A 57671-nucleotide genomic window follows, 5' to 3' on the forward strand; every position below is an offset into this window, starting at 1 on the left:
AAGATCAGCACCAGCGCCGGGGTGACGAGGATGTAGCAGGCCGCCAGCTTGATCTCACGGGTGCCGATCTTCTTGCCCAGGTACTCGGGCGTACGACCGACCATCAGACCGGCGATGAACACCGCGATGACCGCCATGATCAGCATGCCGTAGAGGCCGGAACCGACACCACCGGGCGCGATCTCGCCCAGCATCATGCCCAGCATGGTGATGCCACCGCCGAGCCCGGTGAAGGAGGAATGGAAGGAGTCCACCGCACCGGTGGAGGTGAGCGTGGTCGAGGTGGCGAAGATCGCGGACGCCCCTACGCCGAACCTGACCTCCTTGCCCTCCATGGCACCGTTCGCCGCCTCGAAGGCCGGGCCGTGGTGCGCGAACTCCGTCCACATCATCAGCGAGACGAAGCCGACCCAGACGGTGGCCATGGTGGCCAGGATCGCGTACCCCTGCTTCACCGAGCCGACCATGACGCCGAACGTGCGGGTCAGGGAGAACGGAATCACCAGGATCAGGAAGATCTCGAACAGGTTGGAGAAGGGCGTGGGGTTCTCGAAGGGGTGGGCGGAGTTGGCGTTGAAGTAGCCACCGCCATTGGTGCCCAGCTCCTTGATCGCCTCCTGCGAGGCGACCGCGCCGCCGTTCCACTGCTGCGAGCCGCCCATGAACTGGCCGACCTCATGGATGCCGGAGAAGTTCTGGATGGCACCCAGGGCCACCAGCACGACCGCGGCGACCGCGGCCAGCGGCACCAGAATGCGCACGACAGCGCGCACCAGGTCTGCCCAGAAGTTGCCCAGCTCACCGGTGCGCGAGCGCGCGAACCCGCGCACCAGCGCCACCGCGACGGCGATACCGACCGCGGCCGACACGAAGTTCTGCACGGCCAGACCGGCGGTCTGCACGACATGACCCATGGCCTGTTCGCCGTAGTACGACTGCCAGTTGGTGTTGGTCACGAAGGACACGGCCGTGTTGAAGGCCTGGTCCGAGTCGATCGACGCGAATCCCAGCGAGCCGGGCAGGACGCCCTGGAGCCGCTGCAGGGCGTAGAGGAACAGGACACCGATCACGGAGAAGGCGAGCACGCCGCGCAGGTACGCGGGCCAGCGCATCTCGGTGTCGGGGTTGGCTCCGATCCCCCGGTAGATCCACTTCTCGACGCGCCAGTGCCGGTCGGAGGAGAAGACCCTGGCCATGTAGTTGCCGAGGGGGACGTAGGCGAGCGCCAGTGCCGCTATGAGCGCGAGCAGCTGGAGGACGCCGGCGAGTACGGGACCCATCTCTTGTCTCAGAACCTCTCCGGGAAGATCAGGGCGAGGACGAGATAGCCCAGCAGGGCGACGGCCACGACGAGGCCGACGATGTTCTCGGCGGTCACAGCTTGGTCACCCCCTTGGCTACGAGAGCCACCAGCGCGAAACCCGCGATCGTGGTGACGACGAAGGCCAGATCGGCCATCGCGAACTCCTAGGAGAGGTTCGGAAAAGAAACGGACAGGTAGAGGAAACCGCCTCGATGGCCGGATTCGAGCGACGTTGACGGCTCCCTTACGGCGGCAACCACACCTTTGACGGAACTCATACGCCACATGTCCCTACCAGCGGGTAGTCAGTCCGTGACCGTACGGGGCGTCACTCAGAGAAGCCGGAAACGCAGCCGGCAGATGACCGCGTCCGTCTCCCGCCGCACGGCGTGCGCCACCACGGCGCCCCGCTGGTTCTGGAGCAGCCGCTGCCACACCCGCTCCGGCTCGGTCTCCGGGATCAGCACGGTGACCCGCGTGGCCGGTTCCGCCGCCGCCACCTGGCGGACGTAGGCGGCGATGGGGCGGCCCAGGCTGCGGCGCTCGCTGGACAGCCGGACCAGGGGCACGCCGGGGTCCCACTCGGCCCAGGAGCGCTCCAGGGCGTGCAGTGCGGCCCGGTCTTCCGGGTCGGCATGGCACACGGTGACGGCGCGGACCTCGTCGCCCAGGGAGGCGGCTGCCGTCAGCGCCTCGGACGTCAAGCGGGACAGGGACGAGACGGGCACGATCACCAGCGAGCGATCGCGGTGCGGGGGCTCGGGGACACGGCCCAGGCCAAGGCGCTCCCCGATGCGGCCGTACGCGCGGTGCACGCTGCCGAAGGCCAGGACGAGCAGGGGCAGGGCTATCACGATCAGCCAGGCGCCCTCCTCGAACTTGGTCGCGGTGACCACGACCGCGGAGACGCCGGTCAGGACCGCGCCGGAGCCGTTGAGCAGCGCCTTGCCGCGCCAGCCCCTCCCCTGCTCCTGACGCCAGTGCCGGACCATGCCCACCTGGGCGATGGTGAAGCCGACGAAGACACCGATGGCGAACAGCGGCACGAGGGTGTTGGTGTCGCCGCCGGAGAAGACGAGGAGCGCCGCCGAGACGACGGCCAGGGCCAGGACTCCGTGCCGGTGGACTTGGCGGTCGGCCTTGAGGGCGAAGACGTGCGGGAGGTAGTTGTCGCGGGCGAGCAGCTTCAGCAGCACCGGGAGCCCGCCGAAGGAGGTGTTCGCGGACAGGGCCAGCAGAATCATCGTGGCGAACTGGATGACGTAGAACGCCCAGTTGTGGCCGAAGGAGGCGTCCGCGAGCTGGGCGAGGACGGTGACACCCTCGACCGGCTGGAGGTGGAAGCGGGAGATCAGCACCGACAGCCCGATCAGCATCACGCCGAGCACCGCGCCGAGGGCGATCTCCGCGCGCTGGGCGCGCTTCACGCGCGGGACCCGGAAGGAGGGCACGGCGTTGGCGATGGCCTCGACGCCGGTCAGGGCCGAGCAGCCGGAGGCGAATGCTTTCAGCAGGAGCAGCGCGCCCACCGTGGTCGCGTTGTCCGCCAGGACCGACGCATGACCGGCCGCGGCGGCCGTACTGACGGGCTCGGACCGGAACAGACCGACGACGATCAGCACGAAGATCGAGCCGACGAACACGACGGTCGGCACGATGAACGCCTTCGCCGACTCCACGATGCCCCGCAGGTTCACCGCCGTGATCAGCGCCAGCACCACCAGGCACAGCCACAGCCGGTCACCGTAGAGGGCCGGGAAAGCGGAGGTCAGCGCGGCCACACCGGCGGTGACGGCGACGGCCACGTTGAGGACGTAGTCCAGCACGAGGGAGGCGGCGGCCACCAGGCTCGTCCGGGCGCCCAGATGCCTCTTGGCGACGGCGTACGAGCCGCCGCCGTCCGGGAAGGCCGCGATCACCTGCCGGTACGAGGCGACCAGCACCGCCAGCAGCCCGGCAATGGCCAGCGTGACGGGGAGGGTGAACCCCAGGCCGTGGGCGCCGGCCGCGGCGAGGACGAGGACGATCGCCTCGGGGCCGTAGGCCACCGACGCCATCGCGTCCAGCGACAGGGCGGCGAGACCCGTGACGGCGGTCAGCCGGTGGCGTTCGCCGGTATCCGGCGGTTCCTCGTCGGCGGGGGTGGCGCCGGGCTCGACGGTCAGGACGGACATCTGTGCGTGCTCCTTCTTCGTTCAGCCGTGCATGCGGGCTGAGGTCTGCGCGGTGCACTCAGGGTGTGTCCGTTTCCGGCCGCGATCGATCGTTCCTTGCGGCTTCTTCGCGCTGAACCAACCTCCTTTGACGGGACCTTGACGGCGGGTGGTGTGACTCGGCCGACACGGCCGTCAGAGTCGCATCAAAGCGAGCGGATCCGGCTCCGATGATCCCTACGGTCACCGCTATGGCACACCGCGACGGCGCGCGCGACCCCGGTGACGCGGCGCACGACCAACGCTGGACGCGGGACGTGCGGGACTCGGTGCGCTGCGCCGGTGTGCTGCTCGTCCTGCTCCTCCTGCTCGACTGGGGCTCGGACCGGTTGACGCCCTGGCGTGGCGTCCTGTGGGTCGCCTTGGCGCACCTGCTCTTCCTGACGCTGTATCCCGCCCGCGTCCGCGCCGGCACCGGCTGGCTGTCCTCCCGTCGGCTGCTGCGTGAGCACCGCGTCCGTACGGACCTGCTGGTCTCTGTCCGCAGCCTGGACGGTGTCGCACCACGACTCGTGCTGCGGGACGCGTTCGGCGGCCGGGTGGAGATCGACCCCGATGTGCTGGTGAGGAACCCGCAGTTGTGGTTCCGCCTGCAGGCGGGCGCCGAGAAGGCGGCGGCGGACGGCACGCTGCTGTGCGGGGCGACCGCGTTGCATTTCCTCTCCCGGCGCGTGGACTGCGAGAACGCTCACGCCGTCTTCAAAGCCTCGGGCCTGGGCTGACGTCACCGGCGGTCCCCCGGGTGCCTCCTGTGTCGGCCTGATCCCCGACGGGCAGCGAAACCACCATGGTCAGGCCGCCGCCCGGGGTGTCCTCGGGGGTGAGCGTGCCATTCATCGCCTCGGTAAGGCCTCGGGCGAGCGCGAGCCCGAGGCCGAGGCCGGCGGTGTTGTCGGTGTCGCCGAGCCGCTGGAACGGCTCGAAGAGACGCTCCTGGCCGGTGGGCGGTAGACCGGGCCCCCGGTCGACGACACGCAGCTCCACCCGGCCCGCCAGCGCGCTGGCGGTGACCATCACCTTCTGTCCGGGCGGGGTGTGCCGGGCCGCGTTGCCGACGAGGTTGGCGACGACCCGTTCCAGCAGCGGCGGATCGGCCAGCACCGCCGGGATCTCCGCCAGGTCCCCCGCCTCGGCCACCGGTACGTCCGCCAGCGCCATCGGGAGGACCTCCTCCAGAGTCGTGGCCCGCAGGTTCAGCGTGAGGGCACCGGCCTCCAGGCGACTGAGGTCGAGGAGGTTCTCCACGAGGCGGCTGAGCCTGGCCATCGACTCGTCGGCGGTGGCGAGGAGTTCGTCCCGGTCCTCGGCGGAGAAGTCGACGTCCCGGCTGCGCAGCGAGGTCACGGCCGCCCAGCCTGCGGCAAGCGGGGTACGCAGGTCGTGGCCGACCGCCCGCAGCAGCGCCGTACGCATCCGGTCAGCGGCCTTCACCGGCTCCACCTCGGCCGCCGCCTCCGCCAGCCGGGCCCGCTCGACCGCCGCCCCGACGTGCGCGGCGAACGCGGCGAGCACCCGCCTCTCGGAGGAGGACAACGCGCCTCCGCGCAGCACCAGATACGCGCCGGGACCGGCGGACACGGCCGTGACTCCCTCGGCGTCGGGCGGTTGCTCGACGAGTTCCGCCGAGTCCATGCCGAAGGTCTCCCGGGTGCGCTCCAGCAGGGCCGGAATGGTCGCGCCGCCGCGCACGATCGTTCCTGCCAGCGAGGACATGGTCTCGGCCTCGGCGGTGGCCCGTGCGGAGCGGCGGGACAGGCGCAGGGAGCGGTCGACGACAGCGGCCACGGTGGCCGCGACGACCGCGAACACGCCCAGGCCGAGCAGCGCGTTCGGGTCGTCCAGCGTGAAGGATCCGATGGGCGGGATGAACCAGTAGTTCAGCAGCAGGGACGCCGTCACCGACGCGAGCAGCGCCGACGCCACACCGCCTATGCACGCCACGCCGACCACCGCGAGCAGGAACAGCAGGGCCTCGCTGGTCAGGTTCAGCGTCCCGCGCACGTGGGCGAGGCCGGCTGTCAGGAGCACCGGCAGCACGAGCCCCGCCACCGGCCCCGCTATCCGCCGGGCCGTGGACAGGGTGCGACGCCGGGACGGCAACAGGGTGCCGCGCCCCGCCCGCTCGTGGGTGACGCGGTGCACGTCGATGTCGCCCGACAGCTCCGTCACCGTCTCCCCGGTGCCGAGCCCGGTCAGGAAGCGTTCCAGACGGCCCCGGCGGCTGGTGCCCAGGACGAGCTGGGTGGCGTTCTCGGCGCGGGCGAACTCCACCAGTGCGGTGGCGATGTCGTCCCCGACGACGGAGTGATAGCTGCCCCCGAGGTCCTCCACCAGCCGTCGCTGCCGGGCGAGCGAGGCGTGCGAGACCCCGGCCGCGAGCCCGTCGCTGCGGGCCACGTGTACGGCGAGCAGGTCGCCCCCGGCCGACCGGGCGGCGATCCGGGCGGCCCGCCGGATCAGGGTGTCCCCCTCCGGGCCGCCGGTCAGCGCGACCACGACCCGCTCCCGCGTCTCCCAGACCCCGCCGATGGAGTGCTCGGCGCGGTAGGAGGTCAGCGCCTCGTCGACCCGGTCCGCCGTCCACAGCAGGGCCAGCTGCCGCAGCGCGGTCAGATTGCCGGCCCGGAAGTAGTTGGCCAAGGCCGCGTCGACCTTCTCGGGGGCATAGATGTTGCCGTGCGCCATCCGCCGCCGCAGTCCCTCGGGAGGCATGTCGACGAGTTCGATCTGCGCGGCCCGTCGTACGACCTCGTCGGGCACCGTCTCGTGCTGCGGCACGCGCGTGATCTTCTCGACCACGTCGTTGAGGGAGGCCAGGTGCTGGATGTTCAGCGCGGTGATGACATCGATTCCGGCGGCGAGCAGCTCCTCGATATCCTGCCACCGCTTGGGGTTGCGGCCGCCGCCGGGGACATTACTGTGCCCGAACTCGTCGACGATCGCCACCTGCGGGCGGCGGGCCAGCACCGCGGCGAGGTCCATCTCCTCGAACTCTCCGCCGCGGTAGGAGCAGCGCGCCCGGGGGACGACTTCCAGGCCGTCCAGCATCGCCTCCGTACGTGGCCGGCCGTGGCACTCGGCAAACGCCACGATCACGTCCGCCCCACGCGCGGCTCGCCGCCGTCCCTCGTCGAGCATCCGGTAGGTCTTGCCCACCCCCGGGGCAGCCCCGAGGTAGACCTTCAGTCGTCCGGGCCGTACGTCACCACTCATCGCCGCCGACGCGCTCCGCTCACTGGCTCAACTCCCTGAAGGAGGCGGGTTACTTCCCCCAAGGAAGCGCTTCGGGGGCCGGGTCGGGGCGGCTGTTAGCGCGTTCTTGGCGCGTGCTGCGGGGACCTTGACACTGCTTTGACGTCCCTGGGCCGGATAGGGTGAGGGCGGTGTGCCGGGAAGTCTGGTCGGCCGGGGGGCCACGGCGGCCCCCTCGAAGCCCCAGGGGACGGCATGCGCAGCGTAGGCACGGTTCTGGCACTGGTCATACTGGCCACCCTCGTGGCGACCTTCGCCCGCCGGTGGCGCATTCCAGCGCCCTCCCTTCTCGTCGTCGCCGGCCTGGCGGTGGCACTGTTGCCGGGCACCCCGCCGATCGAGATCAGCCCGGAGATCATCGGCCTGGTCGTGCTGCCGCCCCTGCTCTACGCCAGCGCCGAAGAGCTGTCGTGGCGTGAGCTGAAGGCCGTGTGGAAGCCGGTCGGGATTCTGTCGATCGGCCTGGTGCTGGCCTCGGCGGCCGCCGTCGGCTGGGTGGCGTCGCTGGTGACGCCGTTGTCATGGCAGATGGCGCTCGTGCTGGGCGCGATCCTGGCCAGCACCGACCCGGTCGCCGTCACAGCGCTCGGCAGACGGCTTGCGCTGCCGCCGAAGGTGCAGGCTCTGGTCCAGGCGGAGAGCCTGTTCAACGACGCGACCTCACTGGTCCTCTTCCGTGTGGCCGTGAGCGTCGCCGTGGCCACCGCGGCTGTCGGCTGGGGCGCGGCGGGCGGCGAGTTCCTGCTGCTGGCGGGCGGCGGCACGGTCGTCGGCGCCACGGTCGCCGGGGTGGTGGCACTGATCCGCCGCCGCACCGAGGACCCGGTCCTGGAGACGGTGATCGCCCTGGTCACCCCGTACGCCGCCTATGTCCTCGCGGAAGCCACCCACACCTCCGGCGTCACTTCCGTGGTGGTCGCGGGCGTGGTGCTCGGCGGCCGGGGCGACCGGCTCACCAACGCCCCCATACGGCTCCAACTGCACGCCGTGTACGGCACCGTGGTGTTCCTGCTGGAGAGCGTGGTGTTCTCGCTCATCGGGCTGGCACTGCCGGCACAGGTACGGGCGCTGTCCGACAGCGACCGGGCCTGGCCCCTGTACGCCCTCGCGGTCGCCGGCACCCTGATCGCCGTGCGGCTGCTGTGGCTGGCACCGCTGTCGGCCGTGGTCCAGCACAAGGGCGGCATCAAGCGCATGAACTGGCGGATACCGCTCGTGCTGACCTGGGCCGGAACCCGGGGCGTGGTGCCGCTGGCGGCGGCCCTGTCCATCCCGGAGGTGACCGAGAGCGGCGCCGCCCTGCCCGACCGCCCGCTGGTCCTGGTCCTGACCACCTCCGTCGTGGTCGTCACCCTCGTCGTCCAGGGCTTCACCCTGGCGCCGGTCGTTCGCCGCTCCGGCATCGCCCTGGAGCCCGACCACACCGAGCGCGAAGAAGCCACGGCCCGCTGCGGCCTGGCCGAGGCGGGCATCAAACGCCTCGAAGAGCTCTCCGAACTGGAGGCCGTACCGGACGTCGTTCTCGACCGCATCCGCCGCGGCCTCACCGCGCGACTCGACGACGCCCGCGACCGCCTCGCCGACGACAACGGAGCCACCGCCCCGGTCGAGTCCGCCGACCTGATCTACCGCCAGCTGCGGCGGGACCTGATAGCGGTGGAAGCCCGGGAACTGCAACGCCTCTGCGACGAGCACGCCATAAGCGATACGACCCGTCGCCGCCTCCAGCGCTCGCTCGATCTGGAGGAGGCGCGGCTGGCGGACGTCTGAACGGCGCTCAGCGGACCCCATTGACACCTCCCTGACGAGTTATCAGGTTTCGTTGACGGGACGTTGACGGCGACGGGACCGGAGCCGTATGAAACCCGCAAGTACTTGGCTGAGCAGGGTTGTTCCGCCGTCGATCAGGGCTAGATTCACTGTTGGCCACCGTCCGAGGCCACGGGCGTCAGTGGCCCCACGGCCGCCGGAGTTCTCACTGCGCAGTAGCTCCAGGCGGCCGGGTGCCCGTCCTCTCGCACCCGCGCACCACGCCAGTCGTCGTCCCATCGTCGGCGTTCGTGCGCCCGCCGTGCGGTGTCGAGGGCTCGGCACCGCACGGGCCGGCGGCCACCGTCCCGCTGTCCGCTGTCCGCTGTCCGCTGTCCGCTGTCCGCGACATGTTCCTTGTCCGCCACCGAGACACGAAGGTCTCCATGTTTCCCGCTGCTCCGGAGCAGGCTCCTCCGTCCCGTCCCCAACGCGCCGTGCGACACGGATCGGAGGGCGGATCGAGGCGTCGCCGTACCCCGAGCGGGCTGTTCGAGCCCGCCCAGCTCGTCCGGACATTCCCCGAAGCACTGCGCAAGCTGCACCCGCGGGTCCTGGTCAGAAACCCGGTGCTCTTCGTCGTCTCCGTCGGCGCGGTCCTCACGACGCTGTCCGCGCTGCTGCACCCAGCCGTCTTCACCTGGGTGATCAGCCTCTGGCTGTGGCTGACAGTGATCTTCGCCAACCTCGCCGAGGCGGTTGCCGAGGGCCGGGGCAAGGCCCAGGCCGAGTCACTACGCAGGGCCCGCACGGACACGGTGGCGCTGCGGCTTCTGCACTGGCGCTACGGCACCGATCCGGGCACCGCCCGCACCGAGGCCGTCGCCGCCACCGACCTCAAGCCGCTCGACGTCGTCCTCGTGGAGGCGGGCGAGATGATCCCGGCCGACGGAGACGTGATCGACGGAGTCGCGGCGGTGGACGAGTCCGCGGTCACCGGCGAGTCCGCCCCCGTCATACGGGAGTCGGGCGGCGACCGCAGCGGCGTCACCGGTGGTACGACCGTCCTGTCCGACCGCATCCTCGTCCGGGTCAGTGCCCGCCCCGGGCACAGCTTCGTGGACCGGATGATCGCCCTGGTCGAGGGCGCCGAACGACAGAAGACCCCGAACGAGATCGCCCTGAACATTTTGCTGGCCGCCCTCACCATCGTCTTCGTCTTGGTCGTGGTCACGCTCCAGCCGATGGCCGCCTACGCGGGCGCCGCCCAGTCGACGACCGTACTGATCGCCCTCCTCGTCACTCTCATCCCGACCACCATCGGCGCGCTGCTCTCGGCGATCGGCATCGCCGGCATGGACCGGCTCGTGCAGCGCAACGTCCTCGCCATGTCCGGCCGAGCCGTCGAGGCGGCCGGCGATGTGAACACCCTGCTGCTGGACAAGACCGGCACCATCACCCTCGGCAACCGCGAGGCCGCCGCCTTCGTCGCCCTGCCCGGCATCGACGAACGGCAGCTCGCGGACGCCGCCCAACTGTCGTCGCTGGCCGACGAGACGCCGGAGGGACGCTCCGTCGTCGTCCTGGCCAAACAGCGGTACGGGCTACGAGCCCCCGCCGAGGGCGAGTTGGCGAACGCCCGCTGGGTCCCCTTCAGTGCACAGACCCGGATGAGCGGCGTCGACCTGCGCTGGGACAACGGCGCGGTGTGCGCCATCCGCAAAGGTGCCGCCCAGCAGGTCATCGAATGGGTGCAGATGTACGGCGGTCAAGTCCCGCCCGAGGCACGGCACTTCGCGGACTCGGTGGCCGCGGCCGGCGGCACGCCCCTGCTGGTGGCCGTGCACGACTGGAACGGGCCCCGCGTGCTGGGCCTGATCCACCTCAAGGACGTGGTCAAGGACGGCATCCGCGAACGCTTCGCGGAACTGCGCCGCATGGGCATCCGCACGGTCATGGTCACCGGAGACAACCCGCTCACCGCCCGCGCCATCGCCCAGGAGGCGGGCGTGGACGACTTCCTCGCCGAGGCGACGCCCGAGGACAAGCTCGCGCTGATCAGGCAGGAGCAGGCGGGCGGCAAGCTGGTCGCCATGACCGGTGACGGCACCAACGACGCACCCGCACTCGCCCAGGCCGACGTGGGCGTGGCCATGAACACGGGCACGTCGGCCGCCAAGGAGGCCGGCAACATGGTCGACCTCGACTCCAACCCGACCAAGCTCATCGAGATCGTCGAGATCGGCAAGCAACTCCTCATCACCCGGGGTGCCTTGACGACGTTCTCCATCACCAACGACGTCGCCAAGTACTTCGCGATCATCCCGGCGATGTTCGCGGGCGCGTACCCCGGTCTGGAGTCGCTGAACGTGATGGGCCTGCACAGCCCCACCTCCGCGATCACCGCGGCAATCATCTTCAACGCCCTGATCATCGTCGCCCTCATCCCACTCGCCATGCGCGGCGTCCGCTACACCCCCGCCTCGGCCCACGACCTGCTCCGCCGCAACCTCCTCCTGTACGGCCTCGGCGGCCTTGTCCTGCCCTTCGTCGGCATCAAACTGATCGACCTGCTGCTCTCGGGGGTGCCGGGTCTTGACTGAACCGCGCCCGGCCGTCTGGCTCGCCCGTCAAGGACCCGTATGCGCACGTCAGGAGCCCGTCAGAGAACGGGATTCCGGCTTGCCGGGGCCGTGCTGGACGGCTTCCATGGTTCCCGTGAACAGCGCCTGGCTCCTCTTCGACCGGCCGCCGAGTCCCGCTCGGCCGCTGAGTGGTGCGACGCGCTGTCCGGAAGAGCCCGCGTCCCGCTGACGCGCTCTCCATGACTCGAGGGGCGCCGTGATCCCCATCCGGCGCTCCTCGTCCTTCCTTTCTCACCGCACACCCGCCGCCCCCTGACCGGGGCCGTCCTGGCGTGCCCAGCCCTGGATCGAATCATGTCTGAATCAACCGTTTCCCTCCTCCCCTCCTCCCCTACTGGCCGTACCGTCCTGGTCACCGGCGCCACCTCCGGCATTGGGTACGAGACCGCCCGGCACCTCGTCGAGCAGGGCGCCACGGTGCTGCTGCACGGCCGTACCACCGAGGAGGCCCTCGCAGCCGCCGACCGCCTCGCTGCTACCGCGGGCATCGACGCGCCTCAGCTGCGTGCGTACGGGGCGGACTTCGCGCGCCTCGAGGAGGTCGAGACCCTCGCCCGCAAGGTCGTCGCCGAGCACCCGCACCTGGACGTGCTGGTCAACAACGCGGGCATGGCGGCGCCCGAACGGCACACCGTGACCGCCGACGGCAACGAGATCGCCTTCCAGGTCAACTTCCTCGCCCACTACCTCCTGACCTGCCTGCTGGAGCCGACGCTCACCAGCGGCCCGGGCGGCCGCGTGGTCAACGTCTCGTCGGCGCTGCACCGCACGGGCTCCATCCAGTGGTCCGACCCCAACCGAACCCGCCGCTACTCCCGGCTCGCCGCCTACGCCCAGTCCCAGCTCGCCCTGACGGTGTTCGCGGCCGACCCGCGCGTGACCGCTGTCTCCGTACATCCCGGTGTCTGCGACACCGCGCTGCTCCCGCTCTACTCCCACGAGGGCATCTCACCGGCCGAGGGCGCGGCACACGTGGTCCGGCTGTGCGACCCGGCGGTCGAGATCGTCAACGGCGCCTACTACGACCGCGACGCGCGGATCGAGCCGGCCCCGGCCGCGACCGAGGACCGCACGGTCAAGCGCCTCAACAAGCTGGCGGACCTGCTGGTCGGCCGAAGCGCCGCTTGAGTATCCCCCCTACGCAACGGAGTTGACGTTCATGTCCAAGCGCGCCCGCAAGAAGAGGGACCGCCGAAGGAAGAAGGCCAACCACGGCCGCAAGGCCGGCCAGCGCTGACCGGCCCGACAGGAGCGGGCGAGCAGGCGGATCACACGTTTCTCTCCCGCCCGTCCACGCCCGCTCCTGCCCCCCATCCCCTGCATTCCGAAACCCCGGGACTCCGAGACCTGATGATCGAGCTCACTCCCCGCCAACTGCCGGCGCTCGCACGCTGGTTCCCCGCAGGCTCACCCGGCCCGGCCGCCATCGGCGAGCACGTTCTGACCACCGGAGTCGGACAATGGTGGGCCGACCGTGCCGAGCAGCCGCGCGCCCTCGCCGTCTTCTGCGGCGGCTACGCCGTCCTTCGCGGCGCCCCGGAGGCCCTCAGCCCCACATCCCTCGCGCCGTTGGCAGCGTCGTACATCGATGCCCCGGCCCGCTTCGGGTCGCTGCTCGAGGCGGCCTTCTCCCCCTTCACTCCGTGGGAGCGGATGCTGTGGACCCTGCAGGCCGAGCCGCAGCCGTCCACCCCACCGCGTGGCGTGACCGTGCGCCGTCTGCGAGTCGCCGACACGGACGCGCTGTCCGCTCTCGGGCCCGACGCGGCCTGGCTCCATGCCACCTGGGGCGGCCCTCTTGGCCTCGCCGCATCCGGACACGCGTGGGCGGCCGTCGGCAGGGACGGGCAGCTGCACGCCGTCGCGTGCACGTACTTCCGCGGGCGCCGATACGAGGACCTGGCCGTCTACACCGCCCCCGGCCATCGACGTCACCGCCTCGCCCTCGCCTGCGTCACCGCCCTCTGCCAGGACATCATTGCCCGCGGCCACATCCCCAGCTGGAACTGCTCCGTTCACAACCGCGCCAGCCGCCTGCTGGCCTGGACGGCCGGCTTCCGTCTGATGCGCGAGTACGTTCACTACGCGGCAGGTGCGGCACGGTGCGAACGGCTCGCCGCATGACCGCCCGCGCGATCGGGGAAGAGGCCCGCCGTGACCAGGACGCCCCCTCCTCAGCCCCCGAGGGCGAGGCGCCTGCGCTGACGGTTTCGGAGGCCACGGACAATCTGGGGAACGATTACCTGGACTGGAGCAGCCCATACGGAGCTCGGAGCTCCGCTCCCCTGAGGATTCGCGGCGCCGCACTCGGTCAACTTCCCGGTGCGGCCGACTCCAGTTCCGCGAACGTCTCCACGGCCCGGGTCCTGCCGGTGACGACGATGACGTCCCCGGGATGGACCACCGTCTCAGCGGTCGCGTAGGTGAAGTCGGCACCGGGGCGTTTGATGCCGACGACGGTCACGCCGTAGTTGCTGCGCACCCGGCTCTCGCCGAGCGGGACGCCGCCGACGACCGTCGGAGCGAGCGTCTTGATCAGGGCGTAGTCACTGTCGAACTCGATGAAGTCCAGCATGTGGCCGGTGACCAGGTGGGCCACGCGCTCGCCCATCTCGTGCTCGGGCAGGACGACGTGGTGGGCGCCGACGCGTTCGAGAATCTGGCCGTGCTGGCGGGTGGTGCCCCGGGCCCAGATGTTGGGGACACCCAGGTCGGCGAGGTTGGAGGTAGTCAGGATGCTGGCCTCCAGGTCGGTGCCGATGCCGACCACCACCCGGGAGAACTGACGGATACCGAGCTGCTCGAGTGCCTGAAGGTCGGTGCAGTCGGCCGCTGCGGCGTGGGTCAGTTCGTCGCCGACCTTCTGCACGATGGCAAGGTCGGCGTCGATGCCGAGGACGTCCCAGCCGCGCCGCATCAGCTCAAGGCCCAGGGAGTGGCCGAAGCGGCCGAGTCCGAACACGGCGACTTTGGAATCGCCGGTCGGGCGTCTGTCTTCGCCGGGATGACGTTGACGGCGTCGGCGCAGGGTTTTGAAGTAGTCAGCCAATGACGGGTCGCTCCTCGGGGAGTGTGTACCGGCGGTCGCGCTCGCGGAGGGCGAGCGCGGAGGCAAGTGTGATCGGGCCGAGGCGTCCGGCGAACATGAGGATAATGAGGGTCAGTTGACCTGTGGCCGGGAGGTCGGCGGTGATGCCGGTGGTCAACCCGACCGTCCCGAAGGCCGAAACGGCCTCGAACAGGAGCGCCTCCGCCCGTTCCTCGGTGACGGTGAGCAGGACCAGCGTGCCCGACATGACGAGTGCCACGCCCAGCAGAGCCACGGTCAGGGCCTGGCGCAGCACGGCTTCGGGAATCCGCCTGCCCATGAAGTCCACGGCGGTGCGCCCGCGCACCTCGGCCAGGATCGCGGCCCCGAGCACCGCGAACGTGGTCACCTTGATTCCGCCCGCGGTCCCCGCGCTGCCGCCGCCGATGAACATCAGCACGCAGGTGCCGAGCAGGGTGGCCGGTTCCATGGCGTCCACGTCGACCGTGTTGAAGCCCGCCGTACGCGCACTGGCCGCGTTGAAGAACCCGTTGAGCATCTTGTCCCCCCACTCCATGAGGCCCAGCGTCGCCGGGTTGCTCCACTCCAGCAAGCAGGTCATCGCCGTGCCCAGGGCGAGAAGGACAGCGGAGGTGGCGAGGGTGAGCCGGGTGTGCAGGGACCAGCGGTGCTTCGGTCGACCGCCCGCGCTCGCTCGGCCACCCCGCAGCAGCTCAAGGAGCACCGGAAAGCCGAGGGCGCCCAGCACGCACGCAACCGCGATCGGCAGGACGACCCAGGGATCCTCCGCGTAGCGAACGAGGTTGTCGTCGCGGAGCCCGAATCCGGCGTTGTTGAAGGCGGAGATCGAGTGGAAGACGCCGTGGTAGACGGCCTCCCCGGCTGCCTGTCCGTACCCGAGACGGAAGCGCAGGGACAGGACCACGGCCACCGCGAGTTCAATGGCGAGCGTGATGCGCGCGATGCCCAGGACCACCCGTCGCAGATCACCCACGCCGAGCGTCCCGGTCTCGGCCTGCGTGGTGAGCTGGGTCCGCAGCCGGAGCCGCCGGGTGACGAGCAGGCCGAGCAGGGAGGCAAGCGTCATGATGCCGAACCCGCCGGCCTGGATCAGGGTCAGGACCACGAGTTCACCGAAGATGCTGTAGTGGCTGCCAGTGCCGACGATGGACAGGCCACCGCTGATCGCTCCGGTGGCGGTGAACAGGGCGGTCAGCACGCTGGTGCGGCCCCCGTACTCGGTGGCAACGGGCAACGTCAGGACAGCCGCGCCGAGGACAATGACCAACGTGAAGGCGAGGACGACAACGCGTGCGGGATGGGCGACCAGCCGCGACCACCACGCCGAAGTCGCTCCCACGGCCACCCGTGACCTCCTCACATCCCAAAGCCGCACCTCGGCAGCGCCGCCCTGCGCGGCAGCCGGTGATCGCCGCGATGCTGACAGCAGCATCCCTGCCGGGAGGGACACATGGAGCGCGGCACGGCGACAAGCGCTGGAAGCAGACGCGGGTGGAGGGACGTCCCTGCGGCGGCGGCCGGAAGCCGCGGCCGACATGACGCTGCGTGTTCGCCGACGCCCAACCGGCGTGCATCCCCCATACGGCCCAGTCGGCGCCCTCGCACTGGAAACGCCCTCATCCTGACGTACCACCGACGATTTCACGGTCGGCCTTAACGGAAGCTTGACGCGCTCATGCGATCTATCCCTGGGCCCACGCGTCACGCTCTGCATACGCTGATACGGCCGTCCGCGTGATGGCCGGAACCCAGTCCCCCACTGCCTCGAGGCGTGGGGACCCCTGCCGCACACCAGGAGAGCACGCTGATGGCCACCACCGAACACGCGCCGCCGAGCCGACTGCGGAGGTGGATGCTGGAGGGTCTGTCCGACATGGGCAAGGGCCACGGTCCGCAGGGACCGCACGCCGAGCCGGAGCCCGCCGACAAGGGGCAGCCCTGGTATCGCGTCATGTGCCTGACCGGCGTCGACTACTTCTCGACCCTCGGCTACCAGCCCGGCATCGCCGCCCTCGCGGCCGGTCTGCTCTCCCCGCTGGCGACTATCGTCCTTGTGATCGTCACCCTCGCGGGCGCCCTACCCGTCTACCGGAGGGTGGCCGAGGAGAGCCCGCACGGCGAAGGCTCGATCGCGATGCTGGAGCGGCTGCTGTCTTTCTGGAAGGGAAAGCTGTTCGTCCTGACCCTGCTGGGCTTCGCGGCCACGGACTTCCTGATCACCATCACCCTGTCGGCGGCTGACGCCTCGACCCACCTGGTCGAGAACCCGCACCTGGAAACCGCCCTGCATGACAAGCAGCTGCTGATCACCCTGATCCTCGTGGCACTGCTCGGAGCGGTGTTCCTCAAGGGCTTCCTGGAGGCGATCGGTGTCGCCGTCGTGCTGGTCGCGAGCTATCTCGCGCTGAACGCCGTCGTCGTCGTCGTCGGGCTGTATCACGTCTTCACCGAGGGACACGTGGTCACCGACTGGTCCAACGCCCTCACCGCCGAGCACGGCAACGTCTTCGTCATGATCGGCATGGCCCTGATCATCTTCCCGAAGCTGGCCCTCGGCATGTCCGGCTTCGAGACCGGCGTCGCCGTGATGCCCCACGTCAAGGGCGATCCCGGCGACACCGCGGAGCAGCCGACGGGCCGGATCCGGGACACCAAGAAGCTGCTCACCGCGGCTGCCCTGATCATGAGCTGCTTCCTGATCACGACCAGCTTCATCACCACCCTGCTCATTCCCGAGAAGGACTTCGAGGAGGGCGGCCCGGCCAACGGCCGCGCCCTGGCGTACCTGGCCCACGACTACCTGGGCAGTACCTTCGGCACGCTCTACGACGTCTCGACGATCGCCATCCTGTGGTTCGCCGGCGCCTCCGCCATGGCCGGCCTGCTCAACCTCATGCCCCGCTACCTGCCCCGCTACGGCATGGCTCCGCACTGGGCACGGGCGGTGCGCCCGATGGTCATCGTCTTCACGCTGGTCGGCTTCCTGGTCACGTGGATCTTCGACGCCGACGTCGACGCGCAGGGCGGCGCCTACGCCACTGGTGTACTGGTCCTGATCACCTCGGCGGCCATCGCGGTGACCATCGCCGCCCACAAGGCCGGCCAGCGCAACTGGACCATCGCGTTCGGCGTGATCTCGGCGGTGTTCCTCTACACGACTGTCGTCAACGTCATCGAGCGCCCCGACGGCGTGAAGATCGGTGCCTGCTTCATCGCCGGCATCATCCTCATCTCCCTGCTCTCGCGACTGTTCCGCGCCTTCGAGCTCCGCGTGACCGACGTGACGATGGACGACATGGCGGAACGATTCGTCCGGGACATAGCCAGCCGGAAGATCCGCTTCATCGCCAACGAGCCCGACAACCGCGACAAGGCCGAGTACCGGGACAAGATCGAGCAGATCCGCAACGACAACGACCTGACGGAGCAGGAGGACTTCGTCTTCGTCGAAGTCACGGTCACCGACCCGTCTGAGTTCGAGGCGGGCCTGACCGTGCGCGGCGAGGTCATGCACAACCGCTACCGCGTCCTGACCCTGGAGTCCTCCTCCGTCCCCAACGCCTTGGCCGCCCTCCTCCTCCACGTCCGCGACTCGACCGACCGCATCCCGCACATCTACTTCGAGTGGACCGAGGGCAGCCCCTTCGCCAACTTCCTGCGCTTCTTCCTCTTCGGCCAGGGCGAGGTGGCCCCGGTGACCCGGGAGGTCCTGCGCGAGGCGGAGCCGAACCGCCCCCGCCGGCCCCGCGTCCACACGGGCTGACACAGGCCGCCGTCAGAATCGCGTAAAGAGACACCCCTACGGCGTCAGGGCCCCGTCAGCGGCAGTCGCAGGACCTCGCCGGGCCGCCTAGCTTCTGCACCATGCAACGGAGCGGCCCGGCGGGCCCGGTCGGCGACCGCCACTGGCACGGCAGCGCCCGGTTCGCGGCGACCTGCGCCCTGCTGTTCTGCGCCCTGTCCCTGCTCGTCGACTGGGATGCGGCAAGCCTGACGCCTCTCCGCGCCCTCTTGTGGGTCGCCCTGTCCGCCGCCGCCTTCGCCGTCCTGCTGCCGCCCAGGGTGACCGCGGGTCCGGGCTGGCTGACGGTCCGCAGCCCGTGGAGTCGGCGCACGGTGCGTACGGACGCGCTGGTGACCGTGCGGCAGTGGGGGGACGTCTCCGCGTACCTGCTCCTGCGCGACACGGACGGCCGCAGTCTGCAGCTCGACCGACGGACCCTGGTCTCCAACCCACTGATCTGGCACGAACTCGACACCGGTATCCGCCGCTCCATCGAGCGTGGCACGCTCCGCCGGGGAGCGGACGTCCTTGAATCACTCGGCCACCGCATCGACGACGAGACCACGCGGGCGATCCTCAGGGCTTCCGGGCTTTCCTGACCAGAAGCCTCGACAATCGCCCGGACCCGCCGAACAGCCGCCCACAGAGAGGTTGTCCATCATGACCGACCCTGTACTGTCTGGCCTGCGGGAACGCGCGGAGCAAGGCGACCCCACCGCCGTCGACCAACTGATCGACCTCGCCGTCGAACACGGGGACCTGGACGAACTGCGCCGCCTCGCAGAGTCGGGCAACCCCACCGCGACCGACGAGCTCATCCAACTCGCCGCAGAGCAAGGCAACCTCGCCGAACTGCGACGTCTCTCGGATGCCGGCAACACCACCGCCACCGACCAGCTGATCGAACTCGCCACCGAGCAGGACGACCCCGGCGAACTGCAACGCCTCGCCGAGCAGGGCAACACGACTGCTGCCGAGCAGCTCACGGAGCTCACGGCCGAGTGACCTCCGCGGGAGGGCCACTGGCCGAAATGCGGGTGAGAGGCGCCTCGAACGGCTACCTCCTGCCGCCGGGGCGACCCTGCGCCAGGCGGGACCGGCCTGCGCCCGCCGTCCACCGCGTCCAGGTCGACCGACGACAGGCCCTCAGCGTGGCACCAAACTACGGCTTCGGCAACACCACATGGCACCACATGGCACCAGTAGAGCGCCGCATGGCGCCATTACGGGCGAAGAGCTAGCACCCCGGCGACGGCTGGGCACCACTGGGAGCCAAACCCTGAAGGCAGGCCCGACCTGCTCAAATGCCGACAGGGAAGAGTGAGCGAGTCAATCAAGCGGCGCCATCCTGACACCAAGGGCTTGCTCATGGCGCCATGATGACGCCATGATGACGCCATGGACCTCACGCCGTACGTCGACACCCTCCGCCGCGAACTGGCGGTGGCCGCCGAAGCCGGGAGGGAAGACGCCCGCGAGCTCGCCGAGCGACTGACCGCGCCGCTGGAGTCGGCCACCCGCTTGACCCTGCTCAATGTGCTCTCCGCCGCCATGGACGAGATCACCCGCGAGCTCGCCCCCGGCTCGGTCGACGTACGACTGCGTGGCCTCGACCCCGACTTCGTGGTGGTGCTGCCACCGCACGAGGACCGGATCGAACCTCTCGACACACCGGCGCCCGTTCCGGCCCCGGTTCCCGCCGACGGCGACGAGGGCGGCACCTCCCGCATCAATCTGCGATTGCCGGCCCACCTCAAGGCGCGCGCCGAGGAGGCCGCGAGCCGCGAGGGCCTGTCGGTCAACGCGTGGCTGGTGCGGGTCCTGTCGGCCGCGGTCGACGGCGACACCCGGCCGCGTATGCCGGAGCGGACCCGCACCACCGGACAGAGCTTCACGGGCTGGGTGCGCTAGCCGAGCCCGCACCACGTCTACCACCTGTCACGGCAGGCCGCGATCGACCTGGTCATTGCGCGGCGCGTACTGCCCGTGCTCGACGGCCTCGACGAGTTGGACACCACCCCCTGCCCGGGGTACGGCTCCCGCTCCGCCGAAGCCCTGCGGTCTCTCAACGCGTACCAACAGGGCGTCCGGAAAGCGGAGCTGATCCTGACTTGCCGCAGCGAAACGTATGACGCGCTCGCGGACACCCGAGTGTGGGTGCACGACGCGGCACGGATCGAGATCCAACCAATCGTCTCCACCGAAGCCCGCCGGTTCCTGAACTCCCGCGTCGACGACCTCGCGCGCTGGGAAGACGTCCTCGATTCCCTGGACCGCAACCCCACGGGACCACTCGCCCTGGGGCTCGCCACTCCCTGGCGTCTCACCCTCGCCGCGACCGTCTACGAGCACCGGGACCCCGCCACCGGCACCTATACCCGCGACCCGCGCCAACTCCTGGCACAGCATCTGGACAGCGTCGAGGCAGTCGGTACGCACCTCCTCGACCTCTTCATCCCTGCCACAGCCAAGCTCTTCCCCCGACACCGCAGGTCCTCCTACCGTTCCCAGCACGTACGTGAATGGCTCACCACGCTCGCCCGATATCTCGATCACAATGCCGCAACCGGTCGAACTATCGCAGGCCATCGACTTTCCGGCACCGACATCCTCCTGTCCCGCCTCTGGCCACTGGCCAACACGCAGCGCCCTCGACTGACTTTGATGGTGCCTGCCGTCGCGGTGTCACTCACTGGCGCCATGTCACTACTGGCGTTGCTCTCCACCCAAAGGCCGCTCCTCGCCCCTTGGCCCTTTCTCACGGCATTGGCCATCATGGGCATGCTCGCGGCCGGTGTCTGGTCCGTGGCTTGGTCCGACCTGGAGGTCGACGACCATCAGTACCACCAGCGCCGCACCCGAGCCCGCACCTTCACTCGGCGACTCGCCAGCGGGCTCGGTTGGTCGAGTCTCCTCTCGGTTGCGTTCGTGACACTGGTCGTCGCCCAGGGCTCATCGCTGTCACCAGCCACGACCGCGGGAGCCTTCATCGTCTGGGTGGGTGCCCTTGGTCTGGTGTTCTCCGTACCGCTCCCCAATGCTCCGGAGAACTCACACCCCTCGCTGCACATCAGGAGTCATCTGATCTGGGGGCTGTTGGCACCGACCATGGTCCTCTCCGAGCTGATGCTCGCCGCTGCGATGAGTAGTGGCAAGAGCACTGTCACCACTCTCGTAATGACCACTGCCGGCGGAGTTGCGGGCGGGCTCATGCTCACGCCCATGCTGGCGCCCACGGGCCTGTGGTACCTCAGCCTGTTGTTGCGGACCCGGAGCTGGACCCGCCGACCGCTGCCTTGGCGCCTCGGGCGCTTTCTGAGATGGTGCTATCACGCTGGCCTTGTCAGGGTTGCCGGGACCGCATACCAGTTCCGCCACCGCGAACTGCAAGACCACCTCGCCCGTCAGGCTCCTCCGCTCACCTGACTGGTTGCATCGTCGGCGAGGGCCAGGAAGGTGGGGTGCAGGATGTACTTGCCCAGCTTGACCGCGGTCTCCAGCGTTTTGTCGCCGCGGGCCAGGTCGGTAACGAGGGCGGCGGTCCAGGCCGCGTCATCGGCGTGCGGGAGCATCAGCCGCCCGAGGACGTCGAAGGCCTCGGCCGACCGGATCTCCCCAGGGTGCGGGGCGTCGTTCTGGCCTGCCACACCGGCCGCGCCGAGATCGCGCTCCGACCAGCTGTGTGCCCGTATGTGCACGGCGAGAGCGAGAGCCGTACGGACGAATGCCTCCTGTTGCTCGGCCCCGACCGGCGGATGGTCCGGCAGGTCGGGCCCCAGCAACGCCTGTGTCCACCCCGCCAGCATGCCGAGGGCCCACGTCTGCCGATCCGGGTCCGGGGGTTTCGACCGCAACTCCCCGGCCGCGTCACGGGCAGCCCTCAATACCCCGCGGGCCAGCTGGTCTAGGTGCTCAGGTGATGTGGTGGCCCACTGAGGCGACCCCGTACGCTCGTCGGCTTCCATGCTGCTCCCCCTCCGCGGCCGATCCGAGGGTACGTGCAGGAAAGGCCGATAAGACCAGGATGCCCCGTCTGCTGCCGTTGTTCCAGAGCGCGAGCAGCAGCTCGTCCGAGGCCGGGAACTGCTCGAACTCCGGGTCGCCACCAGCCTGGTGCAGCTCCCGGAGCCGGTCGACCAGCGCGACTGTGTTGATCTCACCAAGACGGATCGCAGCCCGCTTCGGACGTGGCTTCTTCGACTGTGCCACCACGCCAGAAGACTGCGCTCTGCGCCGACTCCCAATCTGGGACCGGCCCCGATCCACCCGAAATCGGCGATCAGGTTCTGGCGGTGAAGCTGCCGGGACTCTCCCCATGGCATCACGGGACCATCACACACAAGCGCCTACAGAACGGCAGGTCACGGCATTCCGTCGGTAGCCTGGTAGAACCGGGCATGACCTTCATGACGCCGGGCACGGCCGCTGCCGGCATCAAGGCCACGGGCAGCGTCGCCAGCGCTCTGATCGGACGGTACCGACCCACAAGCGTGCTGATCGGTACGACAGCAGCCACTTACGGTCTCGCCGGTCGGCTCAGCCCGTACGACGGGAAGGTGTAGCGCGGCCCTCTTCGCACCAGCGGCATCGGCGGCTCGGTCGGCTCCCCCGCGCGAAGCTCGGAATCCCGCATCTCCCTCAGGCCCAAGTCGCCCCACAAAGTGGTCAGTTATACGCCTCCTGGCGTATGCGGCACCACAAGATCACCTAGTAAACGTAGATGAGGACGCGGAGGGTGCCAGCACGGTTCGATCGTTTCCGGGGGGGTCAGCCATGGTGCTCTCACACGGGTCGACCACGGCCCAGTCCAGTCCTGAGTGGGCCGCTCAGGACGGCTGGTCGTTCCACGATCTCGAACGGGCTCCGTTCTCCGGCGACTGCCGGGACGAACTCGACAGGCTGCGCGCCGAGGCGAGTGGAAGGCAGCCCCCGGGCGGCTGGCCTGCCGGGTGGCCCGCGCCACCTCTGGAGCTCGGGGACGTCCTCTTCCAGTGTCTGTTCCGTGCGGCCCTGGCCCGGGGCGAGGGCCGGTACGGATGGTTCGTCTGGCAGGAGCTCGACAGTGAACTGGGCGTCCACCATCAGGAGAGCCGCTCGGCGCTGCTGGAAGGCATCGTCCTGATCGGGCTGCGCACCTCCTGCGACCAGATCTCCGGTACGCGCTTTGAACAGGTGGAACTCGTCGTCCCGATGGCCGTGGGGACTCCGCAGGCGCCGTCCGGGCTGGTCATGGCCGCCGAGACGACCGCACGCGGTCCCGAGCTGCTCGTGGACGTCTGGGGAGAGACAGCCGTGGCGGCCGGCTGGCAGGCGCTGATCGCGGTCTGCCGCTACGTCGCCTCACTGGCCGGTGAAGACCAGCACTGCCGCCTGCTCGTCCCCGGAGCCGTCCACGCCGCCGACGGTGTCCTCACCGTCGTGCCCCAGGCCCTGCACGCCATCGACTCTCCCAGGATGTGACGACCATGGCGAGCCTGCCCCCGGAGCTGCTGCGACTCGCCGTCGCACTCGGAGTCCTCAAGGGTGATCCGGAAGCCGGCGCGGAGTCCGGCCTGGAGCTGGACGAGGACTTCTTCAAGGATCCGGCCCAGCAACTCTCCGGTGTGCTGCGCAATCCAGTGCGACGCAGGGCGGCACTGGATCTCGCCACGGCGCTGCTCGGCAGCGCGCAGAGCGCCGCCGCCGAGACGGAGGGCGCGATCCCGGGCAGGACCTGGGTCCCGCTGCCCACGGGCAGCGGTTCCGGGCCCGGTCGCCTGTACCTGGTGGTGGACGACTCCGGCGACACGGTCACCCTGTCTCTGGCCGCCCGTGCCACTCTGCGGGCCGTCGAGGTGGAGTGTTCCGCCTCACTGGTCATACCGATCCTCGGGACCGGTCCCCAAGGCGCGCAGTTCCTGTTGGGTACGGCGCAAGGAGCCCTCCGCGTCGCGATGAACCTCCAACTCCTGGCCGTGCCGGGCGACTTCGGTCTGGGCGGCCTGCGTGTGGGCGCCGACATCCCCACCCGTCCCGACGGCCGCCCCCGGCTGCGGCTCGGTCTCACGGGGCTGCGGATCCCGGGTCGGCCCGTACGCGATCTGGACCTCGACGACGGCTCGCTGCCGGACGAGTGGGGCGAGCTGCTTCCCCTGCTCACCGATCTGCTCACCCATCTGCTCCGCTCGCGCGGTGCCGTCGACCCCGACAGCGCCGACCGGATCTGGCGACTGCTGACGCTGGTCGGCCTGGGCGACACCTCCGTCATTCCGCCGCTTCCGCTGGCCGAGCTCCCCCGTTACGGGCCGCGGGTGCTGGCCGACTGGGTGCGCTCGGTGTTCGTTCCCAAGCCCCAGCAGCCCGTGCCGTCGCCCGCGGCACGGGCCTGGCTGGAGACGCTCGCCGAGTTGATCGGGCTGGCGCCGCAGTTCCCCATCCGCGGAGAGGGAACCAGGGCGTCGCCGTATTTGCTGTGCGTCAGCCCGTTGCCGGGTGTGCGGGTCTGCGTACGGCTTGTCGCCCAAGCGGTGGACGACGCTCTGGAGTTCAGGCTGGGCCTGGCGGCGGCGGCCGAGTTGTCCGATGCGGCGTCCGCCCACGCGAGGGCGGATCTGGTGGCCGTGCGGCTGGGCGGAGAAGCCGGTGTGCTCTGGCTGCCCGAAGTCCGCGTCCACATCGAGGTGTCCGGCGCCGGGGGACACCTGGTGCGCCGGCCCGAACCCCCTGATCCTGTCGTCCTGCGCGTGGGGACACTGGCGGCCGGATTCACGGTCGGCGAGGAGCGTGCGCCGCGGCTCCTGCTGGAAGCGACCGACGTCGTCCTCGACGGTCATCCGTACGCGCGATTGGACCTGTCCAGCGTCGAAGCGCTGGCCGCGGCAGCAGCGCAAGTGGGCGTGGACGCCCTCGCCGACGCGCTCAGGACACTGTTCGCCGCCGACGAGGACGGCGGCAGCCGACGTACGGCAGCCCTGCTCGCGCTGCTGGCCCTGCGTGAGCCGACGCCCGACTGGCCGGTGGAACTCCCCGCCTTCACCGAGATCGTCGGCGATCCGGCGTCCGCGCTGCTGCGCTACCACGCGCGGGTCCTCGTCGACGCCCCGGGCCGATGGGGCGCCCTCGCCCAGCAGCTGGCCGTCCTGGTACGTGCCCCGTCCCCGACCGGCGACGGCAGCGACGCCAGTCCCTGGGTCGTTCCCGTGGACGGCCCCGGCCTGCCCGTTCGGATGTCGGTGCAATTGTGGCAGGACGGGGTCGGGGACGCCCCGCGGCTGAGTGTCGGGGTGCGGATGGACGCGGCGCCCCTGCCCGTCGCCCGCGGAACGGTACGGGTCTCCGGCGCACTGGACGCCGTACGACTGACGCTGCCCCTGGTGGATCCGCCGTCCCTCGCCGCGCTGACCGCCGCCGAGCTGCGGCTGGCGTGGGGGGACGATCTGCTGTTTGACGCCGGGCCCGTGCGGCTCAGGGCGGACTCCGTGATGTTGGCAGCCGGGTGGCGGCAGGGTGCCGGTTGGGCGGCCCGCACACGAGTGGCCCGGGCCTCGATCCTGGTCGGCGGCGACGAGGTGGCGCTGCCGGATCCGCTCGAAGTGGCCACCGGGGCCGACCCGTTGTCACCCGGGAGCGGGTCGGCGCTGTGGCCCGGGCTCACCCGACTCGCCGGTCTCGCACTGCTGCGTACGACTCCTGCGGACGGTCTCGACCCCCGGGAGGTGGTGGCCGCGCTGCTGGGCTGGCTGCCGGCCCGCGGGCGGCTGGGGATGTCCGGTGCCGAGGACTCGGGTCTCGACCTCAACGAACTGCTCGCCGACTGGCCGCCCCTGCCGCTGCAGGGTCTGCTCGTCGACCCCGTGGACACGCTGCGGTCCTGGGTCGGCGAGGTCCTGGCGGGCGGTGGCGGGACGGATCGCAGCCTGGCCGTACTGGCGCTGCTGCGCCACCTCCTGTCCCTGAACGGAGCCCAGCAGGTCCAACAGGTGGCGGGCGACGGTACGTACGACCGCCCTTGGCGGCTGCCGCTCGGCGGCGCACGCGAACAGGCTTCGGATTCCGGCTCGGCCACGGCGTCCGACCTCCTCGTGTGGCTCGACCCTGCAGGCCCCGGACTGCGAGGGCTCGGCGAGGTCCTCGACGAGCTCGTGCCGACCGATCTCACCGCAGCGCTGGACGGTACGGCCGCGCTCCCCGGCTTCGACCGGCTCATGGCCGTCCTCGCCGGAGCCGCCCGCTTCGACAGCGCCCTGGCCGACCTCCTGGACGGTCGGGGCGACCCGGCGGCCGGTCTGGAGGCGCTGCTGGAGTGCGCCGCGGGCAGCGACGGACTGCTGGCCTCGTCCGCACAGGTGCTGTCCGGGGCGACGTACACCACCGCCTCGGTGCCGCACGGTCACCTCTGCGCACCGCAGACGTTCAGACTCGCTGACCATCTGCCCGCCGCCGACCCCCTGCGTACCGTCTACGTCTCCTGCGATCTGCCCGGCCTCCACCCGTGGCCGGGCCGGCCGGCGGTGCCCGGGCCCCGCCTGATCGATCTGCGGACGCCCGGCCTGGCGGCCGACTCCTTCGATCTCGGCAGGCTCGCCACAAGCGGCCCGTGGTACGTGCTGCTGCCGCCGACGCCGGAGGCGACAGCGCGTCTGCGCCGGACCGTTGCCGAACTCCGGCGCCTGGCAGGAGCCCCGGTGGTGCTCGTGGCGCATTCCCTGGCGGCCCGGGCCGCGGCCCCCATCTGGGCGGAAGGCAGCCTCGCGCACCTCGTCACCCTGGGCGGTGCGCTGTCCGCCGCTCAACGGCCGGGCCCTCTGGACGGGCTGGAACAGTCGGCCGTACGCGATGCCTTCCGGCTGCTGCAGTCATTGCTGGGCCTGCTGCCCGCGGGGGCTCCCGCCGGCGCCGCGCCGCTGGTCGAACTGCTGGACACCTGGGCGGCCGTGAGCGGTGACGCTCTCGCGGGCCTGCCCGCGATGCCGTTCCCGGTGTCGACGTTCACGCCCATGGCCCTTCCGTCGCAGTCGCCTGCTCCCCTGTTGTGTGTCGTCACCGAGTTCACCCGCGACGAACTGCACGGCGCGCTCACCGCCCTCGTCGCCGAGGTGACGGCGGAGGTGCGTCGGCGGCTGCCGGGCACCGGGCCCGCGCAGGACCGCGCCCGTGCCACCCATCTCGGTCTCGGCCTGGCATTCGTCACCGAGGCGCTCACTGCCGCAGGCATCACCTGCGGCGGCGAACTGCGCCTGGACGTCTGGCGCCTGGCGCTGTCCGCCGGGCCGGGCCAAGGGGAGCGGACCACGCCCCGGCTCGGGGTACGGCTGACGCTGCGACGGCCCGACGGCTGGCTCGTCGAGGGGCCGACGCAGGCCATGTCGCCGACGGGGCCGCGGCTGCGCAGTGCGGTGGTTCAGGTCGCCATCGGCCCGCACCTCGCGGACGCCTCGGTGTCGGCCGTGCTCCATGACGCGGCGCTGGACGGAGTACTCCACAAACGTCTGGAACTCACCCCGCGCACCCTGGACGCGGCAGCCCGGCGTCTGCTGGGACTGGTGACGGATCTGCTGTCGCCGAGGCCGGCCAGCGGGCCCCTGCGTGACCTGGTGGATCTCCTCGTGGCGGCCGAAGTGGCCGTGCTGACGGACGGACGGCGGGTGGAGATCCGGCCGGACGCCCTGGAGCGCGTGTTCGCCGACCCCGCGGGGCTTGTCCACCATGCCCTGTCGAACTCCTCGGTGCCCGGCGCGCTGCGCCGTCTGACCGGACTGCCGGACGGTGGCGCAGAGTCACCGTCAGCCGGCGGCCTGCGCGTGGACATCAGCCCCGACGGCACCCTCACCATCGCCACACCGGAGCAGGGGCTGCCGCTCGCCGATGTCGCCACGCTGCACGGCACGCTCGTCGCCGCCCCGTCCGGCACCCCCGTTGTCACCCTCAGCCTGCGCTCCGCGGACGCGGAGGCGGCTGTCGTGCCCGAACCCGATCTTCCGACGCTGACCCGGCTGCTGATGCTCACCACCGGCGGTGAGGTGATCCGGTGGGGCCTGCAGTCCCTGCGGGAGGGCGGCATCGTGCTCGACCCGCTTCTCGAGGTACTCGGACTCCTCGTGCACGACCCGCGGCGCCCTGAGGCACCGCCGTCCATCCAATCCCTTGTCCCCCTCCTCACCACGCCTGCCCGACGGTTGTCGGAAGTGCTCGGCACGGACCGGCCGCCGGGCGAGCCCTTCCAGCTCGCACCGGCCTGTACGGTCCGGTTGGTGGAAGCGGTGGCCCAACTCGTCGGCCTGCCAAGCGGGTTGAAAGGTCTGCCGCTACCGGGGCGCGGATCGATCACCGTCGCCGAGGACGGCGCGGACCTGGAGATCACCCTGTGGCTGCGGGACCGGTACCTCCCCTCGGCACTGGAGTCCGCAGTGCGCTGGCGCGTACGGCCGGGCCCCGTGGTCACCGGGTGGCTGACGCTGTCCGCCGAGTGGTCCGGGTCCGGCGGGTTCGCCGTCGGTGTGGAGCTGGAAGCAGGGCCCGAAGTGCGGGTGTCCGCGCGGCTCACGCCTCGCACCGGTGCCCCCCGGATCGACATCCCGCTGTATCCGCACACCCCGGGGCTCGGCGCGCTCGCCGAACTCGGCGAGCAGGCGGCGCGATACGCGCTTCCGATGCTTCTGGACGCGCTGCGCGACCTGCCGGGACCCGATGGTCCGGCCGATCCGCGGCTCGCGCGCATCGCCGAGGCAGTCGCCGAACTGCTGCCGGCACTGGAGCTGACCGAGGACAACGGATCGGTCTCGGTTGACCAGTTGAAGCTGCTGGCATCGGCTCCCGCCCAGGAGCTCGCGGCACGGTTCCGACGGCGTCCGGCCGCGGTGACGGCGGCCTTGAAGCGACTCGCCCACGCCCTCACCGGGGACACGGACGGGCAGCCGCCCGTGCTGTGGCGCAGCTCCGGTGGCCGGCTCACCGTCGACCTCGACATCGCGCCGGGGGGCGAGCCCCGCCTCGCCGTCACCGCCGACGGTCTGCATCCGGTGCCCGGCACGGACGCCGAGGTGGCGTTCACCGCCACCACAGCCGGGCTGGGCCCCTCCCACGTGGCGTGGACCGTCGTCGAGCCCGACGCCCTCTTCGCCGGCCCGGTCGACCTCATGCCGTTCGTGCGCATCGCCCTGGACGGGGCCGAGAGCCGGGTCGAAGCGGGACTGTGGCTCGACCCGCCCGGTACGACGGACCGCGAGGCGCTGGTCGTACGCGTGCCCGGCAGCCCGTTGCTCGTCCACCGGCGCGGCGGCCAAGACAGCGCCGATGTCGCGGGAGCCGTCCCCCAGTTGATGCGCCGGGTCGCGGTGCCGCTGGCCGCCGACCTGGCCCTCACCCCGGCCCCCGTCACGAACCTGCTCAAGACCCCGGTGGGCAGCGACAGCACCGTGGGGGGCATCCTGCACGCGGCACAGGTCCTGACCGGCACCGGCAGCCCGCCCGGCACCCCGTGGCGACTGGCCGACGGGCTGCTCGACACCCCCACCCCGCGCGTGCTCAGCGCCCTGGCCGGCTTCCTGCTCGCGGTGACGCCGCGCCTGGGTCCCCTACGGCTGCGGCTGCTGCGGACCGAGCAGGGGCCGGGGCACAGCAGGTACGGGCTGGGGCTCGAGCTTGTCGAAACGCCGTATCCGCTCCTGGAGGCGGGCGGTGTCGTCATCGCCCTTTCGGCCGACGCCTCGTGGGAGCCGGCGTCCACCGACCGTGCCGCCGGGGCGGACCCGTCCCACGTGGAACTGTGGCTCGGCAGCCTGCCGGACACGCTGCCGGGACCCGATCCGCAGTTCTCCCCCGCACTGCGACTGCGCGGGCTCGGGTTCACAGCGTCCGGCGCGCGAGGGCCCCTGCTCGACCAGGGGCTGCGGATCGACGCGCTGCGGCTGCACGGCTCGTACGCCCACGACGCGGCCGGCTTCCAACACGTCGGTGCACAGCTGGCGTTGCGGGGTATGGCCGTGCCGCTCGGCTCCGCCGGCGGCGGCACCAATCCGGTCGCCGCCAAGATCCTTCAGCCCGACGCCGCGGGCGGCGACGCCACGCCCGCCGCCGCCGGTTTCCACCCGGCGCTGTTGCTGTGGAAGCAGGGCCAGGAGGCCGCCACACTGCGGCTGAGCGGGGGCTCGGGTTCCGGCCCGTGGTGGCTGGCGGTGGAGAAGCAGCTCGGCCCGATCTACCTGGAACAGGTCGGCCTCGCCGTGACGTACGAACGGGACCGGCTGAGGGAGGTGGGCGTGCTCGTCGACGGCGGCGTGGCGCTCGGGGGCCTTGCCGTCGGCGTGGACGACCTGGCGCTTCACATCCCCTGGGCGACACCTGCCGATCCGTCCACCTGGCGCCTGGGCCTGGCCGGTCTGGCCGTCTCCTACGACGGTCCGAGCGTCAAGGTGGCCGGTGGTCTGCGCAAGCGTGAACGTGACGGGGGCGTCGAGTATGCGGGCATGCTCAAGGTCGAGGCGGCCGGATTCGGTCTCACCGCCGTCGGCGCCTACGGCACCTATCCGGTGGCCGGCTCGGCCGAGCGCTACACCTCTCTGTTCGGCGTCGCCGCGGTCGCCGCGCCGATCGGGGGCCCACCCGCCTTCTTCATCACCGGGATCGGCGCCGGACTCGGCCTCAACCGAGGACTCGAACTGCCCGCGAAAGTGACCGACGTGGGGCGGTTCCCCCTGGTGGCGGCCATGGATGCCGGCAGCGAGGTGGTCCGCGAGCCTATGCGGGCACTGGACTCGATGGGCCGTACGTTCCCGCCGCGGCGCGGGGCGTTCTGGCTGGCCGCAGGCGTCCGGTTCACCAGCTTCACCGTCGTGGAGTCCGTGGCCGTGCTGGCGATCGCCTTCGACGGGGACGCCGAGGTGGCCCTGCTCGGTCTGTCCCGGATGGGACTGCCCAACCCCGCCAAGCCCATCGCCTCCGTCGAACTGGCTCTGCGCGCCCGCTTCTCCTCCCGTGAGGCGGTCCTGTCCGTGGAGGCCCAACTCACGGACAACTCCTGGCTGCTGAGCCGTGACTGCCGGCTCAGCGGCGGATTCGCCATGGTGATCTGGTTCCGCACCGGCGAGTTCGTCCTGTCCCTGGGCGGCTACCATCCGCGGTTCGCCAAGCCCGCCCACTATCCCGACGTACCCCGCCTCGGCATCCACTGGCGGGTCAGCGAGGCCATCGCCATCAAGGGCGAGTCCTACTTCACGCTCACCTCCAGCTGTGTGATGGCCGGCGCCCGTGTGGAGGCGGCCTTCGACGGCGGCTTCGTCCAGGCCTCGTTCGTCGCGGGCCTGGACGCACTGATCTCCTGGGACCCCTTCTTCTACGACGTCGAGGTGTACGTCGCCGTCAGCGTCCGTCTCCAGATCGACATCCGGATCTGGTTCGTCCACATCCGGATCACGATCGGACTCTCGATCTCGGCGAAGCTGCTCGTGCAGGGCCCGGAACTGCGCGGGGTGGCCGTCCTGGACCTGGACGTTGCCAAGGTCGAGGTCGCCTTCGGTGCCGTCGGAACTCCGGACCGCCCGCCGCCGCTGGGCTGGGCCGCGTTCCACGACAAGTACCTGGTCGCCGGGGACCCGCACGGCGAGACGATGACCCTGACCGTACGCGCCGGTGGCGCGGTCCTCGATCCCGGCGGCCCCGACCGGCCCCCGCAGGACGGCAGCCCGGCGCATCCCCTGCGACTCACCTCGGAGTTCACCCTCGTCTCCACCACCCGTACCGCGAGCAACCGGGCCGGTGACGCGGTGCTGGGCGGCTCCGCACTCGACCTCGGCCCGATGTGGTGCATCGGCGTAATCTCCGAGCACCGGGTGGAGATGGTCCGGCTGGACGCCGGCGGCACCCCGACCGGGGGTGCGGTGCCGCTCGCCACGACGCCCGTCCGCAGCAATGTGCCGGACGGCGTCTGGCGTCACTTCGACGACGTGGAGCTGGAAGAGGGCGGCGTGCGCGAGGCGTTCACCGGGCTCGTCCTCACCGCCGTCACCCGCCTCGGCGGCGGCCTCACCACCGGTTCCGTCGCCGACGTCGAGGTCGGCGAGCGGCAGCCCCTGCCGCTGAGCGAGGACCGCGATCCGGCGGGCGCCTGGTCCACCGCCATGAAAGCGGCCCTGCGGTGGGCAGGCGCACAGTCCGGCGCCGACCCGCTTCGCCGCACGGCGGAGTTCCTCGCCCGCGGCACCGGACGCGCGGCGTTCCGCAGGTGCCTCGGTGGCAGGCAGGACGGCCCGAGCCGATTCGCCCTCGCGTTACTGGCCGCCGACAGGATCGCGCCACCCAGGCTCGCCAGGATCACCGAAGAACTGGTGGCTCCGGAGCTGGCGCCGCTCGAGCTCGTTCCGCGCCGGTCTCCACCGAAGCCGGACCCCGAGCCGCCCCAGGTTGCGCCGCCGGTGCTGCTGGCGTGCCTGCGGCCACCGGTCGGCCCGGTCCGGCGCGACGCACGCACCACCGTGCGCACCTCGCACTGGCCGCGCCGGGCCGCGCCCACCCTGTCCGAGGTGCGTGCGCAGGCCCTGCCGACGGCTGCCCGGCTCCACACGGTGCCCGCGCTCGCGGACAGCGCCACGACCACCGGCGCCACCGCACGCGACCGCGGACGACGCTTCTCGCGCGGCGGCGAGCAGCGGGAGGTGCTGCACGGCCTGGTGAGCGCGGATTCATCGGCTCCATGGCTGCGTTCGGGCGAACGCGACATCGTGGACGGCACCATCCGGCTCGGCGCGGGCCAGGTCCAGGTGTGGCGACTGCGGCGGGCCGCCCACGACGTGCGCGACGAACGACCGCGCCTTGCCCTCCGCGGCGATCAGCGGGTCCGGGTCGTGGCACTCGACCGGGCAGGGGCCGCCCTCCTGGACCTGGAGGTGGCGGCCACGACACAGCTTCCGGTCCCCCGGGGCACGCACCTGCTGACCCTGATCGGCCTGGGCACGACACCGGCTGCGAACCGACCCCGGCGCGCCGCCCTGTGCGGCTGGCATCCGTCGACGTTCGGCGCGCAGGTCCTGCCGGGCAGCGTTCTCGTGCCCGGCGCCCTGGTCAGCACCGCCGCGCCCGGTGCCAGGCGCGGGCAGCGTCCCGCACGCGTCGCCCTCGTCACGGGTGCCGAACTGGCCGCACCACAAGGCCTGATCACCACCGAGCTGCCCGCCGACACGCGCTGCGTCGTCCTCGTGCTGTCCGCCGCGCACCCCGTGAAGAACACCGACGGGCTGCTGCTCGGCCTCGAAGGAGCCCAGCGGGCCCGCGGCGCGACGGAGCCGACACCGCCCCTCGCCATCGAGCAGAGCGGCCAGAGCCTGCTGCTCTACCCGGTGACCCCGCAGGGCGGAACCTCGGTGTCGGTCACCATCGGCTACGACGAACACTGGCGCCCCGCCGGGGTGTTGGGCAGCGCGCAGCCTGCGCAACGGGTGGCCCGCGCGCTCCTCCGCCACGGCCTGGCCGCCCTCACGGGCGACCTGGCGGGCGAAGGCTCGGGAGAGTCGACCGTGATATGGATCGGAGCGCCACGATGACCGAGCTGAGCGAGGGTCAGTACCGGCTGCACGGCTTCGCACGGCCGCCGGTGACCGCGGGCCCGCACCTGATCCGCATGACGCAGACGGTCGACCGGGGCGGCCCGATCACTCCGGTGCAACGCCACACGCTCGTCACCGCTCCCCAGTTCGCCCTGCCCCCTGGCGAGTTGCGGAGCGTCTTTCCCCCACCGGAGGCGGTCGGCTCCTTCGACACCCGCTTCGCCCAAGTGGCGCTGCGCCGTCGCACGCTGCCCTGGGAACGAGCGGTCACCATCGACGCCGATCCACAGCGTCGGCCATGGCTCGCGCTCGTCCTGCTCACCGAGAGCGAGGGCGTCCTCGTCCCCGACGCGCCGGTGAGCACCGCAGTCCCCGCCGCCCTGCACGGCGCGCTCGGCATCACCGCCGCCTCGGGCACCTGCGACCGGCTGGACACCACCCGCGCCGTCGTCCACGCCCTGTTCCCCCGCCCCGACGAGGCGGAACTGCTGTGTCACGTACGCGAGGTGTCACTCGGGGACTCGGAGCTGTCGGTCGGTGACGACGACGGATTCCTGGCAGTCGTCATCTGCGCCCGGCTGCCGCGCCCAGGGCTCGCCTACCGGGCGTGTCTCCTCTCCCTGGAGGGCCGGATCGCCGACCTGCCCACCGACACCGGCGCCCCGGAGGGCACTCCCGGTGACGCCGAGATCACGCCCGGCGGCCCGGCCGCCAGTTTCCCGGTCCTCGCCCACTGGCGCTTCCGCTGCGCCCCCGAGCCCGGTGACTTCGCCTCCCTCATGCGACGGCTCGACGTGAAGGCCCTCGGCACGGTGCGGGACCACTGCCCGGCCGTGGCGCCCAGCGGGCACACCGTCATCGCTCACACCACGCGCCGAGGCGAGGACACCGCCGCCTGGTACCGGGGCCCGCTGACGCCACGCGAGGTGCCACGGCAGCCAGCCGGCACTCCCTGCCTGACCGCCGACCAAGGCCGCGCCATCGCCGCCGACGGACTCGAGGACCTCACCCTGGCCGCCGCCCACGAGGTCGGCCGGCTGCTCGCACTGTCGTCCCCGCGCCTTTTGGCCTCGCTGCGCGACTGGCGCAGGCGGACCCTGGCACTTGACCTGACCTCCGCGGCCCTCGACCTGGTACCAGAAGCACGGGACTTGGGGCTCACCCGACTCACGGTCGGCCAAGGACTGGGCCTGGCTCTGATCGGCACGCTGGTCGACGGCCGCGACCCCCTGGGCACGTTCGTCCCGCTCGCCGACGCCGTATGGGCGCTGCCGCACTTCCCGCCCGACGTCATCGCCTCCGGCACGGGCCTGCCGACCGCACTCGTGCGGCACGTCCTCAGCGACCTGCCGGTGCACACCGACCCCGACCCCGCACCGCCCCTCACCCCGCTCCTCCAGACCTTCGAGGGACTGCGGCGCGACCCGAGCCAACTCGTCCCGCTCCGCGAGGCCCTGCACGAGCGGGTCCGAGAGATCGCCCGGCAGGCGGGACTCGACCCCGACGCCACCCTGTTCGACCCGAACCACGCGCCCACCACGCTGGAGGAGCTCTTCCCATGAGCATCCGATACCGCTCCGAGGCCGCCGTCGAGCAGGTGCTGCGGGCCGCCGCCGGCAAGGTCAGCGCGGCGCAGCCGCTCCCGGACGACGTCGTTGACTGGCTCGCCCGGCTGCGCCTGCTCGAAGGGGTCCCCTTCGCCTATCTCGTCACCGACGAACGGCTGCTACCGCTGGAGTCCGCCCGCTTCTTCTTCCTCGACCGCAACTGGACCGACGCGGCCGTGGACGGCGCGCTCGCGGCAGGTGCCTCCACCACCCGCGACCGGGCCCATCTCGTGGCCCGGCACCGCCAGGTCCGTGAGGCCGTGGACGCCGCCGAACGCAACGTGTGGATCGAGGCGGCGCAGCCCGGCCTGTCCTACGACGCGCAACCGGTCGGCACCGTCACCGGTTTCCTGCTGCGCTCCCGTGCCGTGTCGGGCTGGCCGGGGCTGCGCACGCGGGCCTTCCACGAGAAGCAGCCACTGCGTCCGCTGCGCATCGAACGCCTGGCGCCCGCCGTGTTGTTGGCCCTCTTCGACGGCCTGCCCACCCGGGTCCTGATCGAAGAACCGCACCAGGGGCTGCAGTTCGGCGTGCAAGCCCCGCACGGAGGCGTGCGCACCGTCCCGCGCCGGCCACCGCTGCCCGCCGGCGCCACCACCGTCCTGTTCCGCGCCACGGGCGCCGGCGTCGTCGACGTACGCAGGCTCCACGCCGACCTCGGTCACACCGACTCCGACGGCTCGGCGGGACTGGCGCTGCAACTCGTACAGAACCCGTATCGACAGGAGTTCTCCGGGACGGGACAAGGGCCGCTGTTCAGCCCGTCCATCTCGCTGGAGGATCTCGCTGAGGCCTTCGAGGAACCCGCGAGCGGGACCGTTCAGGAGCCGTCATGAGCGAGGCCTTTCCGCTGCACCCCGCGTTCGCGGTCACCGCGCGCACCGACCTGACCGCCGCCGCCTCCCGCTCCTGGTCGACCGCACTGCACCGCGGGCCGCGCCTCCTGGTGCCGGTCGACGTGCAGGCCCTGGTCGTGCACGAGGGGGCCCAGGAGGCCAGGGCGGACGTCGCCATGCGGCTGTTCGACGGGCTCTCCCGGGACCCTGCCGCGCCGGGACCGCACGCACCCGACCCCTTCACCCCTGCCGCCCCGCTCCCCCCTGGCGTTCATCTGCACTGGGCGCTGCCCGACGCGCTGACCCACGCCGTCGCGGACGGTCCGGAAACCGAGCCGCTGTGGCCGGTCCTGCCCGATCGCTGGGTGGTCGTCCGGCTCGACCACTGCACGGGACCGCCCCGCACGCTCCATGCCTGGGCCCTGGAGGCGGACAAGGGCGGCAGCGCCGAGCTCGACGGCTGGCGGCCGGGCGGCGCCCGCGCCTACCGCACCCCGCTGCTGCGCCCGGAGCAGCTCACCGCCGTATGCGGCGGAGACCCCGCCTGGGCCGCTTCCTACGACAACGTCGCCCAGCGCTTCGCCCACCACGACGACTGGTCGACGGTCCCCGCCCAGCACCGGACCGCGCTGGCCTACGTCGTGGTCGGCTGGTACTCCCGCCCCGAACTCGACCCGCTCGTGGCCGCGGACACGCCTGCCACGTTCCACGCCCTCCTGGACCGGTTCGGCTGGCAGGTGGATCTCTCCCGGCTCGCGCGTGCCCAGGCCGACGCCGAACGCAGCGCCGCAGGCGCAAAGGCCCTCGGCCGCAACTCGGCCGACCTCCTGCCGCCCGCCTCCACTCCCCTCGCCGGACTCTTCGGCACGCGGCAGTCCCTCGCCGACCCCCAGCTCTGGTGGCCGCGTCAGTCCTTCTTCCACGGAGTCGTGTACGGGGTGCACGCGGACCCGCGCACGACCGAGGACCCACGGCCCGACCCCGGGACGCCGCGGGTCGCGATCGGAGCGACCTCGGCGGAGGCGCTCGCCGCGTTGGTCGCCGGCGAACTGCACCAGCCGGACGCCGAGATCCTCTACCAGGCCTTCGCGCACGGGCTCGCCACCTCCATGGGCGAGCCCGACGGCCTAGCTCGGATCGAGGAGGAGATCCACACCAGGGGTTTCGTCGCCCGCCCCGGACCGAGCCGTGTGGAACGCGTCGCCACCGGTGACCCGTTCACCGCCCTCAGGCCCACCACACCGCCGACCCCGGCCCTGGACCGGGTCCGCAGCAACACCGCGGCCGGTCTCCCGGATCTGGTCCTGGACCGCGACACCCTCAGGGACCTGCACCTGCTCAGGACGCGCCCCGAGCGCGTGGCGCCCGCCGCGGACCCGCGCCGTACCGAGCCGGTGCCGCGGCCGCTGCCCCGGCGCTTCCACCCCCAGGACCCCGTGCTCGTGATGCGGGGACTGCGCCGGTCCCTGCGGCACGGTTACGACCGCGCCCGTACACCGGGGGAACGCCTTGCCTGTCGGCTGACCGGGGACACGGTGACACGTCTGGCAGGATTCATCGACGGGAGGGACCTGCTGGCGCGCGGACTCGACCACGGCTCGCTCCCCCCGGAGGCGGACGCGCTCGTCGTCGAGGCGGCCGTTGAGGATCCGTACGCCGACTACACGGAAGTACTCGGCCGACTCCCACGGTACGGACTGCCGACCGCGGAGATCGCCCGGCGACTTAAAGCCGAGGGCACCATGATGGTCTGGTCCCTGGCCTTCCCCAGCCATGCCGCCCCGCTCACCCATCTGTCCCTCAAGGACGGCAAAGGGTCCTCGCCGGTGGGAATCACCCTGTGGCGTCAGGCCTGGGTACCGCTGTGGTGCGAGTGGGAGATCGAATACAGTCCCCGTCCCGACGCCGACGACTGGGAGTTGGGCGAGCTGGACTTCGTCTCGCACGCACGTGCCGGGTTCCCCCCGGCAGGAGCCGTCCTGCTGCGAGGCAGGTCCACCCTCGTGTCGGCACCTTCCCGTACGCTCGGCGACGACGTCTCTCGGTTCCTGGCCGAGGAGGACCGACTCGATCTGCGCGGGGAGGGCAGGGTCGACGACGCGCTACGAAACCGGCTGCGAGGGCTGGCGGCCGCCGAGGGGGTGCCCGATCTGGTGGCGGCGGGCTTGGACCGGCTGCGTGAGCGCCTGCTCGGGCACACCGACGACTTGGAGACCGCCTCCGGTCCGCCCCCCACGCCGACGAGGCCGCCTCACCCACTGCGGGCCGGGTTCGCCCGGTTGCGGCGACTGCGGGTCGTGGACGCGTACGGCAGGACCGTCGACCTGCTGGATCCGGCGAGCCCGCCCGCCCATGTCGGCACCGGGCTGCGTGGCCCCGCCCAGGACGTCCTCGCGCTGCCGCCTCGCCTCAACCAGCCTGCGACACTGTCCTTCCGCCTCGTCGACGCCTCCGACGACCGGCACGAGGCCGCGATCGACCAGCAGGACGGCGCGGTCAGCCCCGTGGCGGGCTGGCTGCTCGCCGACCACGCGGACGCGGCGGTGGAGTTCTTCGCGCCCGGCGGCAGGGCGCTGGGCCAGCTCACGCACGACCCGCTGTCCGGTGCCGTCGTCTGGGAGGGCCCGCCGGGAGATCGCGCCCCCTGGGGAGCACCACTGTCATCAGCCTTCGCGGGGCAGCCTCGCCTGCGGCATCTCCTAGGCCTGGCCGAGGGACTCATCGACCGCGACGTCCGGGAACGCGCCGCCGACATCGCCCGCTCAGACACACCGCTGGACGCGCTCCTGCGCATCGTCGACACCACCGCGACCACCGTCGGGGCGGGCGGATCGACAGGCAGCGAACACATCGCGCAACTCGCGGGCAGGCCGATCGCCGTCGTCCGCGCCCGGCTGGTCCTGGACGTCGAACCGGAGGACGACCACCCCACCCTGTCCTCGGCCGAGTCCGCCGAGCGGGCCGCAGCCTGGGCGTGGTTGGCCGGCCGATCCTTCCCCGTGCGGCTCGGCGCGCTGACCCGCCTCGACGACGGGCTCCTTGCCTACTTCGTCGACGACGACTACGGCCTGATCCGTCCCGTCCACGCCGAGGTGGCCCGGCTCGCCACCCCCTCGGGCAGACACCGAGGCGACTTCACCGCCCTGGGGCGACGCAGCACGACTCCGCGGCCCGTGCGCACCCCGTCCGTGGCCGACGCCTCCACCGTGTCCCTGCTTCCCGGCCGCGCGCTGCGGCTCACGCTCCTCATGGACCCGGCCGCCAAGGTGCACGCCACCTCGGGAGTGCTGCCCCGCAAGAGCGTGGATCTGCTGCGCGACTGGTTCGCGGAGGACCTGGCCCGGCTGGTGCCGTCGGTACGGGTCGGTCCCGTCCTCGTCGACCCCGCCACCATCCGCATGCCCCTCACCCCCGCCCCGGACGGAGAGCGTCTGTGGACCCGCCGCACCGCGCCCCTGACCTGGCACGACGACCCCGTCGTGGCCGCCACGCACCAGGCCCTGCTGCCCGAGACCCCGGCACAGGCCCAGGAAGGCTTTCTGCGCCTGGCACCGGAAACCCGCGAGGCGCCTGAGAAGGGAGGCAAGGGATGAGCTCCCCCCTCGCCCGGCTCTCGGCGGCGTCCCTCGGCCAGACCCCGGCCCGGCCCCCACACATCGGCATCCGCGTCGACCAGGTGCTGATCCGCCCCCGTAGCCCCGGCCCCAATGACCCGCCCCTCGCCGAGGCCCTCCAGTCCTACGACCCCGAGCGGCTCCTCACCGAACCCCTACCCACCGACTTCACTCTGGTGACCATCGGCCGCGTCACCGTCGACGGCCGAGGCCCGGACGCCTTCCGTGTCACCGCAGACGTGGATCGCGGCCATCTCACCGGCGAGGCGTCCTGGGTGCTGGTCTCCCCGTCGGACGGCTACTTCCGCCAGGAGACCCGCGTCATCCTGCGGACCGACCTGCCTCCCCCTCGCTACCTGGACTACCGCATCCTGGTCGGCACACCCCGACGCGTACTGGCCGAGCGGCAGGTCCGGTTGGAAACGGCCACGCTCGACGGGTTCCTCGAACTCGCAGAGGAAGGCGAGAACCAGCGCCCTGCGGGCAGGAGCCGCCTGGAGTACCTGACCTCAGTGCGCAAACTCCGGGTCGAGCCCGAACTGGTTCTCTACCGGCACCGCATGGTCAACAACCGGCGCAACATCCCGCCCTACGCCTGGGCCCCGGACTCCTCCAGGCCGCCGCGCGGTCCTTCCGCGGCCCGGCTGGCCACCCTCCTGCAGGTCCAGAACGGCTACGAACGGATCGACCTGGCCCAGGTGCTGGCCGGGATCGACGGCGCCGACGGGCAGACCCCCGGCCCCCTGTACCCGCAGCCGCGCGCCGATCTCGCGCTCACCTGGAGCGGCGACCTGGGACTGGCGCTGGCGGCATACGTCCGAGCCCGACATGCCCCCGCGGCGCCCGCGGCGGACCGCAACCGGCCACTGGAGCGCTGGATCACCCGTCACGCCTCGATGCCCCGTCTCCTCGGGGACATCGACGGGGTGAACCTCGGTGCGTCCTACGACCCGCACCGCTCGCTGGCGTCGCAGCTGCGTGCGTACTACGACGGTGCGGTGAAGCGGCGTTGCACCGCTTTCGTCGCCGCGACCAAGACCCGGTCGGGAACACCGGCCCTGCCCCTGCAGCCCGGCGAAGGACCTCCGCGCTTCACCGACGCCGCGGTCGAGTTCGTTGCCGCCGAGATCGTCACCTTCGCCGAGGACTTCCTGCGCTTCGCACTGGGCGGAACGTACGAGCAGGTCCGCGAACGTGCCAAGGACGTGCTCACGCCGGGCTCGCCTGAGGTGCGCCAACTCGCGCACCGCCTGCTGGACTTCGTCGAGGAGGGCCTCGCGGGCGAGGTCTCACGGCCGTCCGACACGTCTTTGGTTGTCCTGCGCCGCGACGGCACACCCTTCCCGGCGTTCACCGTCCGGCTCGTCGATCCCTCGGGAAGAGGCCACGCGGGCATCGACGCGACAACCGACCTGCACGGCTCCGTGGCGGTCCCCGACAGTGGGACGCGGGCCTGGACCGTCACCTGCGCCGACCACGAGCTGGTTCCCGCGGCCGATGCCACAGCCCCCGTCGCCGTGACCGAACTACGGCCCGGCCGCGGCCCTCTCGATCCGGGCCTGCACCACCGGCTGCCGCCCGGCACGACGACGGAACTGGTGGCCCGTGAGGTACTCGTCCTCGTCTGTCCTCGGTGCGACGCGGCCATCAGGGTCGTCGAACCCCCGCCGCGCTCCCTCGCCTGCCCCAACGACGGATACGACCTCTCGGACCTGCGCACCACCGTGCTGACCGACATCGGCCGGTTCACTGCCCCGGTGTCCGGGCAGCGCCCGGGCCGCACCCCGCTGGATCTGACATCCTGCGGCACGCGACCGATCCAGACAGCGCACGGTACCGTCGCCGCCTGCTGGGACGAGTCGCGCTTCCTGGACCCGGCGCGCGGTGACTACGACCTGTGGGCCGCCACGCCGAAGGGGCCGCGGTCCGTGCACGTCGTCGGCCGGGCCACCTGGGGAGCGGCTCCACTGCGCATCGAACCGCCGCTGCGGGCCTGGGAGTTCCACCAAGCTGCATCCGGGCCCACGGCACCACCGCCGTACCGAGACGCTCCCGTACACCTCAGCGAGAACCGGCCTCTTGCCTCCGTCTACCGCTGGATCACCATCCACCACTCGGCCGACCCCATGACGTTCACGCTCGAGGGCGTGCGAAAGATCCAGGCGAAGCAGATCGCCGCGTCCAAGTCCGACCTCGCCTATCACTACGTCATCAACGGCACCGGCACCATCTACGAGGGGCGGCCCCTGGGCATCGAGGGCGACCACGCGGAGCGCTTCAACGCCGCCAACCTCGGCATCGTGCTCACCGGCGACTTCGAGTGCCGCAAGGAGAACTACTTCGTCCTCTTCGACCTCCGCGCAACACCCGAACAGCTCCAGAGCCTCAACGAGCTCGTGGACGTCTTGTGCGTCCGCTTCGACATCCGTAGCGTCTGGTCCCACCAGCAGCGCAAGAAACAGGCACAGACCCCGAAATCAACCGAGTGCCCCGGCCAGTTCCTCATTCCCCACGTCGACGAGCTGCGCCGGGTGTATCCGGGGACGCCCTTCTGAGGGGGCGCGGGGTCAGACCGGCACGATGGTCAGCGCTCGCCGATCCAGCAAGCAGTGAGGGGGACGGCCGACAGAGTTCTCACCAGCAGGGATACCCTCGGACGGCGTCGAATCAGGCGGTGGCAGCCGGAGTAGGTCTCGCCCGGGTGATGGCGCACTGCGGGGGCAGCCCGTCAGCAATCGTGCACTGCCTGGCGAGTGCCATCGCCTCCGCGCCCGAGAACCCCGAGCCCGGTACGGCCCTCGCCGAGTTGTGGAGGGACAAGCCGTCTGAGCCGGCAGAAGTCGTGCAGGGTGACGGCTCTTTGACGACGGCACCGGCGCAGTCGTACATCAACTTCCTTCAGGGCGACGTGGACGGCGCGGCCCTGGCCATCGGTTCGGTCACGGGTGCGCGACCCGACATCTCCTGTTCATCGCCGGCCACCCCGGGATGCACCCGCTCCAGGGGCACTTCATGAGTGCGGGACGAGCAGGGCCGGTGCGGGCACGAGGGTCAAGCCGCCCGCCGCCTTGCGACCGGGGGCACGGCCCGACGCTCGCCTCCGAGGTTGATTTGGCGACCGGGTCGCATTGCGCTGGGGCGGCCCGACCGGAGCTTGCAGTGGCGTGGGAAAGCTTCGTCAGCCGAGGACGGCGCTCAGGCCCATGGAGGAGAGCAGGTGGTCTGTGGGCGGGCGGGTGCCGGCATTCCCAGCCCCGCAACCCGAAGGATGGTGTCCCTCGTCGTGGTGTGCGGGATCAGCGGCTGGGAGTGCGCGGGCGTCTGCCCGGGGCGCACTTCCAACGGTGAGTACCGCTCCCTGAACAGGAGGTGGGCCACCGCGTAACTCTCGTTGGTGAACTGCCGGTTCAACCACGAGGAGTGCACAACGGCCCTGTCCCAGTCTGAGCTGATACGGCTGCTGGAGTCACTACGCTCGACCGACGGAATCGAGCTCATCCGCGCCATCGCCGAGCGGATGGTGCAAGAACTGATCGAGGCCGACGCCACCGCGCACATCGGCGCCGAGTGGAACGAGCACACGCCGACGCGGACCAACGTCCGCAACGGGCACCGCGAGAAGGTGCTCACCACGCTGGCCGGCGATCTAGACCTGGAGATCCCCAAGGTCCGCACCGGCAGCTTCTTCCCCAGCCTGCTGGAACGCCGGCGCCGCATCCACCAGGCCCTCTACGCCGTCATCATGGAGGCGCATACGTGCACGGCGTCTCCACCCGCAGCGTGGATGACCTGGTCAAAGCCCTGGGCGGGGACAGCGGCATCTCCAAATCGGAGGTCTCGCGGATCTGCGCGGGCGCTGGACGAGCCGCTGACCGCGTTCCGCCCCCGCCCCGTGGACCATGTCCGCTTTCCCTACGTCTACCTGGACGCGGACCTAGTGCAAGGCCCGGGTCAACCACCAGATCGTCTCGCGGGCCGTCGTGGTGGCCACCGGTATCACCGAGGACGGCAACCGCGAGGTCCTCGGGCTGATAGTCGGCGACAGCGAGAGCGAGGCGTTTTAGAAGGAGTTCCTGCGCTCCCTGCGCGAACGCGGCCTGTCCGGGGTCCGCCTCGTCGTCACCGACCAGCACTCCGGGCTCGTCGCCGCCGTCCGCAAGGTCATGCTGGGAGCCGCCTGGCAAAGGTGCAGGGTTCATTGGAGCCGTACGGAATGAACTTGGTGGATTCCCCTGTTGGGGAACGGAGGCCAAGAGGGCGCCGACAGTGCGGTACTTCCTCGGGGCTGGTGTGAGATGGAATCCGTCTTCTTCCAGGAGCGGGCGCACGTCAAGAAAGGCGTTGCCGATGGTGCGGCGGCTCACCTGGAATAGCTCGGCCAGGACCTCGCCAATGCAGACCCGGCGGTGGAAGAGTGCGGCGGCCAGCACGCGTTCTACGTCGCCGATCTTCTGAGGGAAGACGCCGCCGCGGGTGCCCGGCTGGCGAGGGCCGCCTCGCTGCTGGTGACGGTGCCGCTCCACTCGGGCGGCCTGCCGCAGTGCGAGGCGGTCAACGAGAACGGCGAGGTCGGTGCGGCACCCTGGACCCGCGAGATCACCGCCGCCCTCGAACGACTCGCGATCCTGCCCACCCCCGGCTGACCAGCAACCTGCTAACCGTCCCGACAACAACATCACCCACCGGCCAGTGGAACCCGGCGCCCACCCGATGCGACAACCGGTCCGCCGGCCTGCCCACGGTGAGCTCCGGAAAGCGAAAGGGTCCACCGACTCCGTCGGCGGACCATCGCGAAAGATCGAGGCTAACGACAGCTCGCACCAGCCGCCACAATGAAGGGGCGACTTCTAGGTCCAACTCGGTGAGAGCCCGTTGGGCTCTCCGTAGGGCTCCGTCGGCCGGTGAGAGCGTCCGGGAGAATGCGGTCACCTAGCGGCTTGCGTAGTTCAACCTTCACGCTCCGCTCGATCATTTCTGCGCTGCAGGGACCGTCACACGCCCCGACGACAGAGGCGTACAGCACAGCGCTCTCGCCTGTCTCCAGGGCTTTCACGACAAGCGGGTCGACGCTCTCGATCTATCCGAGCCGGGCCTGTCCCGGTCCGGACCGCAGTGGATCTTCGTCGAACAGACGTGTTCCGGTGACGGCACCAAGCGGTCTCACCGGATGCGGTGCTTCGTCCAAAAGGGGTCCAAGTCAGTGTCCGTCACGGACTGTGCGGCCCTCTTGAAGTCGGCGGTGGTGGAGACGCCGTACCAGTGGTCTCGGGCGTACCGCTTGAGGAGTCGCGCCATTGTGTCGGCTCCGAGGGTGCGCTCCAGGCGGGCCAGGGCGCAGGAGCCGGCCGTGTAGATGAGGTGGTATTCGCCCGGGTGCTCGCTCCAGTAGGCCATCGAGTTGGTGAGCGCGGTCTGCTCGCTCGGCCAGTCGGCGTCGGACCAGCAGTCGCGTGTGTCCCAGCCGTAGAAGCGTGCGTTGGCGTATTGGGCGAAGCTCTCGTCCAGCCAGGGTGCGCCGTATTCGTCGTTGCCCACGATGCCGTACCACCATTGGTGGGCCACCTCGTGGACGACGGCGCTGCCCTCTTCGGTGGTGCCGAGGACTACTAGGCCGGGGTACTCCATACCGCCGCCGAAGTCCTTGGTCATCACGAAGTCGATCTCGCCGTAGGGATAGCGGCCGAACTCCATGCCGAACCGGTCGACCGCGGCGACGCCGTCCTTGCGGTTGAGGCGTACACCCGCCGCGGGTGTGTTCGGCGCCCAGTACGACTTGACGCGCACACCACCAGGCGAGGTCTCCGTTGCCGTGCGGAACGGCCCCGCCGCCCAGGCGAAGTCCCGCACCCGCTGCGCGTGGCTGTGCGTGACCGTGCGCCCGGGCTTGCCGTTGCTGGTCCAAGTGCGGCCCGTCGCGGGGATCTTGAGGGCCGACGGGTGGTCGATACGCACACGGAAGTCGCTCGCCAGGGCGTAGAAGCTCTCGCCGGTCGACACATAGGGATCGAGGTGCCACCCCTTCGCATCGTGCACGGCGAGCACCGGCAACGCGTTGCCCAGGAAGCGGAACGCGCCCTCGCGGCCGAAACGGTCGTTGCGCTGGGGCACAGTGATGGACACGTCGAAGGAGACGGCCGTCCGCTCGCCGCGCGCGAGCGGCTCCGGCAGGGTGATGCGCAGCGCGGTGCAGTTCACGGTGAGGCTGCCCGCACTGCCACCGCGCACCTTGGAGATTCCGATCGGGGGCGGCTTGCCCGGCGTGCCGCACTTGTCGACGCCGTTGCCCCACAGACGGACGTACACCTCACGCAAAGGCCGGTCGGCGGCGTTGCGGAACGACACCCGCTGCCGGCCGGTCCAGTGGGAGCCGTCGGCATCGCCGCGCAGGGACACGTCGTAGCGAAGCCGATCGGGCGTCGCGGCCTCGACCTCGGCCTTGGATGCCGGTGTCGTCACGGCACCGGTGGCGCCCGTCACCGCGAGCAAGGCAAGCGGGACAACAAGCAGACGGCGAACGGCCCTTGACCACCACGCGGGTGCGCGTAACGACGACATGGCAGCGAATGATGTCACAGCGGTCTGTCAAATGGCGGTTGCCGGGACCCAGTGCGGTGGCGCTCACCCTCAGTCCCCCGCTCACTGCCATACCGTCCTCGGCCGCAGGCGCACCGCAGTGGGCCGCCATAGCGGGATGGGTCGTGTTGCCCGCCGCCCCGCGCGCGGTGTTCAGGGCCACGCAGATCCTTAACGCGGGGACCAGCGGCTTCCTCTGGGCCCAGGAGGGTGTCCCGGAGGCTGTGGTTCGCGCTCAGGGCTTCCAGGTGCGGAGCAGGGTGGCGACGCGGGCTGCGGTGCTGCGCGGGTTGTTCAATTCGTGGGCGAGTGCCGTGAGTTGTTCGCGGGTGGGGTTGACGGGGATGTTGCTGGCTTCGAGGTACATGACGGCGACGGCGCAGGCGACGGTGAGGTTGGAGCGCTCCAGCCAGCGGCAGCGGCCCAGGGTGTGGACGAGAGCGGCGGCGCGGGCGTAGGGGCCGTCGTAGACGGGAGTCTCGAGGAGTTCGCCGCGATGGCGGGCGACGGCTGCGATGGGCAGGCCGTAGTCGTCGGCGGCCGGGTCGCGGTGGCCGGCCCGCTCGGCAACCTCGAGGATCCAGGACTCGTCGACATGCAGGATCACGCGACGGCGCCCGGATGCTGCTCGTCGTACGGGGCGTCGAGCTGGCGCTCCAGGTCGTCGAGGAACGCGCCATGCTCATCGATGAGGCGCTGGGCGGCCGCCATACCGGCGGCGCGGGCCCCGGTGGTGTCTTCGATGATCAGTCGTTCCACGTACCGGTTGAAGTCCAGGCGGCGGGCGGCCGCGGCCTGCTTCCCTGCCGCGAGGACGTGTTCGTCCAGTCGGACCTGGGTCTGCTTCTTGGTAGAGGTCACACCCCAACCATATCGGTAGCATGGTGGTAGCACCAGGTCTGGTGCGGGACAAGACGCGGTCGCAGGCTCGAACTGCTTTCGATGGCAGGCTGCCCCGAGCTGGCTCCATGGCAGCGCGTGTGGCATAGCGGGTGGCCAGGGCCTTGTCGTGTTTCAGTCTGGTCAAGCAGCGCTCGACGGTTTTGCGGCGCCGGTAGGCGGCCCGGTTGAGCCGGCAGCGGCTCTCGCCGCGTCGGAGGCGGCCGTTGATCTGGTTGATCCGCTCCGCAATGGCGGCTTTGATGCCGCGTCTGCGCAGGTAGGAGCGGATCTTCATGGATGAGTAACCCTTTGTCGGCGGCGAGCAGGGCGGGCCGGGTGCGTGGACGGCCGGGCCCGCATCGCAGGATGCGGATGCGGGCGATCACTGCCTCGAACTGGGTGCAGTCGTTGACGTTCCCGGCGGTCACGGTGAAGGCCAGGGGCCCGCCGTCGCCGTGGCAGGCCAGGTGGATCTTCGTTGTCAGCCCGCTGCGGGACCGGCCGATCGCCTCGCCCTGCCAGAGCTGTCGGCGTACTCGCGAGTGGGCAGAGTCAGGTACGGATGAACGTGCAGGGCGCGTCAGGCCGATCTGTGGGTAAAGCGCCACGCAAAGTGCGACCACCTGAGCACGTCCCCGCCGCGGAGTCACCGGCTCGCGTCATTCAGGGCAGGTCCGACGACGAGGAGCAAGGTGATCAGCCAGGGCGTGAAGATCACAACGCGGTGCGAAGCCTGCGGCGGCGTGCTGATACTCGACACCGGCCAGTTCATCGACCGCGGACGACTGTGGTGGGGAACCGAGGGGGCCTGCCAGACCTGCCCCGTCGCCTGGTGCGAGCAGGACAGCGGCGACGAGACTCCCGAGGAGATACGCCAGGCACTCTTGGCGGAACATGGGCCTGCCCGGCTCCGGTTGGCAGAGCCCGAGGTGAGCCTGGTTCCTGTCCTGCGCGCTCTTCGAGAAGTGCATGGGCTGTCTCTGGCGCAAGCACGAGCAATGTCAGGCGAGTTGAAGACGATCGGCCTGGTCGGCACGCTCGTCGAGATGGAACTCATCGCAGTGCGGCTCCAACACCATTCAGTTACAGCGAGGGTTGAGCAGTGCCCCGCTGACGGTTGGAGCGAGCAGCACACGGCGGGAGTCTGATCAAGCGGCACCGGCTTCGCCGTCGATGGTGGTGAGGCGGTTCTTGAGCCGGTAGCTGCTGGGGGCCGTTGATCGCGACGACGTCGCAGTGGTGTAGGAGCCGGTCGAGGACGGCGGTGGCCAGGACTTCGTCGCCGACGACCTGTCCGAATGCGCTGAAGCTCTTGTTCGAGGTCAGGATGATCGAGCCCTTTTCGTAGCGCTTCGAGATCAGCTGGAAGACGAGGTTTCCCTCCTCGCGTTCCAGCGGCAGGTATCCGACTTCGTCGACTACGAGGACGTGAGTTCGCAGGTAAGTCTGGAGCTTGCGGTTCAGGCGGCCGATGGAGTCGGCGGCCTTGAGCTGGCGGACCACGTCGTCCAGCGAGGTGAAGTAGATGGTGAAGCCGGCCCGGCAGGCCGCGACCGCCAACGCGACGGCGATGTGGGTCTTGCCGACCCCGGGCTGGCCGAGCAGGGCGACGTTGGTCTTGGTCTCGGCGAGTTCTGCCCGGCAACCGCCGCGCCTGCAGCGCTGGGGCGCCCAACTCGCCTGCTAGGCGGTGGTCTTGGGCAGCCATATGGGGCGCCCGGGCATTCCGCGTGCGCCTCCTGTGCACCTCAAGTCGTCGTGGGGATCGGGGGTTTCAGCGAATGGCTGGTCTACCTCGGCTGATACTCGTCGCGGGCTTGTGCTGACACACCGACAGAAGCAATGATGCTATGTAGCATTTACTTACCAAGCAGTGAGCTGACAGGCAGCAGGCCCTAGGGCAGGCGGTCGGGAGGCAACAGGGTGGCAGGCACCATGAAAGCAAGCGTGAGGGCTTTACGCAGTGCGACGTCAGGCAGCACGATCCCAGGCACGAAGGTGTCAGGCACTGCGCTTTCATACAGCGCGTCACACGGCATGTGGTCGCTAGGCTGTCGGTCGGCAAGCAGCCTGCCGGGTACCCGGCAGGCTGGTTTCGCCATGGCCAGATCCGACCGCTTTGGAGGAGTCCCCGTGGAAGCCATGGACCCGTTTTTCCAGCGTGAGCTGCTGCGCGATCGCCTCAAGAAGGCCCGCGAGGCCACCGGCCTGACCCAGGCGCAGGTGGCGGCAGCGCTGGACTGGTCCCCGTCAAAAGTGATCAGAATCGAGAACGGGAAAATCCGCGTGTCGCCGAGCGACGTGCGGATCCTTGCCCAGCACTACGAGGTCGGCGCGCAGGAGCAGGAGCACCTGATCAACATGGCCCGGGCGGCGCGGCTGCCGTCCTGGTGGGAGCCCTTCCGCGCGGTCGCTTCCCCGGACTTTCTGACCTATCTCACCTATGAGACGTCCGCCCCCATCATCCGGAACTTCGAACCCAACCTGATTCCCGGTCTTCTGCAGACCGAGGAATACGCCGCAACCCTGCTGAAGGGGCTCGAGGAGACGCGGGACAGAGCAGACGCGCACCTGCAGCTGAGGCTGGAGCGTCAGGCACGGGTGATGCGGCCGGAAGGCGGACCCGAGATGTGGTTCATCATCGACGAATCCGTCCTGCGCCGCACGGTGGGCGACACAGGTGTCATGCGCCGCCAGATCGAGAACCTTCTCCAGCTCAACGAGATGGAGAACGTGCACATCATGTATGTGCCGTTCAGTGAGGGAATCTACCCGCTCTTCCGGTCGCCCTACGTCGTCTTCGAATTTCCCGACCAGGAGGACTACGGGCTCGTCTCGTATGTGGAGAACCCGGACGGTGAAGTGCTCTTCAGCGAGAAGGCGCCCGGGCGCAGCGGGCAGCGCGACCCCTCTGACTACCTCGACGCTTTCTGGAAGGTCGAACGCGGACCGGCGCGGGAAGTATCCGAGGAACTCCTCGACATGACTACCGGATGAGAAGAAAGGGGACTCTATTCCGAAAAGCCCTGCCCCGGTTCCTTGATGCCGGCTATGAAAAACTTCCATGCGGTGAGACCGCACGACACCCGGGCACGCGCCGGATCCTTGGAATCACGCACGAGAACCGCAGCGGAAAAGCCCACCTCTACACAATTTCCGCCACCGGAACTCTTTTTCCAGAGAATTTCATTCTCCTCTTCGCCCATCCAATGCCCCCATGCATGCGGTGATTTCGAGAACAGCAGAAACCCTGTGAGCGTACTCGCCATTATGAGCCAGAGCACCGGACGTGCCAAGAGCCGGGCAACCGAAAGAAAGGAATAAACACGACAAAATACGCAAAACAGGCATAGCGCCAGCAGTACAGTTTTGTCCTGAGGTTTCCCCAGAAGAAGAGGGGATTCCTGGACAGCGAAAGAGAGTCCGTACGGTCGAGCCGGCAAGCATCCGACCGCGGACTCCCCAGGCAAAGCCCCCATCCCGCAGTGATCAGGAAAGGAAACTCCATCATGGAGTCTACCGGCCCTCAGCCCGAGGGCCACACCACCGACGGCACTACTTGGAAGCAGCGGATGCGCACTGGCGCCACCCGGGCACTCAAGCACGCCGTCCCCGCGATCGGACGAGGCGCCACCCTCCTGCTGTTCTGGTGGATCGACCGCAAAATCGGCGCCCCCTAACCGCCCCAGCACCCCAGGGCCACACCGCTGCGCGGGCCACCACCCGCACCCCCGACCCGCGCAGCACCCCCGCACACCCACTCAACAACCCCTCAGCACCCCACCAGCACACACCCCCAGCCCCCGCCAGTCACCCACCCAGCCCAACCACACCCCACAAAAGCACCACACCGCACCCGCCACACCACCCCAGCCCAACACCCGCTGCCACACCGCTACTTACCCACACACAGCCACCGCCTGCAGCCCCCAGCCACCGCGCTCCCGGGGACAAATTCATGACCAGAGCGCTGCCCACACCCACGGATCATCTACAGCCGGCAGCGCCAGAGCGCGCCCACCCTGGCCAACCGCCTCAACCAGGACGGCAGCCCACGGCTGACCACGGGTATTCAACGCAGGCCGCTACAGGAACGCACCACCCACCAAGAAGACCCTCAACCAGACCCCTGGCCGCGAAACGAGCACCAGCCGACCACGGCATCGCCAGCCTGAAGCCCTGCCAGATCTTCGGCAGATCCCGGTACAGCCCGAACCCCAGAACATCAACCGCCAACGCCGTCCCCACCCTGGCACGCCCCCGCGTCAACGCCCTCCGGCCACTCCCCCGCCCGCGCCGGGCGATGCAACGAACTCATCCCGTCCAGCGCCTTCGCGGCATGACAGACCGCACGAGGGATCAGTGTGCCCGGCCGGCTGCGGGCATGCCGAGCACAGACGGCTTCATGACCGAAGCAAGCTGACCCGTATGCCGTCAAAAGCCGCGCTCGGCTGGGCGCGAGGGAACCGAAAGAACCGGCGGCTGCCACGCACGACCTTCCTGCGCACGGCTGACCCCATCCCCAGCCGCCCCCGCCAGCACGGCCACACCACAGGACCGAGGCTGCCCTCCAAGCGTCCGCGCCTGCCATGTGAGATCTTCGATGTTCACTGGCCGAGGGCAGAAGGGCCCACTGAGGGTTCTCAGGGTGGCCCCCGGACGGGTGACGGCGGGACTGTAGGCAACGGACAGGGCTCCCGTGCCGTTGAGAGAGGTGTCTAGGTCTCAACTCTCCATCTCAGGACTCCTGTTGGTCTCGCATCCTGCCGCCTCGACCTGCCGCACGCACTCGTGGAGTGGGTGACGATGCTGATCGTCACCCGTGAGGGTGACCGACGCTGCAAACTCCGGCCGTCCGAGCGTGCGGTGATCGCTCTGGCATACCTGCGCCGGCACGACCCCCTGGCCCAACTCGCCGCGGGTTTCCGTACTTCCGTCGGCACCGCCCACGCGTACGTCACCACCGTCGTCGAGCACCTGGCCGACAAGGCGCGGCCTGCTGAAGGTCCTGCGCGAGACAGACCCCGATTACGTTCTCGTGGACGGCACGCCTGCCGTCGCGCCTGTCGTCATTCGATCGTTTGACGACAGGCGCGACGCGTTCCACCGGTGTCGATCCAGGACGGTAGCTGTCCGCAATGAGACCTACGGTCGTGCCGGGTCGCCGTCAGGGCGTCCTGCCGGAAGGATGACAGTGGGTAGCCGTCTGTAACCCTGGGCTGCCTGCCGCACGTGCAAGGAGTACGACTATGGGCCTGTCCGAAGCCGCTGACCGCGCCGACACGTTCGTCGAGCACCGGTTCACCGAGCACACGGTGGACCTGGGCGAGATCCGCATGAACTACGTCGTGGAGGGCGATCCCGAGGCGCCGGCGCTGCTGCTGATTCCGTCGCAGACCGAGTCCTGGTGGGGTTACGAGGAGGCGATCGAGCTGCTCAAGTCGGAGTTCCGGGTGTACGCGATCGACCTGCGCGGGCAGGGTCGCTCGACGTGGACCCCGGGCCGCTACAACCTCAACATCTGGGGGGCGGACGTCGAGCGGTTCATCGACCTGGTCATCCAGCGTCCCACCGTCGTCGCCGGGAACTCCTCGGGCGGCGTCATCACCGCCTGGCTCTCCGCCTATGCCAAGCCCAGACTGGTGCGCGGCGCGATCCTCGAAGACCCGCCTCTGTTCTCCTCCCAGGCATCCCCGCTCTACGGCCCCGGCATGAAGCAGTCCCTGGGCCCGATCTTCGCCCTGTGGCCGAAGTGGCTGGGGCCGCAGTGGTCCATCGGCGACTGGAGCGGCATGGTCGAGGCCGCCCCGAACGAGCTGCCCGAGTTCCTGCGCCCGGGCATCGGCTTCATGATGGGCGACGGGAACCCGGAGTCGGGTGCTTCCCCGACCCCGGTGCAGCGGTTCAAGGAGTACGACCCCGAGTGGGGCCAGGTGTGGGCCGACGACAGCGCGAACGCCGGCTGCGACCACGCCGCCATGCTCGCCCAGGTCAGGACTCCGGTCCTGCTCACCCACCACTTCCACATGAGCGACCCCGACACCGGCCAGCTCATGGGCGCGATGACCGACATCCAGGCCGCCCAGGCTCGCCGCCTGATGGAGGCCGCCGGCCAGCCTGTCACCTTCACCCCGCTCGACGCCCCGCACACGATGCACGACCCGATGGCCCAGCAGTACGCCGATGTCATCACCGAGTGGATCAAGACGCTGCCCTGACGGGGCACCTTCCCTGGTTCGCCGAGTTCGCCGACGCCTGGGGCAGGAAATACCCGGCGATCGTGAAGCTGTGGGAGAACGCCTGGGAGGAGTTCACTTCATTCCTGCGGTTCGACACCGAGATCCGTCGCATCGTCTGCACGACGAACGCGATCGAGTCGGTCAACACCCGTATCCGTCGGGCGGTCAAGGCCCGCGGGCACTTCCCGAACGAGCAGGCCGCACTGAAGTGCGTCTACATGGCGATCATGTCGCTCGACCCCACGGGCAAGGGCCAGGCCCGCTGGACCATGCGCTGGAAGGCCGCGCTGAATGCCTTCGACCTCACCTTCGACGGCCGCCTCTCCGCAGCCCGTCAGTAACCGTCAACCCTGGTTACACCGCTCGTTTGACAGACCCGCGATCAGAGCCGCCGACGTCTCAGTCTGGGAGGGCGTCGGCCCGACTATCCGGACATCATCCGCCGCCAGGACGATGAGCTGGACTGTCCAGGTCACCCTGCCTCTCGCCCCTTGGTCGCCCATGCTACGTGTCGTGCGAGGGTGCTCTCTTCGCGCTGGGTACGCGGCCCAGCGTCGGGTTCAGGAGTGGTGCCCGGCGGGCCAGGAAGTCCCACAGTTGGTCGGCGACCGGTCCGTGCGGCTGGTCGCGCCGGCGGGCGGCCGAGAGTTCCTCGACCACTCCGGGGAAGTGCCGGCCCGCGATGGAGAGCAGGCTTCCGTCGCACAGTTCGGTCTCGATCAGAAACCGCGGCACGTGCCCCCACGCCATGCCGCGCAAGATCAGCTCCTTCTTCATGACGTGGTCCGGGACCGAGGTCCGGGGTGCGCCCTCGACCAGGAAGTGGCCTGGTTCGGACGGGTGGCGCGCCGAGTCCCGCACCACGCACTGGGTGAGGGCCTGCATCCGCTGCGGCGTGATGTCGGTGTCCACGGGGAAGGGCAGGAAGCCGGGCGCCACGACGGGCACCAGCGCGACGCGGCCGAGGTCAATCCACTCCATGCGCACGTCGCTCTTGGGGACGCGATGCACGATCAGGTCGGCCTCGCCCTCCCGCAGCCGCTCCCAGGGACCGGTCACCGTCTCGAACTGCAGATGCAGCCGTGTCTGCGGGCGCTGCGCGAAGAAGCCGCTGAGCATCTCCAGCACCGGCGGCAACGGACACAGGTCTCCGAGCACCACGCGCAGCTCCGCCTCTTCACCCATCGCCAACTGAGCGGCGTAGGTGTGGAGTTCGTCGGCCTCGTGCAGCAGGACGCGCACCTTTCGGTGGAAGGCGCGCCCGGACTCGGTGAGCTGGACCCGATAGCCCGAGCGGTCCAGGAGGGCCAGTCCCAGCTGGCGTTCCAGCTTGGCGACCGCCGCGAACACGGAAGGGTGCGAACGGTGCAGCAGGTCGGCGGCGGCCTGGAAGCCGCCGCCGCGCACGACGGCGTCGAAGCACTGCAACTCGTGGAGCGTGAAGTTCGACATCGTCCGGAAAACCTACAATGCCTGTCTGATCTTTGTCATGGATATCTGCAGTCGGCATTCCTACGCTGAGCGCAAAGCCGCTGGACCACTGGAGCTGACATGACCTCTCGAACCCCTTCCACCGTCACCACCGGGGACGGTGTCCGCATCGCCTACCGCTTCGACGGCGACGCGGGAAAGCCTGTGCTGCTGCTCTCGAACTCCATCGGCACCGACCTCCACATGTGGGACGGCCAAGTACCGGCCCTGACCGAGCACTTCCGGCTGCTGCGCTACGACGCGCGAGGCCACGGCGCCTCCGACGTCCCCGCCGGCCCCTACTCCCTGGACCGGCTGGGGCGCGACGTGGTGGAGCTGCTGGACGCTCTGGGCCTGCTGCGGGTGCACGTGCTGGGCCTGTCCCTGGGCGGAATCGTCGCGCAGTGGCTGGGGATCCACGTCCCGGAGCGTGTCGACCGTCTCGTGCTCTCCAACACCGCCGCGCACCTCGGCCCGGCGAGTCAGTGGGATCGGCCGATCGCCGAACTCCTCGAGGCCCCCGACATGCGGGCCACCGCGGACATGTTCCTGGGCAACTGGTTCCCGGACCGCATGCTGAGGGGCGATGACGAGGTCGTCGAGGGCTTCCGCCGCACCCTGCTCGCCACGCGGCGCGAGGGCGTCGCCGGCAGCTGGGCTGCGGTCCGGGACTCAGACCTGCGCCGCACGGCCGCACTCATCCCCCGCCCCACACTGGTCATCGCGGGCGAGCACGACACCGTCACGTCGGCCGACCACGGCAAGGAACTCGCCGCGATCATCCCCGGCGCGCGGTTCACCGTCCTGCCCACGGTGCACATGGCGAACGTCGAGAGGCAGGCGGAGTTCCTGGACACCGTGGTGCCCTTCCTCACCGAGAGGCCTGACGTGTGACGACAGGGGGCGCTGTCGTGCGGGATGCGGGATGCCCCGCTGGGAGCAGTATTGGCCGTCTTCGCGGTCAGTGGGTTCGGTGCCGGCTTCGTCAATCCAGTGCTGGGAGCCGTCCTCGTCGAGCGGGTGCCGCGCCGGATGGTGGGCCGGGTCAACGCGCTCGGTGACTCGCTGGCCTGGGCAGGTATCCCTCTCGGCGGGCTGCTCGCCGGGGCGGCGGTGACCGCTGTCGGACTCGTGCCGGTGCTGCTCGCCTGCGCCGCCGCGTACTTCCTCACCACGAATCTGGCTGGACTGCGGCCGCAATGGCGCGAGATGGACCGTACGCGTGGACGCGGCATCCTGAAGCCGCAGTCCGAGGAAGACGCCTCACAAGACAGCGCGAATGTAGCGACATGACCCTCCCGGAGGGAGGGTGTGCGACATCGATCTTCGGCTGCGCCTCCGAGGAACCTGCGCTCCCCGCCGAGATGTTCACCGCCCGGAAGAGCCCTGATCGGCCTGGACCAAGCGGTGAAGCCCCAGCCACCGGGCCAGCAGGACCCAGACAGCTCTCCGCACGGGCCCGGCTCGTCGTACACAGATCCGCGATCATGGCACCGCCCCCATCTCGCTTCGATCACCTCGTTGACGTCGAATCCCTGCCCCATCCCGAAGCCGAGGCACAGGCGCCTTCTCTGCACCCGGCCCAGCGCGTCGTAGGTGTAGAGGGTTTCCCCCAGCGGCGCCGGCGGGGTGACCTTGGTCAGGTTGCCGTCGGTGTCGTAGGTGAAGGAGGTGGCCTTGCTCCGTCCGTCCTTGGCCGTGCAGCGCTGGCCCTCGAAGCCGCCGCAGGTCGGTGTCGTGGGGTTGTAGGTGTAGGAGCGGGTGGCGCCGGCAGCGCCGGACGTGGTCACCGACAGGGTGTTGCCGTTGGTGTCGTAGGAGAAAGTGTCCTTGCGGCCGTCGGCGCTGGTGAAGTCGTTTGGCAGGTCGGTGCCCGCGATGGTCTGGTACGTGGTGACCGACGCGGTCGCGCCCATGGGCAGCTTCTGGGATACGGCGTTGTTGCGGGCGTCCCAGCCGTAGGTGGTGGTGTTGCCGCCCGTGCGGTCCGCACCGGTACCCATCGCGTCGATCGCCGTCTGGGTCAGGTGGTTGGTGTAGGTGGCGTGGCGGGAGTGACCGAGCGGGTCGGTGACCTTGGTGACCTCACCATCGCCGTTGTGGACGTACTGGGTCGCGTCGCCGTCCGGGTGGGTGACCGTCGCCGTCGCCGTTCACGGCCGGACAGCGGATCGAGACTGACACGCTGCTCAGCCCAGACGCCTCACAGGCCGCATGATCACCCGCCCCCTCGCAGCGGTTGAGACGGTCCCCACCGGCGCCCCGACGATGGAGCACGCGGGCGAGAAGACTCGGCTGTCGGCCGGAACGGTGATTGAAGTTGAGACCCGGAAGTCAGGCGTGGACCAGTTCCAATGCCTGCTTCAGGTTGTACTCGGCGATGCCCGCCATGAACGCCCGGTCAGGGAAGTCGCCGTCGAGCAGCCGCAGCGGGCCCGCCGTCAGAGACAAACGCTGCGCGAGCATGTAGAGCGCGAGCCGGTCCTCGTCCAAGCCATCCGCCTGCAGCCGCTGGTAGGCATCGTGCAGGCGGATTCGCAGAAACACGTGCTCCCACTCCACGTCGAAGTACATCAATCCCTCGATGTCGATCGCCACGGGGTTCCCGTCCTCGTCCACGAGCACATGGTCGGGTCCCAGTTCGCCGTGCACGACCGCGTATTCCGCGCGTGGCTGCACCGCCGCCGCCAGGATCAGCAGCCGCTCCTCCAGCCGGTCGCGGGCGGCCGCGATGCGCGAATCGCGCGAGGCCGCCTCGGCAAGGTCCCGCCGCGCACGGACGAGAACCACCCCTTCGCACGACGTGCCGCGCGAGGTCCCTCCTCCGTCGACCACGGCCACTTTGCCGTACGCCGGTGCACGGTGGCGTTGCATGGCCTTCAGCGACTCCGCGAGCCGGGCCATAACCGGAGCAGCAGC

General features: G+C 70.4%; 37 protein-coding genes and 9 pseudogenes (1 of these 46 running past the window's edge). 28 read left to right on the plus strand and 18 right to left on the minus strand.

Annotated elements, in window-relative coordinates:
• The 3 genes from kdpA to AC068Z_RS40835 form a co-directional block, all read right to left on the minus strand.
• Nucleotides 1-1280: potassium-transporting ATPase subunit KdpA (kdpA, locus tag AC068Z_RS40825; RefSeq protein WP_478568374.1), on the minus strand; the 1280-nt coding region annotated here is incomplete at its 3' end.
• A gap of 8 nt (nucleotides 1281-1288) precedes the next feature.
• Nucleotides 1289-1378 carry a K(+)-transporting ATPase subunit F gene (gene kdpF, locus AC068Z_RS40830; RefSeq protein ID WP_016434100.1) on the minus strand — a complete coding sequence of 30 codons (90 nt, stop codon included), beginning with the start codon at nucleotides 1376-1378 and terminating at the stop codon, nucleotides 1289-1291.
• A gap of 257 nt (nucleotides 1379-1635) precedes the next feature.
• Nucleotides 1636-3477: an APC family permease gene (locus tag AC068Z_RS40835; protein WP_478568379.1), complete on the minus strand. Its 1842-nt coding sequence runs from the start codon at nucleotides 3475-3477 to the stop codon at nucleotides 1636-1638.
• Nucleotides 3478-3707: 230 nt separating this feature from the next.
• On the opposite strand from AC068Z_RS40835, the gene AC068Z_RS40840 reads away from it, so the two are divergent.
• Complete coding sequence (locus AC068Z_RS40840) at nucleotides 3708-4238, plus strand: hypothetical protein (RefSeq protein WP_478568382.1); 531 nt, start codon at nucleotides 3708-3710, stop codon at nucleotides 4236-4238.
• Here AC068Z_RS40840 and AC068Z_RS40845 read toward each other — a convergent pair.
• On the minus strand, nucleotides 4216-6729 hold the full coding sequence (locus tag AC068Z_RS40845; RefSeq protein ID WP_478568385.1) for a sensor histidine kinase: 2514 nt from the start codon (nucleotides 6727-6729) through the stop codon (nucleotides 4216-4218). The genes AC068Z_RS40840 and AC068Z_RS40845 overlap by 23 nt on opposite strands.
• Nucleotides 6730-6963: 234 nt before the next feature.
• Between AC068Z_RS40845 and AC068Z_RS40850 the strand changes: the two genes are divergently transcribed.
• The 5 genes from AC068Z_RS40850 (at nucleotide 6964) to AC068Z_RS40870 (ending at nucleotide 13286) form a co-directional block, all read left to right on the plus strand.
• Nucleotides 6964-8538 (plus strand): Na+/H+ antiporter, encoded by a 1575-nt coding sequence (locus AC068Z_RS40850; RefSeq protein ID WP_478568388.1) that lies wholly within the window; start codon nucleotides 6964-6966, stop codon nucleotides 8536-8538.
• A gap of 425 nt (nucleotides 8539-8963) precedes the next feature.
• A complete protein-coding gene (gene kdpB / locus AC068Z_RS40855) occupies nucleotides 8964-11120 on the plus strand; it encodes a potassium-transporting ATPase subunit KdpB (protein ID WP_478568391.1) in 2157 nt (718 codons plus the stop codon).
• Between the two features lie 336 nt (nucleotides 11121-11456).
• On the plus strand, nucleotides 11457-12290 hold the full coding sequence (locus tag AC068Z_RS40860) for an SDR family NAD(P)-dependent oxidoreductase (RefSeq protein WP_478568395.1): 834 nt from the start codon (nucleotides 11457-11459) through the stop codon (nucleotides 12288-12290).
• A gap of 31 nt (nucleotides 12291-12321) precedes the next feature.
• The gene (locus AC068Z_RS40865; protein WP_478568516.1) at nucleotides 12322-12399 is read left to right on the plus strand and encodes a 50S ribosomal protein bL37; all 78 of its coding nucleotides are present in this window, start codon (nucleotides 12322-12324) and stop codon (nucleotides 12397-12399) included.
• 113 nt (nucleotides 12400-12512) lie between these two features.
• Nucleotides 12513-13286, plus strand: coding sequence for a GNAT family N-acetyltransferase (locus tag AC068Z_RS40870; RefSeq protein WP_478568398.1), 774 nt, complete (start codon nucleotides 12513-12515; stop codon nucleotides 13284-13286).
• A gap of 187 nt (nucleotides 13287-13473) precedes the next feature.
• Here the strand turns inward: AC068Z_RS40870 and AC068Z_RS40875 are convergent, their stop codons facing one another.
• Together AC068Z_RS40875 and AC068Z_RS40880 are read right to left on the minus strand one after the other, a co-directional pair.
• Entirely contained in the window at nucleotides 13474-14124 is a 651-nt protein-coding gene (locus AC068Z_RS40875) for a potassium channel family protein (protein ID WP_478568401.1), read from the minus strand.
• 79 nt (nucleotides 14125-14203) lie between these two features.
• The gene (locus tag AC068Z_RS40880; protein WP_478568404.1) at nucleotides 14204-15571 is read right to left on the minus strand and encodes a TrkH family potassium uptake protein; all 1368 of its coding nucleotides are present in this window, start codon (nucleotides 15569-15571) and stop codon (nucleotides 14204-14206) included.
• 468 nt (nucleotides 15572-16039) lie between these two features.
• On the opposite strand from AC068Z_RS40880, the gene AC068Z_RS40885 reads away from it, so the two are divergent.
• The 5 genes from AC068Z_RS40885 to AC068Z_RS40905 all read left to right on the plus strand — a co-directional run bounded on the left by AC068Z_RS40885 (nucleotide 16040) and on the right by AC068Z_RS40905 (nucleotide 21442).
• Nucleotides 16040-17995, plus strand: coding sequence for an APC family permease (locus AC068Z_RS40885; RefSeq protein ID WP_478568407.1), 1956 nt, complete (start codon nucleotides 16040-16042; stop codon nucleotides 17993-17995).
• Between the two features lie 101 nt (nucleotides 17996-18096).
• Nucleotides 18097-18615 carry a hypothetical protein gene (locus tag AC068Z_RS40890; protein ID WP_478568410.1) on the plus strand — a complete coding sequence of 173 codons (519 nt, stop codon included), beginning with the start codon at nucleotides 18097-18099 and terminating at the stop codon, nucleotides 18613-18615.
• Nucleotides 18616-18676: 61 nt separating this feature from the next.
• Nucleotides 18677-19021, plus strand: a complete 345-nt coding sequence (locus tag AC068Z_RS40895) for a hypothetical protein (protein WP_478568413.1) — start codon at nucleotides 18677-18679, stop codon at nucleotides 19019-19021.
• Between the two features lie 393 nt (nucleotides 19022-19414).
• A complete protein-coding gene (locus AC068Z_RS40900) occupies nucleotides 19415-19927 on the plus strand; it encodes a toxin-antitoxin system HicB family antitoxin (RefSeq protein ID WP_478568416.1) in 513 nt (170 codons plus the stop codon).
• Nucleotides 19928-20002: 75 nt separating this feature from the next.
• Entirely contained in the window at nucleotides 20003-21442 is a 1440-nt protein-coding gene (locus AC068Z_RS40905) for a hypothetical protein (RefSeq protein WP_478568419.1), read from the plus strand.
• On the opposite strand, the gene AC068Z_RS40910 is transcribed toward AC068Z_RS40905, so the two are convergent.
• On the minus strand, nucleotides 21421-21870 hold the full coding sequence (locus tag AC068Z_RS40910; protein WP_478568422.1) for a hypothetical protein: 450 nt from the start codon (nucleotides 21868-21870) through the stop codon (nucleotides 21421-21423). The genes AC068Z_RS40905 and AC068Z_RS40910 overlap by 22 nt on opposite strands.
• Before the next feature lie 58 nt (nucleotides 21871-21928).
• Complete coding sequence (locus AC068Z_RS40915; protein WP_478568425.1) at nucleotides 21929-22228, minus strand: hypothetical protein; 300 nt, start codon at nucleotides 22226-22228, stop codon at nucleotides 21929-21931.
• 561 nt (nucleotides 22229-22789) lie between these two features.
• On the opposite strand from AC068Z_RS40915, the gene AC068Z_RS40920 reads away from it, so the two are divergent.
• From AC068Z_RS40920 to AC068Z_RS40960, 9 genes and pseudogenes are all read left to right on the plus strand, one after another.
• On the plus strand, nucleotides 22790-23476 hold the full coding sequence (locus tag AC068Z_RS40920; RefSeq protein ID WP_478568428.1) for a hypothetical protein: 687 nt from the start codon (nucleotides 22790-22792) through the stop codon (nucleotides 23474-23476).
• Between the two features lie 5 nt (nucleotides 23477-23481).
• On the plus strand, nucleotides 23482-33528 hold the full coding sequence (locus tag AC068Z_RS40925) for a DUF6603 domain-containing protein (protein WP_478568431.1): 10047 nt from the start codon (nucleotides 23482-23484) through the stop codon (nucleotides 33526-33528).
• On the plus strand, nucleotides 33525-35093 hold the full coding sequence (locus AC068Z_RS40930) for a hypothetical protein (protein ID WP_478568434.1): 1569 nt from the start codon (nucleotides 33525-33527) through the stop codon (nucleotides 35091-35093). The genes AC068Z_RS40925 and AC068Z_RS40930 overlap by 4 nt, the downstream gene beginning before the upstream one ends.
• Nucleotides 35090-35974 carry a hypothetical protein gene (locus tag AC068Z_RS40935; RefSeq protein ID WP_478568437.1) on the plus strand — a complete coding sequence of 295 codons (885 nt, stop codon included), beginning with the start codon at nucleotides 35090-35092 and terminating at the stop codon, nucleotides 35972-35974. Before AC068Z_RS40930 ends, AC068Z_RS40935 begins: the two co-directional genes overlap by 4 nt.
• On the plus strand, nucleotides 35971-39567 hold the full coding sequence (locus tag AC068Z_RS40940; RefSeq protein ID WP_478568440.1) for a hypothetical protein: 3597 nt from the start codon (nucleotides 35971-35973) through the stop codon (nucleotides 39565-39567). The genes AC068Z_RS40935 and AC068Z_RS40940 overlap by 4 nt, the downstream gene beginning before the upstream one ends.
• The gene (locus tag AC068Z_RS40945) at nucleotides 39564-42143 is read left to right on the plus strand and encodes an N-acetylmuramoyl-L-alanine amidase (protein ID WP_478568443.1); all 2580 of its coding nucleotides are present in this window, start codon (nucleotides 39564-39566) and stop codon (nucleotides 42141-42143) included. Before AC068Z_RS40940 ends, AC068Z_RS40945 begins: the two co-directional genes overlap by 4 nt.
• Nucleotides 42144-42982: 839 nt before the next feature.
• Nucleotides 42983-43468: pseudogene (locus AC068Z_RS40950) on the plus strand (transposase); the annotation flags it as partial.
• The gene (locus AC068Z_RS40955) at nucleotides 43369-43620 is read left to right on the plus strand and encodes a hypothetical protein (RefSeq protein WP_478568519.1); all 252 of its coding nucleotides are present in this window, start codon (nucleotides 43369-43371) and stop codon (nucleotides 43618-43620) included. The pseudogene AC068Z_RS40950 and the gene AC068Z_RS40955, both read left to right, overlap by 100 nt.
• Nucleotides 43572-43805, plus strand: a pseudogene (locus AC068Z_RS40960) (transposase). Before AC068Z_RS40955 ends, AC068Z_RS40960 begins: the two are co-directional and overlap by 49 nt.
• Here the strand turns inward: AC068Z_RS40960 and AC068Z_RS40965 are convergent.
• The 5 genes and pseudogenes from AC068Z_RS40965 to AC068Z_RS40985 all read right to left on the minus strand — a co-directional run.
• A pseudogene (locus tag AC068Z_RS40965) lies at nucleotides 43803-44165 on the minus strand (ISAzo13 family transposase); the annotation flags it as partial. The pseudogenes AC068Z_RS40960 and AC068Z_RS40965 sit on opposite strands and share 3 nt — an antisense overlap.
• A 583-nt stretch (nucleotides 44166-44748) precedes the next feature.
• A complete protein-coding gene (locus AC068Z_RS40970; RefSeq protein ID WP_478568446.1) occupies nucleotides 44749-46143 on the minus strand; it encodes a M1 family metallopeptidase in 1395 nt (464 codons plus the stop codon).
• Between the two features lie 253 nt (nucleotides 46144-46396).
• A complete protein-coding gene (locus tag AC068Z_RS40975) occupies nucleotides 46397-46768 on the minus strand; it encodes a fic family toxin-antitoxin system, toxin component (protein ID WP_478568449.1) in 372 nt (123 codons plus the stop codon).
• Nucleotides 46765-47022: a hypothetical protein gene (locus tag AC068Z_RS40980; protein WP_478568451.1), complete on the minus strand. Its 258-nt coding sequence runs from the start codon at nucleotides 47020-47022 to the stop codon at nucleotides 46765-46767. The genes AC068Z_RS40975 and AC068Z_RS40980 overlap by 4 nt, the downstream gene beginning before the upstream one ends.
• A gap of 112 nt (nucleotides 47023-47134) precedes the next feature.
• Nucleotides 47135-47570: pseudogene (locus AC068Z_RS40985) on the minus strand (transposase); the annotation flags it as partial.
• A 165-nt stretch (nucleotides 47571-47735) separates the two neighbouring features.
• Here AC068Z_RS40985 and AC068Z_RS40990 point away from each other — a divergent pair.
• A complete protein-coding gene (locus tag AC068Z_RS40990) occupies nucleotides 47736-48191 on the plus strand; it encodes a hypothetical protein (RefSeq protein ID WP_478568454.1) in 456 nt (151 codons plus the stop codon).
• Here the strand turns inward: AC068Z_RS40990 and AC068Z_RS40995 are convergent.
• Nucleotides 48192-48669: pseudogene (locus tag AC068Z_RS40995) on the minus strand (ATP-binding protein); the annotation flags it as partial.
• 516 nt (nucleotides 48670-49185) lie between these two features.
• On the opposite strand from AC068Z_RS40995, the gene AC068Z_RS41000 reads away from it, so the two are divergent.
• Nucleotides 49186-50040, plus strand: a complete 855-nt coding sequence (locus tag AC068Z_RS41000; RefSeq protein ID WP_478568521.1) for a helix-turn-helix domain-containing protein — start codon at nucleotides 49186-49188, stop codon at nucleotides 50038-50040.
• Nucleotides 50041-50054: 14 nt separating this feature from the next.
• Here the strand turns inward: AC068Z_RS41000 and AC068Z_RS41005 are convergent, their stop codons facing one another.
• Nucleotides 50055-50249, minus strand: coding sequence for a DUF397 domain-containing protein (locus AC068Z_RS41005; protein ID WP_478568457.1), 195 nt, complete (start codon nucleotides 50247-50249; stop codon nucleotides 50055-50057).
• 303 nt (nucleotides 50250-50552) lie between these two features.
• On the opposite strand from AC068Z_RS41005, the gene AC068Z_RS41010 reads away from it, so the two are divergent.
• From AC068Z_RS41010 to AC068Z_RS41025, 4 genes and pseudogenes are all read left to right on the plus strand, one after another.
• Entirely contained in the window at nucleotides 50553-50723 is a 171-nt protein-coding gene (locus AC068Z_RS41010) for a hypothetical protein (RefSeq protein ID WP_478568460.1), read from the plus strand.
• A gap of 1070 nt (nucleotides 50724-51793) precedes the next feature.
• Nucleotides 51794-52099: pseudogene (locus AC068Z_RS41015) on the plus strand (helix-turn-helix domain-containing protein); the annotation flags it as partial.
• 193 nt (nucleotides 52100-52292) lie between these two features.
• The gene (locus AC068Z_RS41020) at nucleotides 52293-53261 is read left to right on the plus strand and encodes an alpha/beta hydrolase (protein ID WP_478568463.1); all 969 of its coding nucleotides are present in this window, start codon (nucleotides 52293-52295) and stop codon (nucleotides 53259-53261) included.
• A gap of 23 nt (nucleotides 53262-53284) precedes the next feature.
• Nucleotides 53285-53623, plus strand: a pseudogene (locus tag AC068Z_RS41025) (transposase); the annotation flags it as partial.
• A 163-nt stretch (nucleotides 53624-53786) separates the two neighbouring features.
• Here the strand turns inward: AC068Z_RS41025 and AC068Z_RS41030 are convergent.
• Nucleotides 53787-54734, minus strand: a complete 948-nt coding sequence (locus tag AC068Z_RS41030; protein ID WP_478568466.1) for a LysR family transcriptional regulator — start codon at nucleotides 54732-54734, stop codon at nucleotides 53787-53789.
• 99 nt (nucleotides 54735-54833) lie between these two features.
• On the opposite strand from AC068Z_RS41030, the gene pcaD reads away from it, so the two are divergent.
• Complete coding sequence (gene pcaD, locus AC068Z_RS41035; RefSeq protein WP_478568469.1) at nucleotides 54834-55646, plus strand: 3-oxoadipate enol-lactonase; 813 nt, start codon at nucleotides 54834-54836, stop codon at nucleotides 55644-55646.
• Between the two features lie 30 nt (nucleotides 55647-55676).
• Nucleotides 55677-56045: pseudogene (locus AC068Z_RS41040) on the plus strand (MFS transporter); the annotation flags it as partial.
• A 278-nt stretch (nucleotides 56046-56323) separates the two neighbouring features.
• Here the strand turns inward: AC068Z_RS41040 and AC068Z_RS41045 are convergent.
• A pseudogene (locus AC068Z_RS41045) lies at nucleotides 56324-56899 on the minus strand (RHS repeat-associated core domain-containing protein); the annotation flags it as partial.
• A gap of 187 nt (nucleotides 56900-57086) precedes the next feature.
• Nucleotides 57087-57671: the 3' portion of a phosphotransferase family protein gene (locus AC068Z_RS41050; protein WP_478568472.1), read on the minus strand. Its footprint extends 372 nt past the window's final position; 585 of the gene's 957 nt are visible here — the last part of the coding sequence; the start codon falls outside the window, past its right edge; the stop codon is at nucleotides 57087-57089.

It is taken from the genome of Streptomyces sp. NPDC043726 (assembly GCF_056436565.1).

Coding starts and splice junctions, on each gene's coding strand:
- AC068Z_RS40865 (WP_478568516.1), top strand. CDS start 12,322: ATGTCCAAGCGCGCCCGCAAGAAGAGGGACCGCCGAAGGAAGAAGGCC.
- AC068Z_RS40940 (WP_478568440.1), top strand. CDS start 35,971: ATGAGCGAGGCCTTTCCGCTGCACCCCGCGTTCGCGGTCACCGCGCGC.
- AC068Z_RS40970 (WP_478568446.1), bottom strand. CDS start 46,143: ATGTCGTCGTTACGCGCACCCGCGTGGTGGTCAAGGGCCGTTCGCCGT.
- AC068Z_RS40845 (WP_478568385.1), bottom strand. CDS start 6,729: ATGAGTGGTGACGTACGGCCCGGACGACTGAAGGTCTACCTCGGGGCT.
- pcaD (WP_478568469.1), top strand. CDS start 54,834: ATGACCTCTCGAACCCCTTCCACCGTCACCACCGGGGACGGTGTCCGC.
- AC068Z_RS40850 (WP_478568388.1), top strand. CDS start 6,964: ATGCGCAGCGTAGGCACGGTTCTGGCACTGGTCATACTGGCCACCCTC.
- AC068Z_RS40840 (WP_478568382.1), top strand. CDS start 3,708: ATGGCACACCGCGACGGCGCGCGCGACCCCGGTGACGCGGCGCACGAC.
- AC068Z_RS40890 (WP_478568410.1), top strand. CDS start 18,097: ATGCAACGGAGCGGCCCGGCGGGCCCGGTCGGCGACCGCCACTGGCAC.
- AC068Z_RS40900 (WP_478568416.1), top strand. CDS start 19,415: ATGGACCTCACGCCGTACGTCGACACCCTCCGCCGCGAACTGGCGGTG.
- kdpB (WP_478568391.1), top strand. CDS start 8,964: ATGTTTCCCGCTGCTCCGGAGCAGGCTCCTCCGTCCCGTCCCCAACGC.
- AC068Z_RS41010 (WP_478568460.1), top strand. CDS start 50,553: ATGGAGTCTACCGGCCCTCAGCCCGAGGGCCACACCACCGACGGCACT.
- AC068Z_RS40870 (WP_478568398.1), top strand. CDS start 12,513: ATGATCGAGCTCACTCCCCGCCAACTGCCGGCGCTCGCACGCTGGTTC.
- AC068Z_RS41005 (WP_478568457.1), bottom strand. CDS start 50,249: ATGGGCGAAGAGGAGAATGAAATTCTCTGGAAAAAGAGTTCCGGTGGC.
- AC068Z_RS41020 (WP_478568463.1), top strand. CDS start 52,293: ATGGGCCTGTCCGAAGCCGCTGACCGCGCCGACACGTTCGTCGAGCAC.
- AC068Z_RS40920 (WP_478568428.1), top strand. CDS start 22,790: ATGGTGCTCTCACACGGGTCGACCACGGCCCAGTCCAGTCCTGAGTGG.
- AC068Z_RS40895 (WP_478568413.1), top strand. CDS start 18,677: ATGACCGACCCTGTACTGTCTGGCCTGCGGGAACGCGCGGAGCAAGGC.
- AC068Z_RS41030 (WP_478568466.1), bottom strand. CDS start 54,734: ATGTCGAACTTCACGCTCCACGAGTTGCAGTGCTTCGACGCCGTCGTG.
- AC068Z_RS40925 (WP_478568431.1), top strand. CDS start 23,482: ATGGCGAGCCTGCCCCCGGAGCTGCTGCGACTCGCCGTCGCACTCGGA.
- AC068Z_RS41000 (WP_478568521.1), top strand. CDS start 49,186: ATGGACCCGTTTTTCCAGCGTGAGCTGCTGCGCGATCGCCTCAAGAAG.
- AC068Z_RS40930 (WP_478568434.1), top strand. CDS start 33,525: ATGACCGAGCTGAGCGAGGGTCAGTACCGGCTGCACGGCTTCGCACGG.
- AC068Z_RS40885 (WP_478568407.1), top strand. CDS start 16,040: ATGGCCACCACCGAACACGCGCCGCCGAGCCGACTGCGGAGGTGGATG.
- AC068Z_RS40835 (WP_478568379.1), bottom strand. CDS start 3,477: ATGTCCGTCCTGACCGTCGAGCCCGGCGCCACCCCCGCCGACGAGGAA.
- AC068Z_RS40935 (WP_478568437.1), top strand. CDS start 35,090: ATGAGCATCCGATACCGCTCCGAGGCCGCCGTCGAGCAGGTGCTGCGG.
- AC068Z_RS40860 (WP_478568395.1), top strand. CDS start 11,457: ATGTCTGAATCAACCGTTTCCCTCCTCCCCTCCTCCCCTACTGGCCGT.
- AC068Z_RS40945 (WP_478568443.1), top strand. CDS start 39,564: ATGAGCTCCCCCCTCGCCCGGCTCTCGGCGGCGTCCCTCGGCCAGACC.